The organism is Streptomyces sp. NPDC018964 (assembly GCF_044390325.1).
Classification (GTDB): domain Bacteria; phylum Actinomycetota; class Actinomycetes; order Streptomycetales; family Streptomycetaceae; genus Streptomyces.
Genome location: NZ_JBIRYZ010000004.1, coordinates 57,060 through 109,520, shown reverse-complemented (window position 1 = coordinate 109,520; position 52,461 = coordinate 57,060). Strand labels below are relative to the sequence as shown.

The following is a 52,461-nucleotide window of genomic DNA, read 5'->3' as shown; positions in this document are numbered from 1 at the left end:
ACGATGGCGCCGGTCTCCGAACGCACCTGTGTGTTGATCATCAGACGTCGCCGAGCGACTCGAATCGCCAGCGGTGCACCGGACGGGCGGTCAGGTCGCCGTCCGGCTCCGGGAGTTCGGGGAGGTCGGCGTCGTACGGGGCGTCCCACCAGGTGATGACCAGGACGCGGTCCTGCGGGGCGCGGAAGGTCTCGCGGCGCAGGGGGCGGCGGGCGAGCTCCCGCGCGTGTTCCTCGGCCCAGGCCACCAGGTCCGCGCCCCGGCCGGACACCGCCCGGGCCTCCCACATCAGCGCGACCGTCATGAGTACAGGTTGTCCTTGGCGGTCTCGTGCACGTGGTCGTGCGTGTGGGCGGCGCCCGGCACGTGCGGGTCCGTCACCGGCAGCGAGGAGTCGGCCGACAGGTCCCAGTCCGACGCCGGGCGGTTCCGGGCGACCATCTCCGCGCCCAGCGCGGCCACCATCGCGCCGTTGTCCGTGCACAGCTTGGGGCGCGGCACGCGCAGCCGGATGCCGGCCGCCTCGCAGCGCTCCTCGGCCAGGGCCCGCAGCCGGGAGTTGGCGGCCACGCCGCCGCCGATCATCAGGTGGTCGACGCCCTCGTCCTTGCAGGCCCGTACGGCCTTGCGGGTGAGCACGTCCACGACCGCCTCCTGGAAGGACGCCGACACGTCACGCACCGGCACCTCCTCCCCCGCCGCCCGCTTGGCCTCGATCCAGCGGGCCACCGCCGTCTTCAGCCCCGAGAAGGAGAAGTCGTACGCGGGGTCGCGCGGGCCGGTCAGGCCGCGCGGGAACGCGATCGCGTTCGGGTCGCCCTCGCGGGCGTAGCGGTCGATGACCGGGCCGCCGGGGAAGCCCAGGTTCAGTACGCGGGCGATCTTGTCGAAGGCCTCGCCGGCCGCGTCGTCGATGGTCGCGCCGAGCGGGCGGACGTCGGAGGTGATGTCCGCGGAGAGCAGGAGGGAGGAGTGCCCGCCGGAGACCAGCAGCGCCATCGTCGGCTCGGGCAGCGCGCCGTGCTCCAGCTGGTCGACGCAGATGTGCGAGGCGAGGTGGTTGACGCCGTAGAGGGGCTTGCCGAGGGCGTAGGCGTACGCCTTGGCCGCCGACACGCCGACCAGCAGCGCGCCGGCGAGGCCGGGACCGGCGGTGACGGCGATGCCGTCGAGGTCGCGGGCGCTGACGCCCGCCTCCTTCAGCGCGCGCTCGATGGTGGGGACCATCGCCTCCAGGTGGGCGCGGCTCGCCACCTCGGGGACGACGCCGCCGAAGCGGGCGTGCTCGTCGACGCTGGAGGCGACGGCGTCCGCCAGCAGGGTGGTCCCGCGCACGATGCCGACACCGGTCTCGTCGCAGGAGGTCTCGATCCCCAGGACCAGGGGTTCGTCAGCCATTGTCTTCGGTTCCTTGTACGCCGTTCCCGTCGACGGGACTCGCCGGGTTCACGGAGGTGGAGGGGTCGGTCAGTCGCATCACCAGGGCGTCCACGTTCCCCGGCTGGTAGTAGCCGCGCCTCACCCCGATGGTCTCGAAGCCGAAGCGCTCGTAGAGCTTCTGGGCGCGCACGTTGTCGACCCGGCACTCCAGCAGCACCTCGGCGCACTCGAAGGCGGTCGCCGCCCGCAGCAGCTCGGTCAGCAGCCGCGAGCCGAGGCCGGTGCCCCAGTGGTCCCGGGTGACGGCGATGGTCTGCACGTCGGCCGCCAGGACGCTGTCGCCGTCGCCGGCCTCGCCGCCGTCGGCCTCCGCACCGGAGGTGGTGAGGCCCGCGTAGCCGACGATCCGGCCGTCCTCCTCGGCGACGACGTAGCGCCGGGTCGCCCCGGGTCCGCGCGCGTGGGCCAGCTCGGACCAGAACATCCCGCGCGACCAGGCGTCCTCGGGGAACAGGTCCCGCTCCAGCTCCAGCACGGGATCGATGTCCCACCAGCGCATCTCGCGCAGCACGGCAGTCTCGGATCCGGTCACTTGGGGGTGACCACCTTGTAGTTCTTGGGGACCTGGGCATCGGGCCGGCGCAGGTACAGCGGCCGGGGCGCGGGCAGTTCCCCGCCCGCCGCCAGCCGCTCGGCGGCCAGCCGGGCCAGGGCGGCGGCGGACACGTGCTCGGGCTCGTGCGCCCTGGGGAAGGTGTCCGGGTACAGCAGCGCGCCGGCACCGACCGCGGGCAGGCCCTTCACCTGCTCGGCGATGTCGGCGGGCCGGTCCACGGCGGGCTCGGTGAGGCGGGTGCGGGAGTCCGCGTAGCGCGCCCAGTAGACCTCCTTGCGGCGGGCGTCGGTCGCCACGACGAAGGGGCCCTCCAGGTCGGCCGCGCAGGCCAGGCCGTCCAGCGTGCACACACCGTGCACGGGCACGCCGAGCGCGAGCCCGAAGGTGTCCGCGGTCATCAGGCCGACGCGCAGCCCGGTGTACGGGCCGGGGCCGGTGCCGACGACGATCCCGGTGACGGCGTCCAGCCGCAGACCTGCCTCGGCGAGCACCCGGTCGACCGCGGGGAGCAGCAGCTCGCCGTGGCGGCGGGCGTCCACCTGGCTCGACGAGGCGATGACGTCGTGGCCGTCGTGCAGCGCGACGGTGACGGCGGGGGTGGCGGTATCCAGAGCGAGCAAGAGCACGCAAACAGCCTACGGCTCCCGCGCCCCGGCCACGGCCGCACGGGCCGACCGGTCACGTACTGCTACGGTCGCGTCGACGTACGTACATAACAGGGCAGAGCGGGACAGGGGTGACGGCGGTGTCAGGCACCAGCTCGGCGGTCGTGGCGGGGCTGACCGCGGCGGCCCTCGCGACGATCGGCTACCTCGGCCACCGGGCGGCGGTGACCGCCCCGGACGGGCTGCGCCCTCCGGCGTCCGGCACCGCGGCGGCCGTCCACGAGTCCCTCCGGGACGGGAGTCACCCGTTCGCCGTGCCCGCGCGGTCGGGGACGGGCGAACGGGTCGTGTACTCGCTGGGCGGCGACCGGGTGTGGCTGGTCGGGAAGGACGGCGAGGTGCGGCGCACCTTCGGGGTCAGCCCCAGCACGGTGGACCCGGCACCGGGCACCTACCGGGTCACGTCCCGGTCCGGGGCGGTCACCGGATCGGACGGCGTCCCGGTCGAGCACGTGGTGCGGTTCGCCTCCGTGGACGGTACGGCGATCGGGTTCAGCGCGGCGGTCGACGGCTCGGCTCCGCGGCTCGACCCCGGGGAGCGGACGGGCGGCATCCGCGAGACCCGCGCGGACGGCGCGGCGATGTGGGGGTTCGCGACGATCGGGCGGAAGGTCGTCGTCGTGCGGTGAGTCCCGGTGTGTGCGTTCCGGCCGGATCCCGTGAACGGACGCCGTACGTTCCGACAAGACGTCGGCAAGATGTTGCGTTCGGTGTCCCGGGCGTGGTCACATGGTATCCAGCTCGTGGTTAGGTCTACCTAACCACGCCCGCCCCCGCCCTTCAGGAGGCGTCCATGCCGGCCCACCAGAACGCCCGCCGGACCACGGCGCAGCCGCGGCCCCAGCCGGTCTCCGGCCTCTCCGGTCCCTCCGGAGTCCCGATGCGCGACCTGCTGGCGGCCTGCGCCGCGGCCGCCGCGGTCTCCACCCCGCCCCGCACACCGGAACCCCGGCCCTGCGAACCGTCGAAGGACCACCGCGAGGCCGCGTAACCGTCTCCGTCCCGGGCCGACGACACGGGGCCGCGCCCCGCTCGGGCCAATGGCACGGGATCGTGCAACCGCCTCCGTCCCAGGCCGACGGCACGGGACCGTGCCCCGCTCAGGCCGACGGCACCGGACCGCGCGACCGCCTCCGTTCCCGGCCGACGGCACGAGGCCCCGCACCGCTCAGACCAATGGCACGAGGCCCCGCGACCGTCCCCGGCTCAGGCCGACAGTACGGTCAGGTCGGTCGCCGTCCAGCGGCCGCCCAGGCCGGTCACGGTCACCCGGCGCACCTCGTCGGTGGTGTCGCCGACCGCCCGGTGGATGACGACCTGGAGACGGTCCTCGGTCAGCTCCTCGACCTTGCCCTCGCCCCACTCCACGACGATCACCGACTCCGGCAGCGAGACGTCGAGATCGAGGTCCTCCATCTCGTCCAGACCGCCCGACAGCCGGTACGCGTCGACGTGGACCAGCGGCGGACCGTCCCCCAGCGACGGGTGCACCCGGGCGATCACGAACGTCGGCGAGGTGACCGCGCCCCGCACGCCGAGCCCCTCGCCGAGGCCCCGGGTCAGCGTCGTCTTGCCCGCGCCGAGCTCGCCCGAGAGCAGGACCAGGTCACCGGCGCGCAGCAGCTTGGCGAGCCTGCGGCCCAGTTCGCGCATCTGCTCGGGGGAGGTGACGGTCAGTCCGACGTCGACGGAGTTCGCGGTCGGCGTCGGCTCAGCCGGGTTGTGCGGTGCTGCTGCTTCCATAGCGACCAACGGTAGCCCCTGCGGGCACCGCGCCGGCGCGGACGAGCAGGTCGGCGAGGCGGTCGGTGACCACCTCCGGGTGCTCCAGCATCACCAGGTGCCCGGCGTCCGGGACCAGCACCAGTTCCGCTTCGGGCAGCAGACCGGCGATCGCCTCGCTGTGCTCGCTCGGCGTCACCAGGTCCCCCACCCCGGCCAGCACCAGCACCGGCAGACCGGCGAAGTGGGCGAGGGCCTCGGTCTTGTCGTGGTCGCTGAACGCCGGATAGTACTCGGCGACCACGTCGATCGGCGTGCCCTCGATCATCCGCTCGGCGAACCGGGCGACCGCCGGGTCCACGTCCCGCGACGCGAACGAGTACCGCTTGATCACCCCCGCGAACAGGTCCGCGGTGGCCCGGCGCCCCCGCTCCACCAGTTCGGCCCGCTGCCCCAGCGCCTTCAGCACCCCCGGCAGCACCCGCCGCACCGCGTTGACGCCGGCCACCGGAAGCCCGAAGTTGACCTCCCCGAGCCGCCCCGACGACGTACCGACCAGGGCGACGCCCACCACCCGCTCCCGGATCAGCTCCGGGTACTGGTCGGCGAGGGCCATCACCGTCATCCCGCCCATGGAGTGGCCGACCAGCACCAGCGGCCCCTCGGGCGCCGCCGCGTCGATGACGGCCTTCAGGTCCCGCCCCAGCTGCTCGATGGTGACCGGCTCGCCCCGCTCCACCTGCGCCGCGCCCCGCTCCGAGCGGCCGTGGCTGCGCTGGTCCCAGTGCACGGTCCGTACGACGCCCCGCAGCGCGGCCCGCTGGAAGTGCCAGGAGTCCTGGCTGAGGCAGTAGCCGTGGCTGAAGACCACGGTGACCGGGGCGGGCGCCCTGCGCCCGAACAGCCGGCGTCTCCGCTCGGGGGTCGGGGCGGGGTCGACGTCGTCGGCCTCGTAGTACAGCTCGGTGCCGTCATCGGCGTACGCCTTGCCGGGCGTGCCGCGCAGCGCGCCGTACGGTCCCGCGGAGTCGAGGGCGAGCCGGGCCTTCCTGCGCATGCCCCGGCCGACCGTCATCCGCTCTATCGCGACGCCCGCGGCGGCCCCGGTGGCGAGCACGCCTATCGCGACACCCGCGACACCGGTGGCCCGGCGCCAGCCCCCGCCGGCCGCGGAGGCCGCGGAAGCCGCGGCCTCGGCGATGCCCTCGCTCACGTACCGCTCCCCTCGTCCGCGTCGTTCCCCTCATGGACGTAGACGCGCGGGACGCGGGTCCCGATCCGGGTGACGATCTCGTACGCGATGGTCCCGGCGGCCTGCGCCCAGTCCTCGGCGGTGGGCTCGCCGTGGTCACCCGGCCCGAAGAGGACGGCCTCGGCGCCCGGCCCCGGCTCGTCCCCGCCCAGGTCGACGACGAACTGGTCCATCGCGACCCGCCCCGCGACCGTCCGCCACTTGCCCTCGACCAGCACCGGCCCGGTGGAGGAGGCGTGGCGCGGGACGCCGTCCGCGTAGCCGAGCGGGACGAGGCCGAGGGTGGTGGCGCCCGGGGTGACGTAGTGGTGGCCGTAGCTGACGCCGTGGCCGCCGGGGACGTGCTTCACCAGGGCCATCGAGGCGGACAGGGTCATCGCCGGACGCAGTCCCAGGTCGGCGGGGGTGCCGATCTCGGGGCTCGGCGAGACGCCGTACATCGCGATGCCGGGGCGCACGAGGTCGAAGTGGCTCTCGGGGAGGGTGAGGGTGGCGGGCGAGTTGGCGATGTGCCGCACCTCGGGGTCGACGCCCTGCCCCTCCGCGTACGCGACCATCTCCCGGAAGCGGGTGAGCTGGGCGGCGATGGAGGGGTGGCCCGGCTCGTCGGCGCAGGCGAAGTGCGACCACAGGCCGGTGACGCGGACCAGCCCCTCGGCCTCGGCGCGCAGCGCGGCGGCGACCAGTTCCGTCCAGTCGTCGCCGGGCTGGCAGCCGCCCCGCCCGAGCCCGGTGTCGGCCTTGAGCTGCACCCGCGCGGGCCGCCCGGCGAGACGGGCCGCCCCGGTGACCTCCTCCAGCGCCCACGTGCCGCTCAGGGACACGTCGAGGCCGGCCTCGACCGCCTCCCGCCAGGGCCCGCCGGGCGTCCACAGCCAGCACATGATCCGTACGCCGTCCGGCACCCCGGCGCCGGGCGCGCGCAGCGCGAGCGCCTCCTGCGGGGTGGCGGTGCCCAGCCAGGTCGCCCCGGCCTCGACGGCGGCCCGGGCGCAGGGGGCCGCGCCGTGCCCGTACCCGTCGGCCTTGACCACGGCCATGAAGGCGGCGCCGGGTGCCCGCTCGCGCAGGGCCCGCACATTGGCCCGCACGGCGGCGAGGTCGATCTCGGCACGGGCCCGCAGCTCCGCGCCCCCCGGGGCAACTGTCTCGTTCATCCCGCCCAGTCTCTCAGAGCCCTCCGCTCCGCAAGCCGCGGGCAATCGTGCCGCAGGGCGACGGGGGTACCTCCCATGCCTTTCGGGCAATGGGGGAGGGTGGGCGCGGCGGCACCCCGTAAGCGCCGGGCTGCGTACCCCACGCCCGCCCCACCCCTACGCCGAGCAGCCGCTCACCCCCGCACCACACTCCGCCAAGCCCCCGCGATCCCCTCCGCCACATCGTGCGCCCCCATCGGCGCCCCGTCCGCCGCGAACCGCCCCGCGAGCCCGTGCAGATACGCCCCCGCACTCGCCGCGTCCACCGCCGACAGCCCCGCCGCCAGCAACGACCCCGCCAGCCCCGACAGCACGTCCCCGCTGCCCGCCGTGGCCAGCCACGACGTCCCCGTCGGGTTCACCCGCACCACGCCCCCTCCCGAGGACGCGATCAGGGTCGTGGACCCCTTCAGCAGCACCGTCGCCCCGTACCGCCCCGCCAGCTCCCGCACCGCCGCCAGCCGCCCCGCCTCGACCTCCCCCCGCTCGACCCCGAGCAGCGCCGCGGCCTCCCCCGCGTGCGGGGTCATCAGCGTCGGCGCCCGCCGCCCCCGTACCGCCGACGCCTCCGCCAGCCGCAGCCCGTCCGCGTCGATCAGCACCGGCACGTCCGTCGCCAGCACCTCCGCGACCGTCGCCGCGTCGTCCCCGGCGCCCGGCCCGACCACCCACGCCTGCACCCGCCCCGCACGCCGCGGCCCGCCGTCCGACACCAGCGTCTCGGGGAAGCATGCGATCACGGCCTGCCCGGCGGGGCCGACGTACCGTACGGCCCCCGCACCGCCCCGCAGCGCCCCCGCCACCGCGAGCACCGCCGCCCCCGGATACCGGGAGGACCCGGCGGCGATCCCGACGACGCCCCGCCGGTACTTGTCGCTCTCGGCGGCCGGCACCGGCAGCAGCCGGGCCACGTCCGCGTGCTGCAACGCCTCCAGTTCCGGCTCCTCGGGGAGCGACAGCCCGATGTCGACCAGCCGCACCGACCCCGCGTACTCGCGCGCCGGATCGATCAGCAGCCCCGGTTTGTGCGTCCCGAAGGTGACCGTGAGGTCGGCCCGGACCGCCGCTCCCCGTACCTCCCCGGTGTCGGCGTCGACCCCGCTCGGCAGATCGACGGCGACCACGGCCGCCCGCGCCCGCGCGGCCGCCTCGGCGAGCGGCACCGCCTCCGGGCGCAGCCCGCCCTTCCCCCCGATCCCGACGATGCCGTCGACGACGAGATCGGCCCGCTCGATCAGCGCCTCGGCGCCGTCCGTGCCCGTGGTCCGCCCGCCCGCCCGGCGCAGCGCCGCGAGCCCCCCGCCGTGGGCGCGCTCCGGCGCGAGCAGCACCGCGCTCACGCCCGCGCCGCGCCGGGCGAGCCGGGCACCGGCGTACAGGGCGTCGCCGCCGTTGTCCCCACTGCCGACCAGCAGGACGACCCTGCTGCCGTACACCCGCCCCAGCACATCCGCGCAGGCGGCGGCGAGCCCGGCGGCGGCGCGCTGCATCAGCGCCCCCTCCGGCAGCCGTGCCATCAGTTCCCGCTCCGCCGTCCTGACCGTCTCCACGCTGTACGCAGTACGCATGCGTCCGAGTCTCCCGCAGACGGCCCGTCAACTCCCGTAACGGGGAGGCGGACCGCTTGACTCCTTGCCATGCTCTTGCCAAACTCTCGGCCCCCCCACCGGATGAATCGATTCAGTCGAATCGGTTCGACGAGAGAAGCAGAGGACCCATGGGACGCAGAGCCGCACTCCTCACCGCAGCCGGCGCCACCGCACTCCTCACCACGGCCGGCGTCATGACGGCCCCCGCCACGGCCGCCCCCACGACCACCACCGCAACCGTCGCGACCACCGCGACCCCGGCCCCCGCCCGCGCCGCGGCCTGCGGCGACGGCTCCTACCAGGCCGAGGCCGTACTCAACGGCAGCACCTGGACCGCCAGGCGCGGCGGCAGCACCGTCTACACCGGCGGCGACATGCGCGCGGCCGTACAGGCGGCGATCAACAGCCTGTCCTCCGGCCGCACCAGCAAGGAACGGGTCGTGGTCCGCGGCTCGGGCTCCGTCTCCGCCGGTTCCCGCATCTCCCTGCCGAGCTACACCACCCTGGACGTCTGCGGCACCATCGACGTCACCGGCAGCGGCTCCGGCGACCAGGCCCCGGTCTACTCCCGCGGCACCCGCGACATCGAGGTGCAGCACCTCGACGTCACCGGCGCCCCGCTGTACGGGATCTTCCTGCGCAACGTGCAGAACGTCGTCCTCGGCCAGATCGACATGCGCCTGACCCGCGGTCTCGGCGTCCGCATCGACAACCGCGGCGACACCAGCCAGTGGACGCGCAACGTGCGCATCGACAACGTGTACGTCTCCGGCGCGTCCAGTCACGCCGTGGAGACGTACGGTGTCGACGGCCTCACCGTCGGCACGGTGACCGCCCGCAACGTCGGCGAGTCGGGCCTGCTGCTGAACCAGACCATCAACGCCACCGTCTCCAAGGTGGACGCGGAGAACGCCGGCACCGGCACCGGGTACGCGGCCTTCCGCATGGCCAACCGCAACGGCCGGATCGGCAGCTCCTACTCCACCAACATCCGCGTAGGCGAGGTCGTCGCACGCGGCGGCGGACGGGGCGTGTTCTGCGTCTCGGAGAGCGGCGGCGCGACGATCGACAGGATCACGCTCTCGAACACGGGCAACAACGCGATCCTCATCGAGAACTGTTACAACGTGAACCTCGCCGCCCAGAGCGGCACGGTCACCGGCGGCGGCGAGATCCGCCTGGCGGCGCGCTCGGAGTTCGCGAACAACCGGGACATCACCGTCCAGAACCTCACGGTGACGAACTCGTCGATCCGCGAGAGCCCCTGCGGCGAGAACACCACGTTCCGCAACAACCGGCTGGTGAACAGCAGCCAGTCGATCTGCTGACGCCCTGCCGGCGTCTTGCTGACACAAGAGGACGGGGTGCGGCCTGGTGTGCCGCACCCCGTCCCCGTACACCCGCCCGGCCGCCCGGCCTCAGCTCGTGGTGAGCATGCCGGCCCGCAGCCGCTTCAGCGTCCGCGACAGCAGCCGCGAGACATGCATCTGGGAGCAGCCGAGCCGCTCGCCGATCTCCGCCTGCGTCAGCTCCTCCACGAACCGCCAGTGCACGATCTTGCGCTCGCGCTCGTCGAGCTCGGCGATCATCGGGGCCAGCGCGTGGAAGTCCTCGACCAGTTCCAGCGCGGCGTCCTCGGTGCCGATGAAGTCCGCGAGCACGCTCTCGCCGTCCGGCTCGCTGCCGATGGCGGCGTCCAGGGAGGCGGAGTTGTAGCCGTTGGAGGCGATCCGGGCCTCGTTGACCTCTTCCTCGGTCAGGCTCATCAGCTGCGCGAGTTCGGCGGTCGTGGGCGTACGGCCGAGCCGGCTGCGCAGTTCCTCGGTGGCGCGGGCGAGCTGCACCCGGGCCTCCTGGAGGCGGCGCGGTACGTGCACGGACCACGAGGTGTCACGGAAGAACCGCTTGATCTCGCCGACGATGTAGGGGATCGCGAAGGAGGTGAACTCCACCTCGCGGGAGAGCTCGAACCGGTCGATCGCCTTGATCAGCCCGATCATGCCGACCTGGACGATGTCCTCCATCTCCTCCGGGCCCCGGCTGCGGAACCGGCCGGCCGCGAAGCGGACGAGGGACATGTTCATCTCGATGAGGGTGTTGCGCGCGTACTGGTACTCGTGCGTGCCCTCCTCCAGCTCCGTCAGCCGGCGGAAGAACTGCTTGGACAGCTCCCGGGCGTCCTTCGGCGCGACCTGACCGGGATCGGCGACCTCCGGCAGTTCGGTCACTGTCTGAGCTCGGTCGGTCCGCGCCATCGTCGACGTCACTGTTCGCCCTCCCTGTTCGTTCGGCCCGGCTCCAGGCACCGGCTCTCCGCGTCTACCCCGGTTCATCCGAAGCACGCACCCGGGTCAACGACGAAAATTACGGAGCAGCCGTACGAGGGCGAAGACGACGGTGAGCACGGCGGCGACGACGAGGAACACCTCACCCCAGACCGGCAGGTCGACCCCGGCCCCGGGAAAGGCGAGGGGAAGGACGGGCACGGGCACCGCCCTCACCCCTCCGCGATCACGACCGCCGAGGCCACCCCGGCGTCATGGCTGAGCGACACGTGCCAGGACCGTACGCCCAGCTCGGCGGCGCGCGCCGCCACCGTCCCCGTCACCCGCAGCCGGGGCTGCCCACTGTCCTCGCACCACACCTCGGCGTCGGTCCAGTACAGCCCCGCGGGCGCGCCGAGCGCCTTGGCGAGCGCCTCCTTGGCGGCGAACCGCGCGGCGAGCGAGGCGACACCGCGCCGCTCCCCACTGGGCAGCAGCAACTCGCTCTCCAGGAAGAGCCGCTGGGCCAGCCCCGGCGTCCGCTCCAGCGACGCCGCGAACCGCTCGATCTCGGCCACGTCGATCCCGACTCCGATGATGCTCATGCGGGCACCTTACGAGGACGGGAGCGGGGGCGGAGGCGGGGGCATGCCGCGGTGAACGCCCACCGACAGGTGATCGTCGGGCCACTCGCGAGCCCCGTCAGGCCGCGCCCAGCTCGCACCAGACCAACTTCCCCCGGCTACCGTTCCGGGACAGCGGCTGCCACCCCCACAGCTCGGAACACGCCCGCACCAGTTCCAGCCCCCTCCCCTCCTCCCTCTCCCATTCCACGGCCTGGTCGAAGGAGACCGGCGGTTCGGGCGGCGCCGGGTCGCTGTCCCACGCCCCGATCCGCAGCACGCCGGCCGTCCAGCCCACCCGCAGGGCCGCAGGCCCCTTGGTGTGCCGTACGGCATTGGCGACCAGCTCCGCCGCGAGCAACTCGGCGACGTCGACCAGTCCGATCAGCCCGTGCATCGTGAGGATGAGACGAAGGGTGCGGCGGCTCACCGTGACCGCACGGGGGTCGTTGGGGATGGAGAGGGAGTACTCCCAGGACTCGTTTTCGGGCATGCGTGAACTCCGTTCGGCTGATGAGGGATTGCGACTCGCGGGCGGTGGCAGTGCCGCAGCCGTCATGGCAGGACGGAGCGGTGCGCTTCCGGCATCCCGGCAATTCGCAGCGTGTGCGTCGCGTCACCGAACGTAGGGCTAACCTGTCATCCCAAGCAAGCCGACCGCGTAATCTGAACCCGAACGAGCCGCATCACCGGTCGGGTTGAATCAAGGAGCAACAGTGGTCCTGAGGCGCGAGCCCACCGCACGTCAAATGCGCCTGGGAACCGAGTTGCGCAGACTTCGCGAAGCGGCGGGCCTTACGGCTCGCGAGGCAGCAGCCCTGCTCGGAGCAGGTCGCGTCCAGATGAGCCACATCGAATCCGGACTTACGGGCGTCAGCGAGCAGCGACTACGCCGCCTCGCCTCCCACTACGCCTGCATGGACCACGAGTTCATCGATGCTCTGGTCTCGATGGCCACCGACCGAACCCGCGGCTGGTGGGAGGAGTACCGAGGCCTCCTGCCCACGTCGTTCCTCGACTTGTCTGAACTGAACCACTACGCCTCGTTCCGGCGCGACGTCGCAATCCTCTATGTGCCAGGCCTGTTGCAGACGGAGGAGTACGCCCGCGCCGTCTTCTCCTCTCGAGTTCCTGAACTCACCGACGAAGAACTTGAGTTGCGCGTACGTCATCGCATGAAGGGCCAGGAGATCACTGTCCCGTACGAGTTGGTGATCCACGAGGCGGCCCTGCGTATCAGGGTCAGCAATCGCACTGCCTCGCGGGCTCAACTCGCCAAGCTCCTGAGCCTCTCCGAAATGGAGAACATCACCGTGCGTGTCATCCCCTTCGACCTGGATGACTTCGCCAGAGCCGCCAGCACGATGACGTATGTGGGCGGCTCCGTACCCAAGCTGGACACAGTGGTGCGCGACGTACCTCAAGGCTCCGCCTTCATCGATTCCGAAGCACAACTCAGCGCCTTCCGAACACGGTTCCGTAAAGTGGAAGAAGTGTCCCTCGATCGCGAGCGATCACGGGACTTCATTCACCGGCTGACGAAAGAGCTGTGAGGGAGACCATGGACAACTGGCGCAAGTCCTCCTACTCAGGCCCCGACGACGGCAACGAGTGCGTGGAGATCGCAGACACTCCCACCCGTGTGAGCATCCGTGATTCGAAAGCCCCCGCCAGGGCTACCCTCACTTTCCCCACGGAAGCCTTCACGACCTTCGTGGAAGCCCTGAAGACCCACTCCCCTGGAAGGCCGGCATGACCACGCCCGGCCACTGGCGCAAGTCGTCCTACTCGGGCCCTGACGACGGCAACAACTGCGTAGAGATCGCGAACACTCCCACCCACACAGCCGTCCGCGACTCCAAAGCCCCGGCCAGGGCAACCCTCACCTTCCCGGCCGGAGCCTTCGCCACCTTCCTCGCCGGCCTGAAGGGCTACTCCACCGTCACCGACTTCGCCAGGTTCCGCGGCTGATCCACCTCGTTGCCCCGCGCCGTCGCCAGTTCGCAGGCGAAGACCTGCAGCGGCACCGTCGTCACCAGGGGCTGGAGCAGCGTCGGGGTGGCCGGGACGCGGATCAGGTGGTCGGCGTACTCGGCGACCGCCTCGTCCCCCTCCTCCGCGATGACGATCGTCCGCGCACCCCGCGCCCGGATCTCCTGGATGTTGGAGACGATCTTGTCGTGGAGGACGGACCGGCCGCGCGGTGACGGGACGACCACGACCACCGGCAGGTCGTCCTCGACCAGCGCGATCGGCCCGTGCTTCAGCTCGCCCGCCGCGAAGCCCTCCGCGTGCATGTACGCGAGTTCCTTCAGCTTCAGCGCGCCCTCCAGGGCGACGGGGTAGCCCACGTGCCGGCCCAGGAACAGCACCGTGTCCTTCGCGGCCAGCGACCGCGCCAGCTCCCGTACCGGCTCCATCGTCTCCAGGACGCGCTCCACCGCGCCGGAGATCGACGACAGGTCCCGCACCACCGCGCGGATCTCGTCCGCCCACTTGGTGCCCCGCACCTGGCCCAGGTACAGCGCGACCAGGTAGCAGGCGACGAGCTGGGTCAGGAACGCCTTGGTCGAGGCGACCGCGACCTCCGGGCCGGCGTGCGTGTACAGCACGGCGTCCGACTCGCGCGGGATGGTCGAGCCGTTGGTGTTGCAGATCGCCAGCACGTGCGCGCCCTGCTCGCGGGCGTGGCGCAGGGCCATCAGGGTGTCCATGGTCTCGCCGGACTGGGAGATGGCGATGACGAGGGTCTGCTGGTCGAGGATCGGGTCGCGGTAGCGGAACTCGCTGGCCAGTTCCACCTCGCAGGGGAGCCGGGTCCAGTGCTCGATGGCGTACTTGGCGATCAGTCCGGCGTGGAAGGCCGTACCGCAGGCGACGATGACGACCTTGTCGGTCTCGCGCAGGACGTTGGCCGGGATGCGGACCTCGTCCAGGGTCAGCGAGCCCGCCCCGTCGATCCGCCCGAGCAGCGTGTCGGCGACCGCCTTCGGCTGCTCGGCGATCTCCTTGAGCATGAAGGAGGCGTAGCCGCCCTTCTCGGCGGCGGAGGCGTCCCAGTCGACGTGGTAGGCGCGGACGTCGGCGGGGGCGCCGTCGAAGTCGGTGACCGTCACCGTGTCGCGGCGCAGCTCGACCACCTGGTCCTGGCCCAGCTCGACGGCCTCGCGGGTGTGCGCGATGAACGCGGCCACGTCGGAGGCGAGGAAGGCCTCGCCCTCCCCCACGCCCACCACCAGCGGGGAGTTGCGGCGCGCGCCGACCACCACGTCCGGCTCGTCCGCGTGGACGGCGACCAGGGTGAACGCGCCCTCCAGGCGGCGGCAGACCAGCCGCATCGCCTCCGCGAGGTCGGCGCAGGCGGAGAACTCCTCGGCGAGGAGGTGGGCGACGACCTCGGTGTCCGTCTCGGAGGCGAGGTCGTGGCCGCGCTCGGTCAGCTCGGCGCGCAGGGCGGCGAAGTTCTCGATGATGCCGTTGTGGACGACGGCGACCCGGCCCGCGTTGTCGAGGTGCGGGTGCGCGTTGGCGTCCGTCGGGCCGCCGTGGGTGGCCCAGCGGGTGTGCCCGATGCCGGTGCTCCCGGTCGGCAGCGGCCGTTCGGCCAGTTCCTTCTCGAGGTTGACGAGTTTCCCGGCCCGCTTGGCGGTGGCCAGCCCGCCGTCCGCGAGCACGGCGACGCCCGCCGAGTCGTAGCCCCGGTACTCAAGCCGCTTCAGTCCGGCCGTCACGACGCTCAACGCCGACTGTGGCCCCACGTATCCCACGATTCCGCACATGACCGGCAGCCTACGGTCCGTCAGCCGCCGGAAAAGGCCTTTGCCTGCCCGAAATCGGAAATTCCCACCGGTGCAGGAAGCACCGGTGGGAACGGAACGCGGGGGTGTCAGCCGAGCTTGGCGAGCTGCGCCTGGACCACGTCGGTGGGGTAGGCGAAGTCCTTGCCCGAACTGATCGACGCCAGGTTGGCGGCGGGGAAGTAGGCGACCGTGGAACCCTTGCGGGCCACGACGGCCTTCATCGGGGCCTTCACGCCCTCGGCGTCGACGGTCAGCGTCAGGGCCAGCGCCTCGTCGGCGCCCTCGGGCGCCTCCGTCTCGGCCACCTTCACGGTCTGCACCTTCTCGCCCTGGACGGTGGAGACGAACCCGCCGGCGCAGCCGTCGGCGGCCTTGCCCAGCTCCTCCATCGCCTTCTCCGCGCCGCCGTCCGCGTAGGCGGCAAGAGTGGCACGCACCGTGGCCACGTCGAGTGCCGCGTTCATCACGTCCTCGGCGTCACCGCTCGCGGCCGCGCTCTTGTCCGGCTCACCGATCCACATCCACTGCACCGTGGCCGACGGCTTGCCGACCACCGTGCCGGACTGGACGTACGCCAGCGCCGCGCACGCCTCGTCGTCCACCTCGATCTCGTCCTGCTTGGCGAAGTCCTTGGGCGACACCTGGTCCGTGACCTCGCCGCTCTTGACGTCGCCGGACACCAGCGCCGCCTTCTTCAGCTCGGCGGCGGTGAGCGCCTCGGCCGCCGGCGCGGCGGAGGCGGAGGCGGCCGAGTCGCCCTTGCCCTTGCTGTCGTCGGCCTTGTCCTCGTCACCGGAGCCACCGCAGGCGGTGACGAGGAGGGCGAGCGCGGCGGCGGAGGCCGCGAGCGCGGTACGGCGGACGGCGGTGGTTCTCACGTGGGAACTCTTTCTCGAAGGCGCGGAGGACTCCGCAACGTATTGCGCGCAATTTAAACGGATCCTGAACACAGCTGCCGCACAGATGATCACCAGGAGATCACCCGGTATGCGACCGTGACAGCCGCGTGATCTCGGACGACCACGGGCGACGCCGTACGTGACACAGCCCACCCGCCACCTTGTTCAAACTCCGTTAACAATGGACTGTGATCTCTCCGGTCTCCTCGACACCCCAGAGCGCCCACCGGCAGCGGCCGGAGGCGACTCCCTACGTCGACCTCACCCGCGCCGAGTGGAGCGCGCTGCGCGACAAGACCCCGCTGCCCCTGTCGGCGGCGGAGGTCGAACGGCTGCGCGGCCTGGGTGACGTCATCGACCTCGACGAGGTGCGGGACATCTACCTCCCGCTGTCCCGGCTGCTCAACCTCTACGTCGGCGCCACCGACGGGCTGCGGGGCGCGCTGAACACGTTCCTCGGCGAACAGGGCTCCCAGTCGGGCACGCCCTTCGTCATAGGGGTCGCCGGTTCCGTGGCCGTCGGCAAGTCCACGGTGGCCCGGCTGCTCCAGGCGCTGCTGTCCCGCTGGCCCGAGCACCCGCGCGTGGAGCTGGTGACGACCGACGGGTTCCTGCTGCCGACGAAGGAGCTCCAGGAACGGGGCCTGATGTCGCGGAAAGGTTTCCCCGAGTCGTACGACCGCCGCGCGCTGACCCGTTTCGTCGCCGACGTCAAGGCGGGCAAGGAGGAGGTCTCCGCCCCCGTCTACTCCCACCTGATCTACGACATCGTCCCCGGCGAGAAGCTCACCGTGCGCCGCCCGGACATCCTGATCGTCGAGGGACTCAACGTCCTCCAGCCGGCCCTGCCCGGCCAGGACGGCCGCACACGCGTGGGCCTCGCCGACTACTTCGACTTCAGCGTGTACGTGGACGCCCGCACGGAGGACATCGAGCGCTGGTACCTCAACCGCTTCAAGCGGCTGCGCGAGACCGCGTTCCAGGACCCGTCGTCGTACTTCCGCAAGTACACCCAGGTCTCCGAGGAGGAGTCCCTCGACTACGCCCGCACGATGTGGCGCACCATCAACAGGCCCAACCTCGTGGAGAACATCGCCCCGACCCGGGGCCGGGCCACGCTGGTGCTGCGCAAGGGCCCGGACCACAAGGTCCAGCGCCTCAGCCTCCGCAAACTCTGACCACTACGCTGCCGCCATGCTGCACCTGCGCCTGATCACGCCGGCCGACAAGACCGACGACGCGGTCCGACTGATCGAGGGGACGGTCGGCACCACGCACCTGTGCGTGCTGACGGGCGCCGCCCGCGATCCCGCCGGGGACGTCGTGATGTGCGACGTGGCGCGGGAGGCGGGTGACGACCTGCTGAGCGAGCTCCAGCGGCTGGGGCTGGACGTCAGCGGTTCCATCGCCGTGGAGAACATCGACCTGTCGCTGTCGAAGCGGGCCGAGATGGCGGAGGAGGACGCGCCGGGCGAGGCCGCGGACGCGGTGCTGTGGGAGCACCTGACCGAGGCCACCCACGAGGAGTCGACCCTCTCGGTCACCTACCTCGCGTTCCTCACGCTGGCCACGATGATCGCGGCCTGCGGCGTGGTGCTGGACAACGCGATCCTGATCGTGGGCGCGATGGCGGTGGGCCCGGAGTTCGGGCCGCTGGCCGGCATCTGCACGGCGGCGGTGCAGCGCCGGCCGCGCCTCGCGCTGCGCTCGGTACTCGCCCTGCTGGTGGGCTTCGCGGTGGCGATGGCGGTGACGGTGGGGTTCAGCCTCTTCATGGACGCGGTGGGGCTGTTCACCGAGGAACAGTTGAAGGGCGAACGGCCGCAGACCGGCTTCGTGTACGCCCCCGACTGGTTCTCGTTCGTGGTGGCGGTCCTGGCGGGCGCGGCCGGCACGCTCTCGCTGACGTCCGCGAAGTCCGGCGCGCTGGTCGGCGTCGCCATCTCGGTGACGACGGTCCCGGCCGCCGCGAACGCCGCCGTGGCGCTGAGCTACGGCGACACGGTGCAGACCTGGGGCTCCACCGAGCAGCTCCTGCTCAACCTGGTCGGCATCGTCCTGGCGGGCACCGCCACCCTGCTGGCGCAGAAGTACTTCTGGGCCAGGCAGCACGAGCGGCTGCGCAGGCGCGCCGGGAACCGGCCGGCCGCCGGCTCGACGCCCTCCTGAGGACCGCCCTGCCCGAAGGCACGGGAGCCGGCACCGCAGGGGACCGGCGGATCCGGTCGCGGCCGGAACCGGCCCGGTGGAGCGGGGAGAGTACCCGCCCCGCTCCACCGGGCCGAGCCGGAACACCCTGGGCGGCTAGCCCAGCGCCGACTTCACCGCGTCCGCCAGGCGGCTCGCCACCGAGCGGGCCTGGTCGATGTCCGCGGCCTCGACCATGACGCGGACCAGGGGTTCCGTGCCGGAGGGGCGGAGGAGGACGCGGCCGGTCCCGCCCAGTTCGCGTTCGGCCTCGGTGACGGCCGCGGTGAGTTCCGCGGAGGTCCTCACGCGGGACTTGTCGACGTCCGGGACGTTGATGAGGACCTGCGGGAGGCGCTCCATCACCGAGGCCAGGTCCCGCAGGGTACGGCCGGTCTGGGCGACCCGTGCCGCGAGCAGCAGGCCGGTGAGCGTGCCGTCGCCGGTCGTCGCGTGGTCGAGGACGATGACGTGGCCGGACTGCTCGCCGCCGAGGGCGTAGCCCTTCTCCTTCATCTCCTCCAGCACGTAGCGGTCGCCGACCGCGGTCTGCACGAACCGGATGCCCTCGCGTTCCATGGCGAGCTTGAAGCCGAGGTTGGACATCACGGTCGCGACGACGGTGTCGGAGCGCAGTGCGGAACGTTCCCGCATCGCCAGCGCGAGCACGGCGAGGATCTGGTCGCCGTCGACCTCCTCGCCGGTGTGGTCCACGGCCAGGCACCGGTCGGCGTCGCCGTCGTGGGCGATGCCCAGCGCGGCCCCGTGCTCGACGACCGCGGCCTTCAGCAGATCGAGGTGGGTCGAGCCGCAGCCGTCGTTGATGTTGAGGCCGTCCGGGTCGGCGCCGATGGTGACGACCTCGGCCCCGGCCCGGGTGAACGCCTCCGGGGAGACCTTCGCGGCGGCGCCGTGCGCCTCGTCGAGGACGATCCTCAGACCGTCCAGCCGGTTCGGGAGGACGTCGACGAGGTGGGCGACGTAACGGTCGAGCCCCTCCTCGTAGTCCCGTACGCGGCCGACGCCGGCGCCGGTCGGACGGTCCCAGGGGGCGCCGGTGCGGTGCTCCTCGTACACGGACTCGATGCGGTCCTCCAGCTCGTCGGCGAGCTTGTGGCCGCCGCGGGCGAAGAACTTGATGCCGTTGTCCGGCATGGCGTTGTGGCTCGCGGAGAGCATGACGCCGAGGTCGGCGCCGAGCGCGCCGGTGAGGTGCGCCACGGCCGGTGTCGGCAGCACGCCGACCCGCAGGACGTCCACACCCGCGCTGGCGAGGCCCGCGACGACGGCGGCCTCCAGGAACTCTCCGGACGCGCGCGGATCACGTCCGACCACGGCGGTGGGCCGGTGTCCTTCGAACGTGCCCGCCTCGGCCAGTACGTGCGCGGCGGCGACGGACAGGCCCAGCGCCATCTCCGCCGTCAGGTCCGCGTTGGCGACACCGCGCACGCCGTCCGTGCCGAAGAGTCGTCCCACTTGTCCTCCTGAGGGTGCGTCAGTATCGAAAGCCGAGGCCGTGCCGGGGCGCCGGCCCCGTCCGCACGGCCCGCGGTCGTACCGCTGACGGTGCCGGTACCGGTGCGGTACCGGTGTCGGTGTCGATGTCGGTGCCGGTGGTGCGTCCGGCGGTCGCGATGCGAGTGCGGCTCCGCATCCGCGGCCACGCGCCGCAGCGGCCCTGTCCGGCCATCCGATCACATTAGCCTTTGAGCGCCTTGTGCCGTTATACGCCCACGGCAATGAATAAACGAACGCCCCGACAGCACTGTGGCGTGCCGCCGGGGCGTTCGGAGTACGCGCGAGCGCCTGCGATTAGCGCTTGCTGTACTGCGGGGCCTTGCGGGCCTTCTTCAGACCGGCCTTCTTGCGCTCGACCGCACGGTCGTCGCGCTTGAGGAAGCCGGCCTTCTTCAGCGGGCCGCGGTTGTTGTCGACGTCCGCCTCGTTCAGCGCACGGGCGACACCCAGACGGAGCGCACCGGCCTGACCGGAGACACCGCCACCCGCGATGCGGGCGATGACGTCGTAACGGCCCTCGAGCTCGAGCACCTTGAAGGGCTCGTTGACTTCCTGCTGGTGCACCTTGTTCGGGAAGTAGTCTTCGAGGGTGCGACCGTTGATCTTCCACTTGCCGGTGCCCGGGACGATCCGGACGCGGGCGATGGCGTTCTTGCGGCGGCCCAGGCCGGCGGCCGGCTGGGGCTCGCCGAAGCGGGAGGCCATGGACTCCGAGGTGTACTCGCCCTCGACGGGCACCTCGGACTCGGTGGTGTAGCTGTCGATGTCAAGCTCTTCGAGCGGCTGCTCGGCAGTGGTCTCGGCCACGATTCTCCTCAGATTCTCTTCAGTCTTAGGGGGTGGCCGGACTTACTGCGCGACCTGGGTGATCTCGAACGGCACCGGCTGCTGGGCAGCGTGCGGGTGCTGGTCGCCCGAGTAGACCTTCAGCTTCGAGAGCATCTGACGGCCCAGGGTGTTCTTGGGGAGCATGCCCTTGACGGCCTTCTCGATGGCCTTCTCGGGGTTCTTCGCCAGCAGCTCGTCGTAGCGGACGGAGCGCAGACCACCCGGGTAGCCGGAGTGGCGGTACGCCATCTTCTGGGTCCGCTTGTTGCCGGACAGGTGCACCTTGTCGGCGTTGATGATGATGACGAAGTCACCGGTGTCGACGTGAGGGGCGTAGATCGGCTTGTGCTTGCCACGCAGGATGGAGGCCGCGGTGGAGGCCAGACGACCCAGGACGACGTCCTGAGCGTCGATGACGTGCCACTGGCGCGTCACATCGCCGGGCTTGGGGCTGTACGTACGCACGGTTCGTAGCCTTCGCTTCTTCAGTGAATGAGTCCTGACAAGGTCACCGAAGACGATCACGACAGCCCTGACCGCACAGCGGTGACGCAAACCGCGTGCCGGTCGCTGGTCATCGGCCCGGTGGACCGGTGTAAGGGCCCCTCACGTGAGAATGAGTAAGCCACTACACACAACGAAAATGCAGGATACCCATCGTCGGCCGGACGGGTCAAAACGAGCCCATCCGTGAGGGGCTACACCGATTCTACGGCCGTACGCCGCCCCTCCGCCGCCCCACCCGGGCGGTCCGCCTCCCTCGTCCCCCGTACGCGGTGACGGGCGACCGCCACCGCCAGCGCGCACAGCGTGAAGGAGTCCCGGAAGGCCCGGCGCCTCCCCGACTCCAGCCACGGCCAGGTCACCCCCGGCAGCTGCGGCACCAGGGCGAGCCAGAACCAGGGCCGCCGCGCCACCGCCCCGGCGTACGGCAGACCGGCGAGCAGCAGCGGCAGGACGACCAGGAGGTAGTGGCTGTAGGAGGGCCGCGAGACCAGGAACGCCGAGAGCATCAGGCCCGCGGACGTCTCCGCCAGCCGCAGCTCCACCGGACCCGGCCCGTGCCAGCGCCGGTACGCGCAGACCACGCCCGCGGCGGCCGCGAGCAGGCCGAGCAGCGCGGCCGGGACCCCGGGCACGCCGAGCCGGGGCAGCACCGCCGCCGGCGAGGCCTCGTAGGCCCGCACGAAGGCGTCGTCGCCGCTCAGCAGGAACGGCAGGGTGCGGGTGAGGAAGCCCGTGGGGTCGGGCAGGAACAGCGCCACCGAGACCGAGGTGGCCGCCGGGATCAGCGCCAGCGCCGCCAGCGCCCTCCAGCGGCGCGCGAAGAGGAACAGCAGCGCCATCGGCGCCAGCAGCGGCTTCAGCGCCACCGCCACCCCGACGACCGCGCCCGCCGCGGTCCACCGGCCCCGGCTCGCCAGCAGCAGGCACAGCGGCAGCGCCAGCACGGCCGTCACCGTCCAGTTGCCCAGCCGCACCAACTGCCCGAACGGCGCGAAGCCGGCCGCGAGGCCCAGCAGCCCGAGGACGGCGAGCCTGCTGCGCAGCGGCACCCGGTGCAGCCGCAGGGCACAGGCCCAGCCGAGCGCGAGGGCCAGGACCACCGCCACCGGCACGGCCGCGCCGAGCACGGACCGCGGCAGCAGCGCCTGCGGGGCGGCGGCCACGACCGCGCTCGGAAAATAGAGGAAGTGCCGGTCGCCGTACGGCGCGCCACCGTCCAGCCAGGTCCGCGCGGCGTCCACGACGATCGCGTTGTCCATCCCTCCGTCCGAGGTCACCAGCACCGTACGCACCGTCAGCGCCCCCAGCACCGCCGCGAGTCCGGCCCACAGGGACCCTCCCGCGGGGTGCACCAACCACCCGGAGATGTCGCTTTTGCCCGTCGCCATGGCGGCAACGCTAGGGCCTGTGGGCCTCGTTGAGGCGGACCAGCACGCCCCGTGCCCCGTCTAAGATGCGCCCCATGAGTCTTGGGCAGGGGGGACCCCAGCAGCAGTGGGATCCCTGGAAACCGAATTCCCAGCAGCCCTGGAACGGGGGCGGCTCCGGCCAGTCACCCGACTGGGCCGCGCTCGCCGACGCCTCCGAGGCCCGCGCCAAGCGGCGCCGGCTGCTGTTCATAGGCGGCGGGGCGCTCGCGACCGTCGCGATAGGCACGGCCGTGGCGGTCGCCGTCGTCTCGGCGAACGGAAGCGGCGACGAGGCCTCCCCCAGCGCCTCCTCCCAGGTCCCCGGGGGCTCCGACATCGACATACCGAGCCCCACGGGCACGGTCCCGTCGTTCGCCCCGACGAGCGCCCCGCCGCCGCTGGACCCGAAGGACTTCATCGCCAGCGCGAAGAAGGACAAGGCCCCGCTGAGCCCCGACATCCTCTTCCCCGGCACCCAGCTGACCATGGGTGAGACGGTGTACAAGAAGGGCCCGACGGCGGACACCGAGAACTGCGCCTCGGCCGCGAAGTCCACGCTCCCGAAGGTCCTGAACGACAACGACTGCACCCGCCTGATCCGGGTCACCTACACCAAGGACGGCGTGGCGGTGACGGTCGGCGTGGCCGTCTTCGACACCGAGGCCCAGGCGACCGGGGCCAAGCGACAGGCCGACACCAAGAGCATCGTCAAGTCGCTCTCGGGCGGCGGTGTCGAGGACTTCTGCTCCGGCGCGATCTGCCGCACCACCACCAACGCCTACGGCCGCTACGCCTACTTCACCATCGCCGGCTTCACGTCCGGCAAGGACGTGACGACGAAGGACAAGGCCGTCTTCTCCGCCGGCGACGACCTCCAGACCTTCACGGTCCGCCAGATCCACCGCAGGGGCCAGGCCCAGGCGTCGGCGGCGGCGAACGAGTAGCGCCGCCGCCAAGGCGTCACAGCCGCTTGGCGCTGCGCAGCGTCTTGGCGTAGTAGCCGTTGCCGTCCAGGCGGGAGACGCCGCCGATGTCACCGATGGTCGGGCCGTTGACCTCCTCCCGGCTGGAGACGAAGATCAGGTGGCCCTCGGTGTCGTAGCCGAGCACCATGCCCACGTGGTCCAGCCGGTCCTTGGTACGCGTGTCGAGCTTGAAGAAGACGAGGTCGCCGGGCTGGAGCTGGTCGATGTTGGACGGCCGGTCGTCCGGCCCCACGCCGGCCAGCGGGAGCACGTCGACGCCCTCCTCGGAGCGGGCCATGCCGTTGGCGGTGCGCGGGAGGCCGTCGCCGGAGCCGGTGTCCGAGGACATCAGCGGGTAGCGGGCGCGGTAGCCGAGGACCATGCGGACGAAGCCCGAGCAGTCCAGGGACTTGGCGCGCATGGCCTCCGGCGCTCCGATCGTGCCGTCCCGGAACGGGTACTGGACGCCGAGGTAGTCGTAGAAGTCGGACTGCTCCAGGCGCAGGTCGCCGCCCTCGGCACCGGTGGTGTTCAGCGGTCCGAAGTTCGCGTCACCGGCGTAGACGATGCCCTGCTCGTCCTTCTTCTGCTTGGCTCCCGCCACGTACTGGAAGGCGAAGGCGAACAGGTCGTCCTCCTTGCTGTCCGCGTACTCGGCGTACCACTCCTCGAACCACTTCTCCTTCTCGGCGCCCTTCTTCCACGCCTCGGGCATGAGCCGGACCCAGTCCGTGGTGGAGACCTTGGAGGAGGTCGAGGTCGGCTCCTCGAAGGTGCGCGCCGGTCCGGTCAGCGTGGCGGTGCGCGCCCCGTCGGTGAAGACGGCCCGGATCTGGCCGTCGGCGCCGCGCAGGACCGAGCGCGCGGGGTTCTCCAGCCGGGACCACTTCACCTCGCCCTCGTCCTTCGAGGTGCCGCCGCCGGAGCCGCGGCCGCCGTCCAGGACCCCGATGTTCCTGACCTCCGTGACCCCCGGTTCCTCCTGCTTGCGCAGTTCCAGGGTGAGGTAGCCGGAAGTCGCGACGAGCACCAGTACCACGAGGCCCGAGACGACCGGACGCGACTTCTTCTTCGCTTTCCCTGCCACCGTTCACTCCTCCGTTGTCATCAGTCAGTGGTTCTCAGACGGTGGGCATGACGCCGAGCAACAGGCCGGCGGCGACGACGATGTAGGCCATGAGGGAGACCGTGCCCGTGGCCAGCAGGGTGGCGCCCTTGGGCTGGCGCACCATCTGGTAGGCGACCAGGCCGGGCACGATGAACCCGAGGGTCTGGTTGCCGTACAGGAGCGGGAACTCGATCGAGAGCACGATCATCACGGTGGCCTGGAGCAGCACGCCCAGCAGCACCACCGCGGCGAACAGCCGCTTGCCGTAGAGGATCACCAGCCGCTGCATGATCTTGGTGCCCGCGTAGGTCAGCGCGGTGACGCCCACCATCATGGCCGCGCGCTGGAGGTCCTCGATGAGGGTCAGCGCGATCCAGCCCGGCGTGATCATGCCGCCGGGGGACAGATTGGTGGTGAGGTAGCACAGCAGCGAGAAGAACAGACCTATGGCGATGCCCAGGGCGGCCATCTCGGGGGTCAGTGCGGCGGTGGTCAACGGGGTCTCCGGGCGGGTGAACGGGGTGGGCGAGGCGGGCGGCCCGCGGGTGGTCAGTGGCGCGGGGGCGGTCCGCCGCCCTCGGCGGTCGGATACCGGGTTCCGTCGTGGGGCTCGTCCGGGTCGGCGAAGAACGGGTCGTCGTAGTACGGGTAGGGCTCCGGGACGGGGTCGTACTGCTGCCCCGGGCCGCGCTGTCCGTGCTGTGTGGGCTGTTCGTACTGCGCGGGCTGTCCGTACTGCGTGGGCTGTCCCTGCTGCGGCGCGTACGGCCCGGCCTGCTGGGCCGGGATCCGGAGCACCGGGATCTCCTGGGTCTGCGAGGCCTGGTAGCGCTCCTCGTACGCCGTCGGGTAGGACGCGTACGGGTCCAGGCGCGGCGCCTGGGCCGGAGCCGCGGCGGCGGCCGGGCTCGGCGCCGAGTCACCGGTGTCGCTGTCGTCCGCCGGGAGCTCGGCCAGGTACTCCAGGAGCTCCTCGCCCTGGCCGTGGATGTTGCCGATGGCGACCAGGGAGGAGCCGTCGGACATGCGGCCGAGCAGGGCCGGCATGAACTCGTCGGCGGCACGCCGCTCGCCGCCCAGGTCGACCGCCCGGTCCCGCCACTGGGCGGGGATGGCGTCGATGGCGCTCTTGGACGGGTGCCCGATGACGAAGACGTTGTCGGGCTCCAGGTCGGGGATGATCTCGCCCATCTGCCCGTTGCGCTCCACGCGGTCCGGACGGCAGTTGATCACGACGTTGAGCGGGCGGCGGATCGCGCCGAGGTCGAGCAGCTGGTTGATGTTCATCAGCGTCGACTCGGGGTCGTTGGCCGCGAAGACGTTGGCGAAGGCGAGCCGCTTGCCGTCGGGGGCCACGTAGCGCTCCACGGAGAGCACGCCCGGGTCCGGCGGGGCGTCGTACATGCCCTGGAGGGCGACCTTGCGCTCCACTCCGAGCAGTTCGGCGACGACCAGGGCGATCGCCACGTTCTCCTTGAAGGTGAACCAGCTGAAGCCGCGCAGCTCCTCGTCGGTCACCATCTCGGGGTCGGCGTAGATCAGCTTGCAGTTACGGGCGTCCGCCTCCTCCTGGAGGATGTGGAAGCGGTCCTTCTCCGCGGTGACGCAGATGCCGTCCTCGGGCATCGACCGGCACAGCGAGCGGGCCACGTCGTCCAGGGTGGGGCCCATCTCGGCGAGGTGGTCCTCGCGGACGTTGCACAGCACGCCGATCGTGGAGCGGATCAGCTTGCTCTGGTTGACCTCCTGGAGCGCCGGCATGACCGCCATGCACTCGATGACGAGGGCGTCGGGCCGGTAGGTGGCGGCCCGGCGGACGATGCCGATCTGCTCGACGACGTTGGCGATGCCGAACTTGCGGTAGACCGGCTCCTCGGTGGCGTCGGGGTGGATGAAGCGCGCCGCCGTGCCGGTCGTCTTGGCCACGGTGACCAGGTCGCCGCCGCGCAGCGCGCCCGCGCACAGCCGGGTGATGGAGGACTTGCCCCGGATGCCGTTGACGAGCACGCGGGACGGGATGGAGTGCAGGGCGGCGTAGTGCCGGCGCTGCTCCACGATGCCCGCGACGAGCAGGAACAGGCTGCCGACCAGCAGAACGAAGTACAGGTAGAGCACGAGTCACCTTCCTCCGGCGCCGAGCCGGGGCTCGGCGGACCGGCGTGCCTGGTTCTGACGGCGGGCCTGCAGCTGCTGGCGGAGCAGTTCGAGGCTGCGTACGACGGCCCCGACCTCGTCCTGGTAGCGGGGGTAGTGCACGGTCTTGAGGTCTCCGTCGGCGAGCTTCTCGGCGCTGGTGGCCAGCGCCCGCAGCGGCCGGGCGACGACCAGGTACACCCAGCCCAGGCAGACCACGATCGCGGCGAGGCCGAGCAGACCGGCGAGCACGCTGCGGTCCTCGCGCTCGAAGGCGGCGATCTGGAAGTGCTTGGCGTTCTGCCAGCTGACGACGGTCCAGCCGAGGTCGGAGGCGACACCACCGCCGGAGAAGGCGGCCGCGGCGGCGACGGTGACGCCGCCGCCCTCACGGATGAGCAGGCCGTTCTCGACGGGCCCGGCGCCGACCGGCACGTTGCCCGCCCGCACCAGGTCGGGCAGGGTGTCGTTCGGCAGGTCCTCGAAGGCGAGGAAGCCGTCGCTGGCGGCGAGGGTGTCGGCGTCGGCGTTCACGACCCGGACCTCACCGAGGCCGGGCCGCTTCAGCAGCGAGTTCAGGAACTCCACGCGCACCTCGCCGACGAGCGTGGTCCCCTCGTGCCCGGGCACCGGCGCGCCGGCCTGGATCACGGGCTTCTTGTCGCCCTTGCCGGAGACGCGGACCAGGGGGAGGTCCTTGTCGTCGCTCCAGTCGTGCGGGTCGCCGCCGGCCCGGGCGACGGTCTCGCCCGCCTCGTCCACGACGTACAGCGCCTGGTAGCGGGTGTGCTCGCGCAGGGCGTCGGCCAGCAGGTCGCCGGTGGCGTCGGGGTCGTCGGCGTCGATCAGCCGGGAGGTGGAGACCAGGTCGGCCTGGGCCTCGTTCAGCGCCCGGCGGACCCGGTCGGCGACCAGGTCGGTGCGGTCGCGCTGGTCGTTGACCATGGTGGCGGGCACGCTGACCGAGTCGTCGGTGCGGTTCAGCAGCAGGCCGACGGGCACGCACCACAGCAGCAGCAGTACGGCGGTCACCGCGAGCGGCACGCGTACGCCGAGGCGGGCCTTGCCGCGCCCGGTGCCGGGTCCCTCGGCGTCGCCGGAACCGTCGAGCTGGGTCCGCAGGTGTTCCAGGGCTGCGCCGATCCGGGCGGCCTCGCCCCAGCGGGGCACCGAGACGGGCCGGGTCAGGTCGCCCCGGGCGAGCCGGCGGGACTCCAGGAACAGCCGCAGCAGCGGCCGCTGCACGGCCGCCCACAGCACGGCCGCGGCCAGCAGGCCGAGCACGACCAGGGCGCCGGCCGTGATCAGTCCGTACAGTTCCCGGCCGGTGTCGGTGGCGCCCTGCTGCTGGACCACGGGGAGCATGGCCACCACGGTGAGGCCGAGGCCGGCGGCGACGCTGTCCTTCTCCTCCGGGTCGGAGGAGGCGAGCGAGGCGTATCCGGCGGTGGTGATCCGGCCGTTGTAGTCGTCGCCCAGCAGGGTGCCGCTGACGCCGGGGTAGCCGCGGGAGCCGGGCTCCTTGGCGCTGACGGGGTGCTCCTCGGTGCGGGCGGCGGCCTGGTCGGAGAGGCGGGACATCTGCTTCTGGAGGAACTCGAGCTCGTCGCGCTGCTTGTCCGAGTTGAGCGCCTCGGACTCCTCGAACCCAGCCGTGGCGAGGACCTCACCGTCCCGCGCCACGACGGACATCGTCCGGAACGGACCCATGGTGACGTTGGGCACCGCCAGACTGTTGGAGGCGACCAGCAGGTACTGCGGCCCCTCCTTCCAGTCGAGGACCGCCATCGTCATCAAGCGGACGTCCCCGGTCTCCAGCCGCACCATGCGCGGGGTGAGGGCGTGCTCGCCGGTGAGGACGTCCTTGTCGAGCCAGGCGAGAGGAATCCTTTCGCCGCGCGCGGCGAGCACATCCCCGCTCCCGAGGTCCACCACCGTGGTGCCGGTCCACTTCTGATAGGTCTTGCCGAGGTCGGACAGAACGTCCTCCGGCTCGACCCGCTCTCCCTTGTTCAGCGCTTCGGCGGTGCGCTGCAGGTCCGTGACCCGCTCGTCGATCGAGGCGCGGAGCGCGATGGCGCCGTCCTCCGCGAAGTGCTGCTGCGAGGTCAGGACCGCCTCGGGCACCACGGCGTCACCGCCGGGCCCGAGCACCTTCGCCGTCAGGCCGGCCAGGGCGACGATGAGCAGACACAGCACTGCGATCGGGGGGCGGATACCGCCCAGGAGCGGCATGTCCGCACGTCTGCGGCTGCGTCGCCGCCCCGTCTTCCGGGAGTTCGCGGCACGACTCGATGTCACCGATCTTCTTCCTTGGTCGCTGCGGGGTATCCAGCGCTCGCTGGACGCACCGCTCGCGCGGCCGTGCGACGCCGTCACTCAAAAGACTGATAAACAATGAAAAGGTTGTGCTCTGAGCGCGAGGAGGTGCTTATGGTGCTCGTCACTCCTCCAGTGGCAACGCCTTCAGGCCGTCGCCTCCCGGAGCACCGCGGTTGTAGAGGAACCCGCTGGTGCGTTCCTCCGCGAGCCGGAAACGGGCGAGCCGTTCCTCGGAGAGGTCGCCGGGCTCGTCCAGCACGCTCCGCACGTCGCGCACCCGGTGGTCCACGACCGCCCCGTCCGGCAGCTTCTCCCCGGGCTGGACCTCAGGCGGAACTTCCACCAGCGTGGTGCGGTAGCGGGCGCTGACGTCCCAGCCGTCCGCGGTCTCCTTGAACTCGAACCAGCCGATGGCCCCCTCCTCGGTGATCCCGCTGGGGGAGGAATGCCGGGCGACCTGGTTGCCGAGGCTGTACGCGACCCATGTCCCGTTGACCTTCTGGATCGGCTGCACGACATGGGAGTGGTGACCGATCACGAGGTCGATGCCCGTCTCCTCGCTGATCCACTGCGCCAGCTCCAACTGCGAGGTACTGGGCTCGTTGTAGTACTCGGCTCCCCAGTGGACGGACAGGATGACGACCTCGGCGCCCTTCTCCCGGGCGCGGGTCTCGGCGTTCCGGATCTCGGACGAGCCGGTCCGGTTGAGCACCCAGCGCTTGCCCTCGGGCGTCGGATGGACGAAGGACTCCCAGGAGTACGACAGGTGCGCGACCTTGACGCCGTTGACGTCACGGATGTTGATCTTCTCGGCTTCCTTGGCCGTCCGAGCCGAGCCGGTGTGCCCGAGGCCCACCTCGTCCATGGCGTCCAGGGTGTTCCGCACACCCGTCATGCCGTGGTCGTAGGTGTGATTGGAGGCGGTGGAGCAGGTGTCGTACCCCACATCCTTGATCGCTGTCAGGATCTGCGGGGGCACCAGGAATTCCGGGTACCCCTCGAAGGGGCCCTCGGGCTTGCCGACGGGCGTCTCCATGTGACAGATCGCCAGGTCGGCCTCGCTGATGACCGGCTTCACCCCGGCCAGCAGCGGACCGAAGTCCAGCCCCGCCTCGCCCTCTCCGGTCTCCTCGGCGTCCTTGGCCGCCTGCTCGACCAGCTCGGGGTGGATGAGGATGTCACCCGCAGCGGCCACGGTGAACGAGCGCCCACCCGGCTTCGCCTGCGGCTCCGCGGTCCCGGAGCCGCACGCGGCGGTGAGGGACACGGCGGCCACCAGGATCGTCACGGCGCGACCCATACGGAGAGACTTACTAAATGTCACCGAAACATGTTCACATGCCTCACACAGGCAGCTCTGGCTTTACTGTCACAAGACAGCCACATTTTCTGCGCGTTCTTGGTCTGATCGGTTTGTTTCTGGCGCTGACCGGTTGTCAGACGTCCCCCGACTCCTCCACCGAGGACTCCGCACCCACCTCCCGGGAACTGGTCGACCTGCGCGACCGCGTCCTGTCGTACACGGAGGGACTGAGCCCCGACGACTCCTACGCACCGCCCGACGAGGAGCAGCGCGCACGACTGGCCGAGGGGGTCGGGCGCCTGCTGGAGGGGAACGCACGCGACGCCGAGCGGCTGCTCGCCCCGATCGGACTCGGTGTCACCCGGCTCACCGACACCGAGTCCGGCCGCCGCTACGACGAGGTGGCGGCCACCGGACCGGGCGAGAGCGCACGATGGGGCCGGCTGTACGTGACCGCGGATTCCCGCCTCGGCTGGAACGCGCAGGTGCCGCACCCCGTGTCCGACCGGGACACCGAGGCCCTCGGCGTACGGCTGCTGGAGGACACCCCCGGCGGGGCGCTGGTCCTGGCCGGCGCCCACCGCCGGGCCGGGCGGGGGGACGCCGCCGACGTCGCCCACCGCGAGGACAGCGCCTTCCACACCATCGTCGTGGAGCTGCAGAAGCGCGACGTGCCCGGCGTCCAGCTGCACGGATTCGCCGAGTCCACCACGGACCGCTACGACGCCGTCCTGTCCACCGGTGCCGCTCAGAGCGCGCCCGAGGAGGTCTCCGCCCTGGCCGACCGCATGGAGTCGGACGGACTGCGGGTCTGCCGGGGCTGGTCGGCGCGCTGCCCCCTGGAGGGCACGACGAACGTCCAGGGCCGGGCGGCCCAGCGGCAGCACACGACCTTCGTCCACCTGGAACTCGCCCCCGGTGCCCGGGGGGACGGCCGCGACGCCGACGAGGCGGCCGACGCCGTGGCCGGCCTGCTCACCGCCTGGGCGGAGGACTGAGCGGCCCGCCCCGGCGGGATCAGCAGCAGCCGGCCGTCGGCAGGGTCCGCTTGTTGCGGGCCTCCCTGCTGCGGGCCGCGAGGAGTTCGTCGGCCGGGTAGCCGACCTCCTCCAGGGTCAGGCCGTGCGGGCGTACGACGTGGACGGCCGAGTCCCGTACGCCCGCCGCCAGTACCTTGCCCGGCCAGTCCGGCGGGCGGTGGCCGTCGCCGACGAACAGCAGCGCGCCGATCAGCGAGCGGACCATGTTGTGGCAGAAGGCGTCGGCCCGGACGGTCGCCGTGACGATCCCGTCCTCGCCGCGCACCAGGCTCAGCTCCTGGAGGGTCCGGATGGTCGTGGCCCCCTCCCGCTTCTTGCAGTACGCGGCGAAGTCGTGCTCCCCCAGCAGAGCGCGGGCCGCCTCGTTCATGGCGTCGACGTCGAGCGGCCAGTCGTGCCACAGCACGTGCCCGCGCAACAGCGGGTCCACCCCGCCCGGGTTGTCGGTGACGCGGTAGGCGTAGCGCCGCCAGATCGCGGAGAACCGGGCGTCGAAGCCGGCGGGCGCCTCCCTGAGCGCCCACACCCGTACGTCCCTGGGCAGCCGCCCGGCGAGCCGCTTGAGCAGCTTCGCGTGGTGCTCGGCCCACACCTCCCGCGGCAGGTCGACGTGGGCGACCTGACCCCGGGCGTGCACACCGGCGTCGGTACGGCCGGCCACGGTCAGCTCGTACGTCGTCCCCCCGGACCGCGTCACGGTCCGCAGCGCGTCCTCGATCTCCCCCTGCACGGTCCGCCGCCCCCCGGCCTGCTTGGCCCACCCGGAGAACTCGGTCCCGTCGTAGGACAGGTCGAGGCGGACCCGCACGAACCCTGGCTGCACTTCGTCACTCACACCAAAGATCCTCTCACCCACGCGAAAGCGGGCCCGCTCCTGAAAAGGAACGGACCCGCAACGCGCCCCAAAGGGGCGCGGGGCTGTGCTCGACATGCGGCTCCGCCGCGTGGGCGCGATCAGCCACAACGGCGCCGCAGCCGCAAACGCACAGCCCCCCGCCAGAACGCTTACGCGTCCTTCGACTCCTCGGCCGGAGCCTCAGCAGCCTCGTCCTTGGTCGTGTCGACCTTGGTCTCGGCGGCCTCCGCGTCCTTGGCGGCACGCTTGGTGGCGGCCTCGGCCTCGCCGGTCGCCTCCTGCGCCACGGTCAGCGCCTCGACCAGCTCGATGACGGCCATGGGCGCGTTGTCGCCACGGCGGTTACCGATCTTGGTGATGCGGGTGTAGCCACCGGGACGGTTCTCGTACCGCGGGCCGATCTCGGTGAAGAGCGTGTGGACGATGCTCTTGTCCGTGATCACCTGGAGCACCTGACGGCGGTTGTGAAGGTCGCCCTTCTTCGCCTTGGTGACCAGACGCTCGGCGTACGGACGCAGCTTGCGCGCCTTCGCCTCGGTGGTGGTGATGCGGCCGTGCTCGAACAGCGCCTTCGCGAGGTTCGCGAGGAGGAGCTTCTCGTGCGCGGCGCTGCCGCCCATACGGGCGCCCTTGGTGGGCCTCGGCATGGTGTTTCTCCTAGGTGTCTGCCCCGGCCGTATCAGGTACCGGGGTCAGTATCCGAGCAGGCGGTCGCCCGTCGGAGATCCGAGCACAGGTCCCGAAGGGACCGTGCTCGGAAGGGGCGCGGGCGGTATCGACATGCGACTCCGTCGCGTGGGCGCGACAAGCCACAGCGCACCCGCACCCGAGTACGGGCCGGAAGGCCCGAGCTCTCAGTACTGCTCGGTTTCCACGAAACCGGCATCCGCGTCGTCGTCCGCACCAAAGGCGTCCGCGGCCGCGGTCGGGTCGAACCCGGGAGGCGAGTCCTTGAGCGCGAGGCCCATGCCGGCGAGCTTGGCCTTGACCTCGTCGATGGACTTCGCACCGAAGTTGCGGATGTCGAGCAGGTCCGCCTCGGAGCGGGCGACGAGCTCACCCACGGAGTGGATGCCCTCACGCTTGAGGCAGTTGTACGACCGAACGGTGAGCTCCAGCTCCTCGATCGGCAGCGCCAGGTCGGCGGCGAGGGCGGCGTCCGTGGGGGACGGGCCCATGTCGATGCCCTCGGCGTCGATGTTCAGCTCGCGGGCGAGACCGAACAGCTCGACCAGGGTCTTGCCGGCGGAGGCCATGGCGTCACGCGGACGCATCGCCTGCTTGGTCTCGACGTCGACGATCAGCTTGTCGAAGTCGGTGCGCTGCTCGACACGGGTCGCCTCGACCTTGTAGGTGACCTTGAGAACCGGCGAGTAGATCGAGTCGACCGGGATGCGCCCGATCTCCTGGCCCACCTGCTTGTTCTGCACGGCGGAGACGTAGCCGCGACCGCGCTCGACGGTCAGCTCCATCTCCAGCTTGCCCTTGCCGTTGAGCGTGGCGAGGACGAGGTCGGGGTTGTGCACCTCGACACCGGCCGGGGGCGCGATGTCAGCGGCGGTGACCAGACCCGGGCCCTGCTTGCGCAGGTACATCACGACCGGCTCGTCGTGCTCCGAGGAGACGACCAGCTGCTTGATGTTGAGGATCAGGTCGGTGACGTCCTCCTTGACGCCCGGCACGGTGGTGAACTCGTGCAGGACGCCGTCGATGCGGATGCTGGTGACGGCGGCACCGGGGATCGACGACAGGAGGGTACGGCGGAGCGAGTTGCCGAGGGTGTAGCCGAAGCCCGGCTCCAGCGGCTCGATCACGAACCGGGAGCGGAATTCGTCGACGACCTCTTCGGTCAACGAGGGACGCTGAGCGATCAGCATGTGGTGATCAGATCCTTCTTTCGTGGACGCCCGCTATTTGACGCCCGACGGAAACCGCACCCGGTGAAAAGTGCGGGTACTGCAAGGGTACGGGCGGCACGGCCCTTACGAGCCGTACCGCCCGGAACCACAGGAAGCCGGTGCCTCAGACGCGGCGGCGCTTCGGCGGGCGGCAGCCGTACTGCGACACTGCGGGGGACGACCCCCGCACCCCCAGCAGGGGGCCGACCGGAACCGGCCGGTGCCTCAGACGCGGCGGCGCTTCGGCGGGCGGCAGCCGTTGTGCGGGGTCGGGGTGACGTCCTGGATGGAGCCGACCTCGAGGCCCGTGGCCTGCAGGGAGCGGATCGCGGTCTCACGACCGGAGCCCGGGCCCTTGACGAACACGTCGACCTTGCGCATGCCGTGCTCCTGGGCGCGGCGGGCGGCCGACTCGGCGGCCATCTGCGCGGCGAACGGCGTGGACTTCCGGGAGCCCTTGAAGCCGACGTGGCCGGCGGAGGCCCAGGAGATCACGTTGCCGGACGGGTCCGTGATCGAGACGATCGTGTTGTTGAACGTGCTCTTGATGTGCGCGTGGCCGTGAGCGACGTTCTTCTTTTCCTTGCGGCGCACCTTCTTGGCAGCGCCCTGACGACCCTTGGGGGGCATGTCGTTCTCCTACGGGAGGTGGTCGGTCCTACAGCGAAGACCGTGGACAGAGGTCCGCTGCGGACTACTTCTTGCCCGGCTTCTTCTTGCCGGCGATGGCGCGACGCGGGCCCTTGCGGGTACGCGCGTTGGTGCTGGTGCGCTGACCGCGGACGGGCAGGCCGCGACGGTGACGCAGACCCTGGTAGGTGCCGATCTCGACCTTGCGGCGGATGTCGGCCTGGATCTCGCGACGGAGGTCACCCTCGGTCTTGATGTTGTTGTCGACGTACTCGCGGATCGCGACGAGCTGCTCCTCGGAGAGGTCGCGGACGCGGGTGTTCGGGTCGACGCCGGTGGCGGCCAGCGTCTGCTGCGAAAGGGTCCGGCCGATGCCGAACACGTAGGTGAGGGCGATCTCCACGCGCTTTTCGCGCGGGATGTCAACACCGGAAACGCGTGCCATTCAATGGCTCCAGTTGATTGTCGGAGGTCTTCCACAGGACCGGATCCCAGCCCGCCGTACCAGGTACGGACCGGGTCCCCGGCCTCCGAGCCGGGGGTGTCGAGCCGTGCGGCTCGGGACCTGCGTATGAACATGTATTGCTCGCGTCGCGCGAATTTCTGCGGAAGTCGCAGAGGGTCGATCGTGCTGCGGTCAGCCCTGGCGCTGCTTGTGGCGCGGGTTCTCGCAGATGACCATGACCCGGCCGTGACGGCGGATCACCCTGCACTTGTCGCAGATCTTCTTGACGCTCGGCTTGACCTTCATTGAGTGAAGTTCTCCGGGCTCAGTGCCCCTGCGCCATACGGAGCCGGGGCAAGGGAAAGATCTACTTGTACCGTTGGAGTTCTCTTCCCGACGAGGCGGGAAGACTCTCCCCTGGATCGCTCCGGGGAGTTTGACAGGCCGAGCCTGTCCCACGACGACCCTCCCGGCCGCCGGGGCGGGTACGGGACCCGCCCGAGCTCACTTGTACCGGTAGACGATCCGGCCACGCGTCAGGTCGTACGGAGACAGCTCCACCACGACCCGGTCGTCAGGGAGGATGCGGATGTAGTGCATGCGCATCTTGCCGCTGATGTGTGCCAGGACCTGGTGGCCGTTCTGGAGCTCGACCTTGAACATGGCGTTCGGAAGAGACTCGACGACAGTGCCCTCGATCTCGATGGCACCTTGCTTCTTGGCCACGCTTCGCCCTTCGAATCGACTACCTTGATCGACTCTGGCGTGCACCGCGTGTCTTACACGCGGACATGCGGGTACACAAGAGCCGACGAGTCAGTCTACGTCAGCGCACCCGGAAACACGAATCGGGAATCCTGCCCCGTCCCGGAGATCCTTAACCGGGCGGGGCCCGCCCTCGACGCCGCCCTCCGGCCGGCGGGTCCGCCCGGGGGCCCGTCGTCAGCCGAGCGGGTCCGGAGCCGCCGTGACGCCCATCTCCGCGAGCTTGGCCTTACCCCCGTCGGGGGCCGTCAGGACCAGCGGTCCCTGCTCGGTGAGGGCGACCGAGTGCTCCCAGTGGGAGGACCAGGTGCCGTCGGTGGTGATGACCGTCCAGTCGTCGGAGAGGACCTTCGTCCTCGGGGTGCCCAGGGAGACCATCGGCTCGATGGCGAGGCAGAAGCCCGGGACCAGCTTGGGGCCCTTGCCCCGCTTGCGGTCGACGTAGTTCAGCAGGTGGGGGTCCATGTGCATCTCGGTGCCGATGCCGTGGCCGCCGTAGTCCTCGATGATCCCGTACTTGCCGCCGCCCGGCCGGGGCTGGCGGCGGATGTACGTCTCGACGGCGCGGGAGATGTCGACGAGCCGGTTGCCCTGCTTCATGGCCGCGATGCCGGCCCACATCGACTCCTCGGTCACCCGGGAGAGCTCCACCAGCGCCGGGGAGTGGCCGGACCCGACGAACGCGGTGTAGGCGGCGTCGCCGTGCCAGCCGTCGACGATCGCGCCGCAGTCGATGGAGATGATGTCGCCGTCCTTGAGGACGACCTCGTCGGAGGGGATGCCGTGGACGACGACCTCGTTCACCGAGGTGCAGATCGTCGCGGGGAAGCCGCCGTAGCCGAGGAAGTTCGGCTTGGCGCCGTGCTCCGCGAGCACCTTGCGGGCGACCTGGTCCAGATCCTTGGTCGTGGCCCCGGGCACGGCGGCCTCACGGGTGGCCGCGTGGATGGCGGCGACGACCAGCCCCGCCTCACGCATCTTGGCGATCTGCTCAGGGCTCTTGATCTGCACCATGGGGACGACGGCCTTTCTGAACCAGCAGGGAAGCACGAACGCCTCCAACGATACGGGGCCCCGGCCCCACCACCACGAGCAGCCGCACGCCACCACCGCGGGCGGTCGTGGCCCCTGGTGCCTCAAAGGGCCCGGGAGGCGCCTCCCCGGGGCGGCACGGGTGGGCGAAGCACCCCCTCTGGGGGAGGCGTCCCGCAACCGCCGGGCCGCGCGACCCACCCCCGGTCAAGCCGCAGCCGCGGCCCCCGTGCGAAGGAACCGCGGCTGCAACCGACGTACGGCCTACTTACCGCTCTTCAGCGCCTCCAGCGCGCGCTCCGTGACCTCGTCGACGGGCCCCATCGCCGAGATGGTGACGACCAGCCCCTGCGCCCGGTAGTAGCCGATGATCGGCTCGGTCTGCGTGTGGTAGACCTCCAGCCGGGTCCGCACGGTCTCCTCGGAGTCGTCGTCCCGCTGGTACAGCTCACCACCACAGACGTCGCACACGCCCTCCTGCTTCGGCGGGCTGTACGTCACGTGGAACACGTGCGCGGACTCCTTGCGGCAGACCCGCCGCCCGGCGATCCGCTTGACGACCTCGTCCTCGGGGGCCTCCAGGTCGAGGACCGCGTCCAGCTTGATGCCCTCGGTCTGCAGCAGCTCGTCCAGCGCCTCGGCCTGCGACACGTTGCGCGGGAAACCGTCCAGCAGGAAACCGCCCTCGGCGTCGGGCTGCTCCATGCGGTCCTTGGCCATGGCGATGGTGACCTCGTCGGGAACGAGGTTCCCCGCGTCCATGTAGGACTTGGCGAGCTTCCCGAGCTCGGTCTGCCGGCTGATGTTGGCGCGGAACAGGTCGCCCGTGGAGATGTGCGGGATGCGCAGCTTCTCGGCAAGGCGGGTGGCCTGCGTACCCTTACCGGCACCCGGCGGCCCGACGAGGACGATTCGCATCAGCGGAGGAACCCTTCGTAATTGCGCTGCTGGAGCTGGCTCTCGATCTGCTTCACCGTCTCGAGACCCACACCCACGATGATCAGGATGCTGGTCCCGCCGAACGGGAAGTTCTGGTTCGCCCCGAAACCAACCAACGCCATCGTCGGTACGAGAGCGATCAGACCCAAGTACAGCGAACCCGGCCAGGTGATCCGGTTGAGTACGTAGCTCAGGTACTCAGCGGTCGGTCGGCCAGCCCGGATGCCCGGGATGAAGCCACCATACTTCTTCATGTTGTCCGCGACTTCCTCGGGGTTGAAGGAGATCGCCACGTAGAAGAACGCGAAGAAAACGATGAGCAAGAAGTACAGGGTCACGTAGATCGGGTGGTCACCGCGGACCAGGGTCGACTCGATCCAGGTCTTCCACCCGGAGGTGCCGCTGGAGAACTGCGCGACCAGGGCCGGGATGTACAGCAGCGACGAGGCGAAGATGACCGGGATCACGCCCGCCTGGTTCACCTTCAGCGGGATGTAGGTCGACGTGCCGCCGTAGGAGCGGCGGCCGATCATGCGCTTCGCGTACTGGACGGGGATCCGGCGCTGGGCCTGCTCGACGAAGACGACCAGACCGACCATGACGAAGCCGACGAGCATGACGGTGCCGAACTCGATCCAGCCGTCCGCCAGGCTGCCCTGCTCCTTGATGGCCCACAGGGCGGAGGGGAAGGTCGCGGCGATCGAGATGAACATCAGGATCGACATGCCGTTGCCGACGCCGCGGTCGGTGATGAGCTCACCGAGCCACATGACGACGGCCGTACCGGCGGTCATGGTGATGACCATGGTGATGGTCACGAAGATCGACTGGTCCGGGACGATCTCGCTCGCGACCGGGCAGCCCTGGAAGAGCGCGCCGCTGCGGGCGGTGGCCACCAGGCCGGTGCCCTGCAGGATGGCCAGCGCGACCGTCAGGTAACGGGTGTACTGCGTGATCTTCGCCGTACCGGCCTGGCCCTCCTTCTTGAGGGCTTCCAGACGCGGGATCACCACGGTCAGCAGCTGCAGGATGATGCTCGCCGTGATGTACGGCATGATGCCCAGCGCGAAGACCGTGATCTGGAGCAGCGCGCCGCCGCTGAACATGTTCACCAGACCGAACAGGCCCTGGTTCGCCTCGGCGGCGTCGATACAGGTCTGGACGTTCTTGTAGTCGACGCCCGGAATGGGGATGTGCGTACCGACGCGGTACACCACGATGATGCCGAGCGTGAAGAGCAGCTTCTTGCGCAGGTCGGGCGTCTTGAACGCCCGGGCGAACGCGGTGAGCACGGTGCCTCCTGCGACCCCCCGCGCATCTGCGTCAAGGGTGACGGTCTTGAGATTCCGACTAAGGACGAATACGTAACGGTCAACTGCCGCCCTGAGTGCCCCGTGGGGGCGCCCGAGGTCAGTGGGCAGCGCAGGCCACCTTACCGGCGACCATGCCGCCCTAGGAACGACCAACCGGGGATACCCCAAATGTGGGGTATCCCCGGTCGGGATCGCTCTATGTCATCGAGACACCTGAACGGGTCAGACGAGCTCGGTGACGGTACCGCCGGCGGCGGTGATCTTCTCCTTGGCGGAACCGGAGACGGCGTCGACCGTCACCTGCAGCGCCACGGAGACCTCGCCCTGGCCCAGGACCTTGACGAGGCTGTTCTTGCGCACGGCACCCTTGGCCACGAGGCCCTCGACGGTGACCTCGCCACCCTCGGGGTAGAGCGCGGCCAGCTTGTCGAGGTTCACGACCTGGTACTCGGTCTTGAACGGGTTCTTGAAGCCCTTCAGCTTCGGGAGGCGCATGTGGAGCGGCATCTGGCCACCCTCGAAGCGCTCCGGAACCTGGTAACGGGCCTTGGTGCCCTTCGTACCACGACCGGCCGTCTTACCCTTCGACGCCTCACCACGACCGACACGGGTCTTGGCGGTCTTGGCGCCGGGGGCGGGACGGAGGTTGTGGATCTTGAGCGGGTTGTTCTCCGCCATGATCAGTCGACCTCCTCGACCGTCACGAGGTGGCGGACGGTGTGCACCATGCCGCGGAACTCGGGGCGGTCCTCCTTGACGACCACGTCGTTGACCTTCTTCAGGCCGAGCGAACGCAGGGTGTCACGGTGGTTCTGCTTGCTGCCGATGTAGGACTTGACCTGCGTGATCTTGAGCTGCGCCATGATCACACACCCGCCCCGGCACGCGCACGGAGCAGAGCCGCGGGGGCGACGTCCTCGAGGGGCAGACCACGGCGGGCCGCGATCTCCTCGGGACGCTGCAGGCCCTTGAGGGCCGCCACGGTCGCGTGCACGATGTTGATCGCGTTGTCGGAGCCGAGCGACTTCGACAGCACGTCGTGGATACCGGCGCACTCGAGCACGGCGCGCACCGGACCACCGGCGATCACACCGGTACCGGGCGACGCGGGCTTGAGCAGCACGACGCCGGCAGCCTTCTCACCCTGGATGGGGTGCGGGATGGTGCCCTGGATGCGGGGGACCTTGAAGAAGTGCTTCTTGGCCTCCTCAACGCCCTTGGCGATGGCGGCCGGCACCTCCTTGGCCTTGCCGTATCCGACACCCACGGTGCCGTCACCGTCGCCCACCACGACCAGCGCGGTGAAGCTGAAGCGACGACCACCCTTCACAACCTTGGCGACGCGGTTGATCGCGACGACGCGCTCAACGTACGCGGTCTTCTCGGCGGCAGCTGCGCCGCCGTCACGGCCCTTCCGGTCCCGCCGCTCGCCGCCACCGGCACCGCCACCGCGGCGCTGGGGTCCAGCCATTGGAATTACCTCTCTCTGTTTCCGCTAGCTACGGAACCGGCTCAGAACTTCAGTCCGGCTTCGCGGGCGGCGTCCGCCAGGGCGGCGATGCGCCCGGCGTACTGGTTGCCACCACGGTCGAACACGACGGCCTCGACACCGGCGGCCTTGGCGCGCTCGGCGACCAGGGCGCCGACCTGCTTGGCCTGCGCGGACTTGTCGCCCTCGCCACCGCGGACCGACGCGTCCAGGGTGGACGCCGACGCCAGGGTGTGGCCCTTCAGGTCGTCGATCACCTGCGCCACGATGTGGCGGTTGGAGCGGGTCACGACCAGGCGAGGACGCTCGGCGGTACCGGCGACCTTCTTGCGGATCCGGATGTGACGACGCTTGATAGCAGCACGCTTGTAGGCGTCGCCCTTGAGGATCTTCTGCCCGTATGCCATGGCTTACTTACCCGCCTTTCCGACCTTGCGGCGGATGACTTCGCCCTCGTACTTGACGCCCTTGGCCTTGTACGGGTCGGGCTTGCGCAGCTTGCGGATGTTGGCCGCAACCTCGCCGACCTTCTGCTTGTCGATGCCCTCGACCGAGAAACGGGTCGGGGCCTCGACCTTGAAGGTGATGCCCTCGGGCGCCTCGACCGTGATCGGGTGGCTGTAGCCGAGGGAGAACTCCAGGTTCGAACCCTTGGCGACAACGCGGTAACCGACACCGCTGATCTCGAGCTTCTTCACGTAACCCTGGGTCACGCCGGTGATCATGTTCGCCACCAGCGTGCGGGACAGGCCGTGCAGGGCCTTGTTCTGACGCTCGTCGTTGGGGCGGGTGACGTTCAGGACGCCGTCCTCACCCTTGGCGATCTCGATCGGCGCCACGACGGTGTGGGTCAGCGTGCCCTTGGGGCCCTTGACCGAGACCGTACGGCCGTCGATGGTGACGTCCACGCCGGCGGGAACCGCGATGGGGAGCTTGCCGATGCGCGACATAGCTGTTTCCTCCGTTCCCTTCCGCTACCAGACGTAGGCGAGGACTTCCCCACCCACGCCCTTCTTGCCGGCCTGCTTGTCGGTGAGGAGCCCGTGCGACGTGGAGATGATCGCCACGCCGAGGCCGCCGAGCACCTTCGGCAGGTTGGTGGACTTCGCGTACACCCGGAGACCGGGCTTGGAGATCCGCTTGATGCCCGCGATGGAGCGCTCACGGTTCGGGCCGAACTTCAGCTCGAGGACGAGGTTCTTGCCGACCTCGGCGTCCTCGGTCTTCCAGCCCGTGATGAAGCCCTCCTGCTGGAGGATCTCCGCGATGTGCGACTTGATCTTCGAGTGCGGCATCGCCACGGAGTCGTGGTACGCCGAGTTCGCGTTCCGCAGACGCGTGAGCATGTCTGCGATCGGATCAGTCATGGTCATGAATTGGCCTTCGGCCTCTCTCGCCGGGGTTTCCTGGTGCGCCATCCCTCTCCCCGATCCGAGACGGGACGGGTGCGGCGCGGTGGACCTACGGCGTAGTAAGTCGTACGGGCACGGCAGGTGCCCAACCCCGCAAGCCTAAGCCATACGGAGCGGGCCTCCCGCCGTCCCCAGTGCTTACCGAGAGCCCTGGGAGTCCGGAATTACCCGGATTACCAGGAGCTCTTGGTCACGCCCGGCAGCTCGCCACGGTGAGCCATCTCACGAAGGCACACGCGGCACAGGCCGAACTTGCGGTACACGGAGTGCGGACGACCGCAGCGCTGGCAGCGGGTGTAACCGCGCACTCCGAACTTGGGCTTGCGAGCAGCCTTCGCGATGAGAGCCTTCTTCGCCATCTCGCTCACGCCTCCTTGAACGGGAAGCCGAGGTGACGGAGAAGGGCGCGGCCCTCTTCGTCGTTGGTCGCCGTGGTGACCACGGTGATGTCCATACCCCGGACACGGTCGATCTTGTCCTGGTCGATCTCGTGGAACATGACCTGCTCCGTGAGACCGAAGGTGTAGTTGCCACGGCCGTCGAACTGCTTGGGGGACAGGCCGCGGAAGTCGCGGATGCGCGGCAGCGCGAGCGACAGGGTGCGGTCCAGGAACTCCCACATGCGGTCGCCACGGAGCGTGACGTGGGCACCGATCGGCTGGCCCTCACGCAGCTTGAACTGCGCGATGGACTTGCGGGCCTTGGTGACGGCCGGCTTCTGACCGGTGATCGTGGTGAGGTCGCGGATGGCGCCCTCGATCAGCTTGGAGTCGCGGGCGGCGTCGCCCACACCCATGTTGACCACGATCTTGACGAGGCCGGGAACCTGCATGACGTTCTCGTAGGAGAACTGCTCGCGCAGCTTGCCCGCGATCTCCTCGCGGTACTTCGTCTTCAGACGCGGAGTGGTGGTGGTCGTCATCAGATGTCCTCACCCGTCCGCTTGGCAACGCGGATCTTGTTGCCTTCGTCGTCGAAGCGGTAACCGACGCGCGTGACGACCTTCTTGCCGTCCTTCTCCACGACCAGCTGGACGTTGGAGACGTGGACCGGGGCCTCGGTGGTCACGATGCCGCCGGCCTGCGAGCCGCCGGCGGTCGGGCCGGCCTTGGTGTGCTTCTTGACCCGGTTGACACCCTCGACCAGGACGCGGTCCTCGCGGGGGAAGGCCGCGATGACCTTGCCCTGCTTGCCCTTGTCCTTACCGGTGATGACCTGGACCAGGTCGCCCTTCTTGATCTTCATGCTCACAGCACCTCCGGCGCGAGGGAGATGATCTTCATGAACTTCTTCTCGCGCAGCTCACGGCCGACGGGGCCGAAGATACGGGTGCCGCGAGGGTCGCCGTCGTTCTTCAGAATGACGGCGGCGTTCTCGTCGAAGCGGATGTACGAGCCGTCCGGACGGCGGCGCTCCTTGACGGTGCGAACGATGACCGCCTTGACGACGTCACCCTTCTTCACGTTGCCACCGGGGATCGCGTCCTTGACGGTGGCGACGATGACGTCACCGATGCCCGCGTAGCGGCGACCGGAGCCACCGAGCACACGGATGCAGAGGACTTCCTTCGCACCCGTGTTGTCGGCGACACGCAGTCGCGACTCCTGCTGGATCACGTCTATCTCCTGTTTGTCTGCCGGTTCCCCGGGGGCCGTTCATCCACGTGGGAGAACGGCCCCCGGAGCCTGGCGGAACTGTCCTGCGAGGGATGCCCCGCAGGAACGTACTCGTTGGAATTCCCTTGCGGGAATTGCCTACTTGGCCTTCTCGAGGATCTCGACGATGCGCCAGTGCTTCGTCGCGGACAGCGGCCGGGTCTCCATCAGGAGGACGCGGTCGCCGACGCCGGCGGCGTTCTGCTCGTCGTGGGCCTTGAGCTTGCTCGTGCTGCGGATGACCTTGCCGTACAGCGCGTGCTTCTTGCGGTCCTCGACGGCGACGACGACGGTCTTGTCCATCTTGTCGCTGACGACGATGCCCTCGCGGGTCTTGCGGAAGCCCCGAGCCTCGGTGTTCGTCTCAGTCACGTTGTTCTCGCTCATGCGTTCTCCACCGTTTCGATGCCCAGCTCGCGCTCGCGCATCAGGGTGTAGATCCGCGCGATGTCCTTACGGACGGCCTTCAGCCGACCGTGGTTCTCGAGCTGACCGGTCGCCGCCTGGAAGCGGAGGTTGAACAGCTCTTCCTTGGCCTCGCGGAGCTTCGCGAGAAGCTCCTCGTTGCCCAGCTCGCGCAGCTCGGACGCCTTGGTACCGGCCGACATCACGCTTCACCTGCCTCGCGCTTGACGATCCGGCACTTCATCGGCAGCTTGTGGGCCGCACGCGTCAGCGCCTCACGGGCGATCTTCTCGTTGGGGTAGGACAGCTCGAACATGACCCGGCCCGGGTGCACGTTCGCGATCCACCACTCCGGCGAACCCTTACCGGAACCCATGCGGGTCTCGGCCGGCTTCTTCGTGAGCGGGCGGTCCGGGTAGATGTTGATCCAGACCTTGCCACCACGCTTGATGTGGCGGGTCATCGCGATACGGGCCGCCTCGATCTGGCGGTTGGTCACGTACGCCGGCGTGAGGGCCTGAATGCCGTACTCGCCGAACGCGACCGTCGTACCGCCCTTGGCCATGCCACGGCGCTTCGGGTGGTGCTGCTTGCGGTGCTTGACCCTACGGGGGATCAGCATGTCGGTCAGGCCTCCGTTCCGGTGCTCTCAGCCGGAGCGGCAGCCGGAGCGTCGGCCTTGGGGGCCTCGGCAGCGGGAGCCTGCTGCGGCTTGCGGCCGCGACCGCCGCGCTCGCCACCGCGGCCACCACGGGCCGGGCGGTCGGCGCCGCCGCGGGCCGGGCGGTTACCCGCGCGGGCAGCGGCGTTCTCGGCGCGGACCTCGGCGATGTTCTTGACGTCGCCCTTGTAGATCCAGACCTTCACGCCGATGCGGCCGAAGGTCGTCTTGGCCTCGAAGAAGCCGTAGTCCACGTTCGCGCGGAGCGTGTGCAGGGGCACGCGGCCCTCGCGGTAGAACTCCGAGCGGGACATCTCGGCGCCACCGAGGCGGCCACCGCACTGGATCTTGATGCCCTTGGCGCCCGCCTTCATCGCCGACTGCATGCTCTTGCGCATGGCGCGGCGGAAGGAGACGCGGGAGGAGAGCTGCTCGGCGACGGCCTGGGCCACGAGCTGAGCGTCCGTCTCGGGGTTCTTGACCTCGAGGATGTTCAGCTGGACCTGCTTGCCGGTGAGCTTCTCGAGGTCGCCGCGGATGCGGTCGGCCTCGGCGCCGCGGCGGCCGATGACGATGCCCGGACGAGCGGTGTGGATGTCCACCCGCACGCGGTCACGGGTGCGCTCGATCTCGACCTTGGAGATGCCGGCGCGCTCCATGCCGGACGTCATCATCCGACGGATGGCGACGTCTTCCTTGACGTAGTCCTTGTACAGCTTGTCGGCGTACCAACGCGACTTGAAGTCGGTCGTGACACCGAGCCGGAACCCGTGCGGGTTTACCTTCTGGCCCATTACCGGGTTCCTTCCTTGCTGCTGACGACCACGGTGATGTGGCTGGTCCGCTTGCGGATCCGGTAGGCACGGCCCTGGGCGCGCGGACGGAACCGCTTCAGGGTCGGGCCCTCGTCGACGTAGGCCTCGGAGACGAAGAGGCTGTCGACATCGGTGTGGTCGTAGTTGTGCGCGGCGTTGGCGATGGCGCTGTCCAGCACCTTGCCGACCGGCACGCTCGCGGCCTGCGGGGCGAAACGCAGGACCGCCTGAGCCTCCGTGGCGTCCATGCCACGGATGAGGTCCACCACGCGGCGGGCCTTCATGGGCGTGACGCGGATGTACCGCGCCTGGGCCCTGGCTTCCATGGTTGTCCCTTCAGTGTTTGTCATGGTCAATCCACCCCGCTGACTAGCGGCGCTTCGACTTCCGGTCGTCCTTGACGTGACCCCGGAAGGTGCGCGTCGGCGAGAACTCGCCGAGCTTGTGGCCGACCATCGACTCGGTGACAAACACCGGGATGTGGGTCTTGCCGTTGTGCACCGCGATCGTGTGGCCCAGCATCGCCGGGACGATCATCGAGCGACGGGACCAGGTCTTGATGACGTTCTTGGTACCGGCTTCGTTCTGCGCGTCCACCTTCTTGATCAGGTGGTCGTCGACGAAGGGTCCCTTCTTCAAGCTACGAGGCATCTCAACCCGTCCTTAGCGCTTCTTGTTCGTCTTGCGGCGGCGGACGATGTACTTGTTCGACGCCTTCTTGGGCGAACGAGTACGGCCTTCCTTCTTGCCCCACGGGGACACGGGGTGGCGGCCACCGGAGGTACGGCCCTCACCACCACCGTGCGGGTGGTCGACCGGGTTCATGACGACACCACGGACGGTCGGGCGGACGCCCAGCCACCGCTTGCGGCCGGCCTTGCCCCAGTTGATGTTCGACTGCTCGGCGTTGCCGACCTCGCCGACCGTGGCGCGGCAGCGCTGGTCGACCAGGCGGATCTCTCCGGACGGCATGCGCAGGTGGGCCATCGAGCCCTCCTTCGCGAGCAGCTGCACGGAGGCACCGGCGGAGCGGGCGAACTTGGCGCCGCCACCGGGACGGAGCTCGATCGCGTGGATCGTGGTACCGACCGGGATGTTGCGGAGGGCCAGGTTGTTGCCCGGCTTGATGTCGGCCCCGGGACCGTTCTCGACGCGGTCGCCCTGCTGCAGGTTGCGCGGGGCGAGGATGTAGCGCTTCTCGCCGTCGGCGTAGTGCAGCAGCGCGATGCGCGCGGTGCGGTTGGGGTCGTACTCGATGTGCGCGACCTTCGCCGGCACGCCGTCCTTGTCGTGACGACGGAAGTCGATCACGCGGTAGGCGCGCTTGTGGCCACCACCCTGGTGGCGGACGGTCACACGACCGGAATTGTTACGGCCGCCCTTGCTGTGCAGGGGACGGACCAGCGACTTCTCCGGCGTGGACCGCGTGACCTCGACGAAGTCGGCGACGCTGGAGCCACGACGGCCCGGAGTCGTCGGCTTGTACTTGCGGATACCCATTTCTCAGTCCTCGTCCGATATCGAACGATCCTGACCGCTTACGCGGTCGGACCGCCGAAGATGTCGATACGGTCGCCCTCAGCGAGGGTCACGATCGCGCGCTTGGTCGCCGCGCGCTGGCCGAAGCCGGTGCGGGTGCGCTTGCGCTTGCCGACGCGGTTGATCGTGTTGACCCCGGTGACCTTGACCTCGAAGACCGCCTGGACGGCCTCCTTGATCTGGGTCTTGTTGGAGCCCGGCGCGACGATGAACGTGTACTTGTTCTCGTCGATGAGCGCGTAGCTCTTCTCGGACACGACCGGCTTCAGCAGGATGTCACGGGGGTCCGTGAACGCCTTGCTCGCCGGGGTGACGACGGTGTTCTTGCCTTCGGCCTCGTGGCGGCGCGCCTTGGCGACGCGAGCGGCCTTGGCCGCCTTGGCGGCCTTCGAGGCGATCGAGGGGTGACGGGCAGCCATCAGACCTCGCTCCCTTCGTTGTCGTTGGCCTTGTTCGGGCCGGCGACGAAGGACTCGAAAGCGGCCTTGGTGAAGACCACGTCGTCCGAGACGAGAACGTCGTACGTGTTCAGCTGGCCCGGCTCCAGGATGTGGACCTGGGGCAGGTTGCGGGCGGACAGCCACGCGGCCTCGTCGGCGCGGTCGACGACCAGGAGCAGGTTCTTGCGCTCCGAGATCTTGCCGAACAGCGTCTTGGCGGCCTTCGTGGAGGGGGTCTCGCCCTCGATCACGCCGGAGACGACGTGAATGCGGTTGTGGCGCGCCCGGTCGGTGAGGGCGTGACGCAGGGCGGCAGCCTTCATCTTCTTGGGGGTGCGCTGGGAGTAGTCGCGCGGCACGGGACCGTGCACGACGCCACCACCGGCGAACTGCGGCGCGCGGGTCGAGCCCTGACGGGCGCGGCCGGTGCCCTTCTGGCGGTAGGGCTTCTTGCCACCGCCACGGACTTCGCCGCGGGTCTTGGTCTTGTGGGTGCCCTGGCGGGCGGCGGCCAGCTGCGCGACGACGACCTGGTGGATCAGCGGGACGCTGACCTTCTCAACGCCGAAGATCTCCGCGGGGAGCTCGACGGTACCGGCCTTGTCGCCCGCGGGCGAAAGGATGTCAACAGTGCTCATCGGTTACCTCAGGCCCCCTTGGCCGCGGTGCGGACCAGGACGAGGCCGCCGTTCGGACCGGGAACCGCGCCCTTGATGAGCAGCAGACCCTTCTCCGCGTCAACGGCGTGGACGGTCAGGTTCTGGGTGGTGACCCGCTCGTTGCCCATGCGACCCGCCATGCGCAGGCCTTTGAACACGCGACCCGGGGTGGCGCAGCCGCCGATGGAACCGGGCGAGCGGTGCTTGCGCTGGGTGCCGTGTCCGGCGCCGAGGCCCTTGAAGTTGTGACGCTTCATGACACCGGCGAAGCCCTTGCCCTTGCTCTTGCCGGTCACGTCGACCTTCACGCCGGCCTCGAACACCTCGGCGGTGACTTCCTGGCCCAGCGTGTACTCGGAGGCGTCCGCGGTGCGGATCTCGACGAGGTGGCGACGGGGGGTGACGTCGGCCTTGGCGAAGTGGCCCTTGAGGGGCTTGTTCACCTTGCGCGGGTCGATCTCGCCGAAGGCGATCTGGACCGACTCGTAGCCGTCGACGTCGTTCGTGCGGACCTGGGTGACGACGTTGGGGCCGGCCTTGACGACGGTGACCGGAACAACACGGTTGTTCTCGTCCCACACCTGCGTCATGCCGAGCTTCTCGCCCAGGATGCCCTTGATCTGCTTAGCCATTCTCAGATCACCGGCCTTCAGAGCTTGATCTCGATGTCGACACCGGCCGGGAGGTCGAGTCGCATCAGAGAGTCAACGGTCTTGGGGGTCGGGTCGAGGATGTCGATCAGGCGCTTGTGCGTGCGCATCTCGAAGTGCTCGCGCGAGTCCTTGTACTTGTGCGGCGACTTGATGACGCAGTACACGTTCTTCTCAGTGGGCAGCGGCACCGGGCCCGCGACCGACGCACCAGTGCGGGTCACCGTCTCGACGATCTTCTTCGCCGAGGAGTCGATGACCTCGTGGTCGTAGGCCTTGAGCCGGATGCGGATCTTCTGTCCCGCCATGGCTACTTCGTAGTCCTGTCTCTCTTTACGCTCCGGAACCCGGTGCTCCAGGTCTCGTCCTCCGACCCACGCGGTCGGGCGTGTCGCACTCCCGCTGACATGAATGTCCCTTGTTCGAACATCCCTGCGGGATTGACACGGCCCTACCAGAACCGCGGACCGGGGGCGAAAGGCCCACCGGGCGCCTGGCCGGCACCGCGCTCCGCTTCCCGGAAGATTCCCGTACGTCCGTCCCTGATCAGGGACGACGAGTACTGTGGGACTCGCTTCCGGTCCTCCCGGCGGGAGGCGCGCAGCATCAACACTCGACCGAGCAACTCCGACAGTTTGCCACACGGGGACCGGGGCTGGCCAATCGAGCGGAAAAGATTACCCTGGAGACGGCGGGGATCAAACGCCGGAGCGCCGGAATCACGGTTCGCCGCTCCGGGACGCGTCGCCGGACGACGCCAGGGGACACGCGGATCCTTCAGGGGCTGCCCGTGGAGCGGGCAAGGAGACCGCGCCGTCGCGATCGGCGGCCCGCGTGGGGCGCGCCCTCCACCGCCGTCAGCTCCTCACGGAGGGTGCGTGCCTCGGGGGAGACCGCGATCACCGCGTCCGGATCGAGGACCGCCTCGCCGGACCGCACCGGTTCGCCCGGGGCCGGCCGGGACAACGCCATCAGCCCGTCGAGCGCGCTGGGCTTCCCGCTGCCGTTCCGCCCGATCAACACGGTGAGGTCCTGCAAGGGCAGGCGCACCTCCTCAAGACGGGGAGTGTCCACCGGGCCCCTCTTTCGCTCAGCCAAGCAGCAGCCCACACGGCACGCCCAACGACGACCGGCCGCCTCAGCGGCAGTTCAGCGTCTTCACGGTGGCGGGGAAGTAGGCGCGCATGAACTTCTCCACTTTCGCGCGGTTGGCTTCGTCCAGGATGCTCGCCTGCGGCAAGTGCAACTTGAGCGTGAAATATCGTCCACGATCAGTGATGCACGAGGCGCTCACGATGGCGCCATTTCTGCCGATGACCGCTTCTTCGCCGATGTTCGCTTTGCGCCCCTGGGAGACATCCTTGAGCACCGGATCGAATTCCGACCGTTGAGCCAACCCCGGCGCGTCCGAGGTCCAGTAGAAGTTGAACTCCATCTCTCGGTCATCACCGGAGAAAAGCGTACACGGCGCGGAGATCGCTTCCGAACGGTCCACCCGGCTGTATTCATGGAGATCTTCCGCGGACTCAACAAGCGGTTCGGCGAGTTCCCAATCGACCGAGGTACCACAGATCTTCTCAGGATGCTGGGGCTTGTCACCTCGCCCACAGGACACTACGAGGCAGGTGAGGATCAGGGCAAGGGTCGCGGTCCGCCCAGTCGGGCTGCTCACTCTCACTTCGGCTCCACCCCGGACACATCTCTACCCTTTACCTCACCCCGGCCAGCTGCCATGTCGATGGTGTTCTGCGCATCGTAGTTTTCGTCGAATTCACCTTCCCGTGCGGCCGTCCATTCGTCCACAAGCGCCATGAGCTGTCTGTTTCTCGATTCGGCAATATCAATATTGCTCTTGACCCTCTGCTCATCGAGCCTCTTCTGCTCGTCCTCCAGCCACATGTTCGTGACGTAATCGACCCCTTGCTGGACCTTGTCACTGGCCACAGGGATATAACTGATCGCCTCGTCGATGAGCGGCTTGGCCGCGAATTCCGCGACCTCAGGATCTCCTTGTGCCTGAGTACGTGCCTCCTCCAGAAAACCCACTGTCCGCCCGGCACGCACGAGGGACTCCGTCGCGTCGGGCCGGGTGTCGGCGTGGAAGCCCGTGACCATCGCCTGGTTCAGTCCGCCGTTCAGCCTGCCGTAGGCGTCCTGGTCCTTGGAGATCTGCTTGGTGACCTCGAAGAGGTCGGTCTGGTCCAGGGGGGACTTCGCGACGGCGACCTCGCTCATCGCCGTGTGCACGGTGTCCCCGTGGTTGACGAGAATGTTGGCCATGGGCTCCCGCAGGAGCGGCGGGAAGTCGTCGCCCTGGTCGGCCAGAGTCGTCAGGGCCGCCCTGAAGACCGTCTTGTTCTGCTCGGTGTGTTCGACGTAGCGGGCGTTCTCGTCCGACGGGTCGATGCCGGTCGCCGCGGCCTGCAGGGCGGCGCCGAAGCCCGCGCGGCTGTCACCGTCCACACCGAGTGTGTACGTGCTCGCCTTGGCCCCCTCCCGTTCGTGCAGGGTGACCTCCCAGTCCCGCTCCTCCATGAGGTACTTCATGTGTGCGTCGGAGCTGAGGTAGTCCGCCGCGGCGGCGGGGTTCCGGCTCATGACGCCGAGCATGCCGTCCACCGGGTCGTTGGCGAACCAGCCGTCCCGTTCCCCGCTGTACTCGTGCTTCAGGTGCCAGATGTCCGGGTTCTTCTTCTCGGCCGCGATCATGTCGTCGGTCAGGTCCGCGAGCATGTCCGGCGCGTACCCGTCGCCCTTCTGCATGAGGGTGACCAGCGACTGGTAGCCGACCGCCTTGTCGAGGCGGGCGCCCTGGGCGTCGGTGCCGTGTCGCGCCACGCCGGCCTCCCGCATGTCCTCGCGCCAGCCCTCGTACCACGACGACCTGGTGTCCCGCGTCGCCGAGGCGAGGGCGTGGGCCAGGCCGGTCTCGATCTTCGCGTAGTGGTCCGTACGGTCGCCGCCCCGCGCGTGGATGAGGTCGTTCAGCTCGTTCGTCAGCCTGATGGTGCCCCCGGCGCCCAGCCCGTCCAGGAGCGTGCGGGAGAACGCGGGGTCGTCGCCGTTGTCGCGGAACGTCCGCTCGAGCTCGGCGAGTTCCTCGTCGGACAGGCGCTCGCCCTTGCGGAGCCGCTCCAGTGCCTCCTCGGCCGCCTCGCCCTCGTACTTCTCGATGTCGCCCTTCGCCTCACCGTTGAAGCCCTTGCCGCCGGCGGTGACACCGGTGTCGGTCACGACGGCCAGCAGGGCGATCCGGACGCCCGTGTCCGCGTCCGTGACGTCCCGCACCGCCTTGTCGATGCGGTCCTGCCACGACTGGACGGCCTCCAGGTATCCCGGGTCCTGGTGCACCGCCCTGCGTGACGCCTCCGGCAGCCGCTCGACGTCGAAGCTCACGCGTCCGCTCTCGGAGACCTTCATGCCCGCGTCGACGGCATCCTGCCGGGCCGACTTCAGCCGGCCGCGCAGTTCGACGAACTGCGTGTGCGCGTCACGCAGCAGTGCGGCCACCGCCTTGGCCTCCGTCTGCGCG

Annotated in this window: 69 protein-coding genes (2 of these 69 running past the window's edge); 11 read left to right on the top strand and 58 right to left on the bottom strand. The window is 70.1% G+C overall.

Annotation, left to right across the window (positions count from 1 at the left end):
* The 5 genes in view from ACH5AO_RS08260 to tsaB are tightly spaced (each overlapping or abutting the next) and all read right to left on the bottom strand, a layout consistent with a single transcriptional unit that may run on beyond the window.
* Positions 1 to 41 carry the start of a hypothetical protein gene (locus tag ACH5AO_RS08260; RefSeq protein WP_398923054.1) on the bottom strand. It extends 256 nt beyond the left edge of the window, so only the first 41 of its 297 coding nucleotides appear in the window; its start codon is at positions 39 to 41; the stop codon falls past the left edge of the window.
* Positions 41 to 304, bottom strand: coding sequence for a hypothetical protein (locus tag ACH5AO_RS08255; protein WP_398923052.1), 264 nt, complete (start codon positions 302 to 304; stop codon positions 41 to 43). Before ACH5AO_RS08255 ends, ACH5AO_RS08260 begins: the two co-directional genes overlap by 1 nt.
* Positions 301 to 1,398, bottom strand: a complete 1,098-nt coding sequence (tsaD, locus tag ACH5AO_RS08250; RefSeq protein ID WP_398923050.1) for a tRNA (adenosine(37)-N6)-threonylcarbamoyltransferase complex transferase subunit TsaD — start codon at positions 1,396 to 1,398, stop codon at positions 301 to 303. The genes ACH5AO_RS08255 and tsaD overlap by 4 nt, the downstream gene beginning before the upstream one ends.
* Positions 1,391 to 1,972 (bottom strand): ribosomal protein S18-alanine N-acetyltransferase, encoded by a 582-nt coding sequence (gene rimI / locus ACH5AO_RS08245; RefSeq protein WP_398923048.1) that lies wholly within the window; start codon positions 1,970 to 1,972, stop codon positions 1,391 to 1,393. Before rimI ends, tsaD begins: the two co-directional genes overlap by 8 nt.
* Entirely contained in the window at positions 1,969 to 2,622 is a 654-nt protein-coding gene (gene tsaB, locus ACH5AO_RS08240) for a tRNA (adenosine(37)-N6)-threonylcarbamoyltransferase complex dimerization subunit type 1 TsaB (protein WP_398923046.1), read from the bottom strand. Before tsaB ends, rimI begins: the two co-directional genes overlap by 4 nt.
* Before the next feature lie 119 nt (positions 2,623 to 2,741).
* Here tsaB and ACH5AO_RS08235 point away from each other — a divergent pair, with 119 nt between their 5' ends.
* Positions 2,742 to 3,290, top strand: a complete 549-nt coding sequence (locus tag ACH5AO_RS08235; protein ID WP_398923044.1) for a hypothetical protein — start codon at positions 2,742 to 2,744, stop codon at positions 3,288 to 3,290.
* Positions 3,291 to 3,454: 164 nt separating this feature from the next.
* Entirely contained in the window at positions 3,455 to 3,652 is a 198-nt protein-coding gene (locus ACH5AO_RS08230) for a hypothetical protein (RefSeq protein ID WP_398923042.1), read from the top strand.
* Between the two features lie 215 nt (positions 3,653 to 3,867).
* On the opposite strand, the gene tsaE is transcribed toward ACH5AO_RS08230, so the two are convergent.
* The 4 genes from tsaE to ACH5AO_RS08210 form a co-directional block, all read right to left on the bottom strand.
* A complete protein-coding gene (gene tsaE / locus ACH5AO_RS08225) occupies positions 3,868 to 4,404 on the bottom strand; it encodes a tRNA (adenosine(37)-N6)-threonylcarbamoyltransferase complex ATPase subunit type 1 TsaE (protein ID WP_398923040.1) in 537 nt (178 codons plus the stop codon).
* On the bottom strand, positions 4,373 to 5,596 hold the full coding sequence (locus tag ACH5AO_RS08220; protein WP_398923038.1) for an alpha/beta fold hydrolase: 1,224 nt from the start codon (positions 5,594 to 5,596) through the stop codon (positions 4,373 to 4,375). Before ACH5AO_RS08220 ends, tsaE begins: the two co-directional genes overlap by 32 nt.
* On the bottom strand, positions 5,593 to 6,792 hold the full coding sequence (gene alr, locus ACH5AO_RS08215; protein ID WP_398923036.1) for an alanine racemase: 1,200 nt from the start codon (positions 6,790 to 6,792) through the stop codon (positions 5,593 to 5,595). The genes ACH5AO_RS08220 and alr overlap by 4 nt, the downstream gene beginning before the upstream one ends.
* A 173-nt stretch (positions 6,793 to 6,965) precedes the next feature.
* Complete coding sequence (locus ACH5AO_RS08210; protein WP_398923034.1) at positions 6,966 to 8,399, bottom strand: NAD(P)H-hydrate dehydratase; 1,434 nt, start codon at positions 8,397 to 8,399, stop codon at positions 6,966 to 6,968.
* A gap of 149 nt (positions 8,400 to 8,548) precedes the next feature.
* On the opposite strand from ACH5AO_RS08210, the gene ACH5AO_RS08205 reads away from it, so the two are divergent.
* Positions 8,549 to 9,748, top strand: a complete 1,200-nt coding sequence (locus tag ACH5AO_RS08205; protein ID WP_398923032.1) for a hypothetical protein — start codon at positions 8,549 to 8,551, stop codon at positions 9,746 to 9,748.
* A 90-nt stretch (positions 9,749 to 9,838) separates the two neighbouring features.
* On the opposite strand, the gene ACH5AO_RS08200 is transcribed toward ACH5AO_RS08205, so the two are convergent.
* The 4 genes from ACH5AO_RS08200 to ACH5AO_RS08185 form a co-directional block, all read right to left on the bottom strand.
* Entirely contained in the window at positions 9,839 to 10,675 is an 837-nt protein-coding gene (locus ACH5AO_RS08200; protein WP_030861040.1) for an RNA polymerase sigma factor SigF, read from the bottom strand.
* A gap of 96 nt (positions 10,676 to 10,771) precedes the next feature.
* The gene (locus ACH5AO_RS08195; protein ID WP_398923030.1) at positions 10,772 to 10,906 is read right to left on the bottom strand and encodes a hypothetical protein; all 135 of its coding nucleotides are present in this window, start codon (positions 10,904 to 10,906) and stop codon (positions 10,772 to 10,774) included.
* 11 nt (positions 10,907 to 10,917) lie between these two features.
* Positions 10,918 to 11,289: a holo-ACP synthase gene (locus ACH5AO_RS08190; RefSeq protein WP_030861039.1), complete on the bottom strand. Its 372-nt coding sequence runs from the start codon at positions 11,287 to 11,289 to the stop codon at positions 10,918 to 10,920.
* 97 nt (positions 11,290 to 11,386) lie between these two features.
* On the bottom strand, positions 11,387 to 11,800 hold the full coding sequence (locus ACH5AO_RS08185; protein WP_398923028.1) for an ATP-binding protein: 414 nt from the start codon (positions 11,798 to 11,800) through the stop codon (positions 11,387 to 11,389).
* Positions 11,801 to 12,023: 223 nt separating this feature from the next.
* Here ACH5AO_RS08185 and ACH5AO_RS08180 point away from each other — a divergent pair, with 223 nt between their 5' ends.
* The 3 genes from ACH5AO_RS08180 to ACH5AO_RS08170 are packed head-to-tail and all read left to right on the top strand — an operon-like array spanning position 12,024 to position 13,278.
* Entirely contained in the window at positions 12,024 to 12,860 is an 837-nt protein-coding gene (locus ACH5AO_RS08180) for a helix-turn-helix domain-containing protein (RefSeq protein ID WP_398923026.1), read from the top strand.
* 8 nt (positions 12,861 to 12,868) lie between these two features.
* Entirely contained in the window at positions 12,869 to 13,063 is a 195-nt protein-coding gene (locus ACH5AO_RS08175; RefSeq protein WP_398923024.1) for a DUF397 domain-containing protein, read from the top strand.
* Positions 13,060 to 13,278: a DUF397 domain-containing protein gene (locus ACH5AO_RS08170; RefSeq protein ID WP_398923022.1), complete on the top strand. Its 219-nt coding sequence runs from the start codon at positions 13,060 to 13,062 to the stop codon at positions 13,276 to 13,278. The genes ACH5AO_RS08175 and ACH5AO_RS08170 overlap by 4 nt, the downstream gene beginning before the upstream one ends.
* Here the strand turns inward: ACH5AO_RS08170 and glmS are convergent.
* The gene (glmS, locus tag ACH5AO_RS08165; RefSeq protein ID WP_398923021.1) at positions 13,239 to 15,086 is read right to left on the bottom strand and encodes a glutamine--fructose-6-phosphate transaminase (isomerizing); all 1,848 of its coding nucleotides are present in this window, start codon (positions 15,084 to 15,086) and stop codon (positions 13,239 to 13,241) included. The two genes, ACH5AO_RS08170 and glmS, sit on opposite strands and share 40 nt — an antisense overlap.
* Positions 15,087 to 15,193: 107 nt before the next feature.
* The gene (locus tag ACH5AO_RS08160) at positions 15,194 to 15,985 is read right to left on the bottom strand and encodes a hypothetical protein (RefSeq protein WP_398923019.1); all 792 of its coding nucleotides are present in this window, start codon (positions 15,983 to 15,985) and stop codon (positions 15,194 to 15,196) included.
* A gap of 209 nt (positions 15,986 to 16,194) precedes the next feature.
* Between ACH5AO_RS08160 and coaA the strand changes: the two genes are divergently transcribed.
* Together coaA and ACH5AO_RS08150 are read left to right on the top strand one after the other, a co-directional pair.
* A complete protein-coding gene (coaA, locus tag ACH5AO_RS08155) occupies positions 16,195 to 17,184 on the top strand; it encodes a type I pantothenate kinase (protein ID WP_398923017.1) in 990 nt (329 codons plus the stop codon).
* A gap of 16 nt (positions 17,185 to 17,200) precedes the next feature.
* Positions 17,201 to 18,175: a DUF389 domain-containing protein gene (locus ACH5AO_RS08150; RefSeq protein ID WP_398923015.1), complete on the top strand. Its 975-nt coding sequence runs from the start codon at positions 17,201 to 17,203 to the stop codon at positions 18,173 to 18,175.
* Positions 18,176 to 18,310: 135 nt separating this feature from the next.
* Here ACH5AO_RS08150 and glmM read toward each other — a convergent pair whose 3' ends face one another.
* From glmM to ACH5AO_RS08130, 4 genes are all read right to left on the bottom strand, one after another.
* The gene (glmM, locus tag ACH5AO_RS08145; RefSeq protein WP_398923013.1) at positions 18,311 to 19,669 is read right to left on the bottom strand and encodes a phosphoglucosamine mutase; all 1,359 of its coding nucleotides are present in this window, start codon (positions 19,667 to 19,669) and stop codon (positions 18,311 to 18,313) included.
* A gap of 336 nt (positions 19,670 to 20,005) precedes the next feature.
* Positions 20,006 to 20,518, bottom strand: a complete 513-nt coding sequence (gene rpsI / locus ACH5AO_RS08140; protein ID WP_004927169.1) for a 30S ribosomal protein S9 — start codon at positions 20,516 to 20,518, stop codon at positions 20,006 to 20,008.
* A gap of 42 nt (positions 20,519 to 20,560) precedes the next feature.
* Positions 20,561 to 21,004, bottom strand: coding sequence for a 50S ribosomal protein L13 (gene rplM / locus ACH5AO_RS08135; RefSeq protein ID WP_019526965.1), 444 nt, complete (start codon positions 21,002 to 21,004; stop codon positions 20,561 to 20,563).
* Positions 21,005 to 21,237: 233 nt separating this feature from the next.
* The gene (locus ACH5AO_RS08130; RefSeq protein WP_398923011.1) at positions 21,238 to 22,434 is read right to left on the bottom strand and encodes a glycosyltransferase 87 family protein; all 1,197 of its coding nucleotides are present in this window, start codon (positions 22,432 to 22,434) and stop codon (positions 21,238 to 21,240) included.
* 74 nt (positions 22,435 to 22,508) lie between these two features.
* Here ACH5AO_RS08130 and ACH5AO_RS08125 point away from each other — a divergent pair, with 74 nt between their 5' ends.
* Entirely contained in the window at positions 22,509 to 23,399 is an 891-nt protein-coding gene (locus ACH5AO_RS08125) for a hypothetical protein (protein ID WP_398923009.1), read from the top strand.
* Between the two features lie 16 nt (positions 23,400 to 23,415).
* Here the strand turns inward: ACH5AO_RS08125 and ACH5AO_RS08120 are convergent, their stop codons facing one another.
* From ACH5AO_RS08120 to ACH5AO_RS08105, 4 genes are read right to left on the bottom strand one after another with little or no spacing between them, the layout of a single operon-like run.
* Entirely contained in the window at positions 23,416 to 24,507 is a 1,092-nt protein-coding gene (locus ACH5AO_RS08120) for a C40 family peptidase (RefSeq protein ID WP_398923007.1), read from the bottom strand.
* A 34-nt stretch (positions 24,508 to 24,541) separates the two neighbouring features.
* Entirely contained in the window at positions 24,542 to 25,024 is a 483-nt protein-coding gene (locus ACH5AO_RS08115) for a poly-gamma-glutamate biosynthesis protein PgsC/CapC (RefSeq protein WP_184761006.1), read from the bottom strand.
* A gap of 53 nt (positions 25,025 to 25,077) precedes the next feature.
* On the bottom strand, positions 25,078 to 26,643 hold the full coding sequence (pgsB, locus tag ACH5AO_RS08110; RefSeq protein ID WP_398923005.1) for a poly-gamma-glutamate synthase PgsB: 1,566 nt from the start codon (positions 26,641 to 26,643) through the stop codon (positions 25,078 to 25,080).
* A 3-nt stretch (positions 26,644 to 26,646) separates the two neighbouring features.
* Entirely contained in the window at positions 26,647 to 28,896 is a 2,250-nt protein-coding gene (locus tag ACH5AO_RS08105) for a HAMP domain-containing protein (protein WP_398923003.1), read from the bottom strand.
* Here ACH5AO_RS08105 and ACH5AO_RS08100 point away from each other — a divergent pair.
* Entirely contained in the window at positions 28,895 to 29,062 is a 168-nt protein-coding gene (locus ACH5AO_RS08100; protein ID WP_398923000.1) for a hypothetical protein, read from the top strand. The genes ACH5AO_RS08105 and ACH5AO_RS08100 overlap by 2 nt on opposite strands.
* A 42-nt stretch (positions 29,063 to 29,104) precedes the next feature.
* On the opposite strand, the gene ACH5AO_RS08095 is transcribed toward ACH5AO_RS08100, so the two are convergent.
* On the bottom strand, positions 29,105 to 30,283 hold the full coding sequence (locus ACH5AO_RS08095; RefSeq protein WP_398922997.1) for a CapA family protein: 1,179 nt from the start codon (positions 30,281 to 30,283) through the stop codon (positions 29,105 to 29,107).
* A gap of 113 nt (positions 30,284 to 30,396) precedes the next feature.
* On the opposite strand from ACH5AO_RS08095, the gene ACH5AO_RS08090 reads away from it, so the two are divergent.
* Positions 30,397 to 31,284, top strand: a complete 888-nt coding sequence (locus ACH5AO_RS08090; RefSeq protein WP_398922995.1) for a hypothetical protein — start codon at positions 30,397 to 30,399, stop codon at positions 31,282 to 31,284.
* Between the two features lie 19 nt (positions 31,285 to 31,303).
* Here ACH5AO_RS08090 and truA read toward each other — a convergent pair whose 3' ends face one another.
* From truA to ACH5AO_RS07920, 34 genes are all read right to left on the bottom strand, one after another.
* Positions 31,304 to 32,161, bottom strand: coding sequence for a tRNA pseudouridine(38-40) synthase TruA (gene truA / locus ACH5AO_RS08085; protein ID WP_398922993.1), 858 nt, complete (start codon positions 32,159 to 32,161; stop codon positions 31,304 to 31,306).
* Positions 32,162 to 32,331: 170 nt separating this feature from the next.
* Positions 32,332 to 32,829 (bottom strand): 50S ribosomal protein L17, encoded by a 498-nt coding sequence (rplQ, locus tag ACH5AO_RS08080; protein ID WP_398922991.1) that lies wholly within the window; start codon positions 32,827 to 32,829, stop codon positions 32,332 to 32,334.
* Positions 32,830 to 33,036: 207 nt separating this feature from the next.
* Complete coding sequence (locus ACH5AO_RS08075) at positions 33,037 to 34,059, bottom strand: DNA-directed RNA polymerase subunit alpha (RefSeq protein ID WP_003966937.1); 1,023 nt, start codon at positions 34,057 to 34,059, stop codon at positions 33,037 to 33,039.
* 246 nt (positions 34,060 to 34,305) lie between these two features.
* Positions 34,306 to 34,710 carry a 30S ribosomal protein S11 gene (gene rpsK, locus ACH5AO_RS08070; protein WP_003956432.1) on the bottom strand — a complete coding sequence of 135 codons (405 nt, stop codon included), beginning with the start codon at positions 34,708 to 34,710 and terminating at the stop codon, positions 34,306 to 34,308.
* A 64-nt stretch (positions 34,711 to 34,774) separates the two neighbouring features.
* Positions 34,775 to 35,155 carry a 30S ribosomal protein S13 gene (gene rpsM, locus ACH5AO_RS08065; RefSeq protein ID WP_004984507.1) on the bottom strand — a complete coding sequence of 127 codons (381 nt, stop codon included), beginning with the start codon at positions 35,153 to 35,155 and terminating at the stop codon, positions 34,775 to 34,777.
* 192 nt (positions 35,156 to 35,347) lie between these two features.
* Complete coding sequence (gene rpmJ / locus ACH5AO_RS08060) at positions 35,348 to 35,461, bottom strand: 50S ribosomal protein L36 (protein ID WP_003998809.1); 114 nt, start codon at positions 35,459 to 35,461, stop codon at positions 35,348 to 35,350.
* Positions 35,462 to 35,659: 198 nt separating this feature from the next.
* Positions 35,660 to 35,881, bottom strand: coding sequence for a translation initiation factor IF-1 (infA, locus tag ACH5AO_RS08055; protein WP_003948620.1), 222 nt, complete (start codon positions 35,879 to 35,881; stop codon positions 35,660 to 35,662).
* 216 nt (positions 35,882 to 36,097) lie between these two features.
* Positions 36,098 to 36,934: a type I methionyl aminopeptidase gene (map, locus tag ACH5AO_RS08050; RefSeq protein WP_398922989.1), complete on the bottom strand. Its 837-nt coding sequence runs from the start codon at positions 36,932 to 36,934 to the stop codon at positions 36,098 to 36,100.
* Positions 36,935 to 37,216: 282 nt separating this feature from the next.
* On the bottom strand, positions 37,217 to 37,870 hold the full coding sequence (locus ACH5AO_RS08045; protein WP_398922987.1) for an adenylate kinase: 654 nt from the start codon (positions 37,868 to 37,870) through the stop codon (positions 37,217 to 37,219).
* Positions 37,870 to 39,183 (bottom strand): preprotein translocase subunit SecY, encoded by a 1,314-nt coding sequence (gene secY, locus ACH5AO_RS08040; RefSeq protein ID WP_398922984.1) that lies wholly within the window; start codon positions 39,181 to 39,183, stop codon positions 37,870 to 37,872. Before secY ends, ACH5AO_RS08045 begins: the two co-directional genes overlap by 1 nt.
* Before the next feature lie 243 nt (positions 39,184 to 39,426).
* Positions 39,427 to 39,882, bottom strand: a complete 456-nt coding sequence (gene rplO / locus ACH5AO_RS08035) for a 50S ribosomal protein L15 (RefSeq protein ID WP_006140897.1) — start codon at positions 39,880 to 39,882, stop codon at positions 39,427 to 39,429.
* A 2-nt stretch (positions 39,883 to 39,884) separates the two neighbouring features.
* Positions 39,885 to 40,067: a 50S ribosomal protein L30 gene (gene rpmD, locus ACH5AO_RS08030; RefSeq protein WP_004984515.1), complete on the bottom strand. Its 183-nt coding sequence runs from the start codon at positions 40,065 to 40,067 to the stop codon at positions 39,885 to 39,887.
* 2 nt (positions 40,068 to 40,069) lie between these two features.
* On the bottom strand, positions 40,070 to 40,675 hold the full coding sequence (gene rpsE / locus ACH5AO_RS08025; RefSeq protein WP_030860989.1) for a 30S ribosomal protein S5: 606 nt from the start codon (positions 40,673 to 40,675) through the stop codon (positions 40,070 to 40,072).
* Between the two features lie 41 nt (positions 40,676 to 40,716).
* Positions 40,717 to 41,100, bottom strand: a complete 384-nt coding sequence (gene rplR / locus ACH5AO_RS08020) for a 50S ribosomal protein L18 (RefSeq protein WP_004927235.1) — start codon at positions 41,098 to 41,100, stop codon at positions 40,717 to 40,719.
* 3 nt (positions 41,101 to 41,103) lie between these two features.
* On the bottom strand, positions 41,104 to 41,643 hold the full coding sequence (rplF, locus tag ACH5AO_RS08015) for a 50S ribosomal protein L6 (protein WP_033272455.1): 540 nt from the start codon (positions 41,641 to 41,643) through the stop codon (positions 41,104 to 41,106).
* A gap of 24 nt (positions 41,644 to 41,667) precedes the next feature.
* Entirely contained in the window at positions 41,668 to 42,066 is a 399-nt protein-coding gene (rpsH, locus tag ACH5AO_RS08010) for a 30S ribosomal protein S8 (protein ID WP_030831671.1), read from the bottom strand.
* A gap of 212 nt (positions 42,067 to 42,278) precedes the next feature.
* Positions 42,279 to 42,464, bottom strand: coding sequence for a type Z 30S ribosomal protein S14 (locus ACH5AO_RS08005; protein WP_003948630.1), 186 nt, complete (start codon positions 42,462 to 42,464; stop codon positions 42,279 to 42,281).
* Between the two features lie 5 nt (positions 42,465 to 42,469).
* Positions 42,470 to 43,027: a 50S ribosomal protein L5 gene (gene rplE / locus ACH5AO_RS08000; protein ID WP_006130773.1), complete on the bottom strand. Its 558-nt coding sequence runs from the start codon at positions 43,025 to 43,027 to the stop codon at positions 42,470 to 42,472.
* Complete coding sequence (gene rplX, locus ACH5AO_RS07995; protein ID WP_217128186.1) at positions 43,027 to 43,350, bottom strand: 50S ribosomal protein L24; 324 nt, start codon at positions 43,348 to 43,350, stop codon at positions 43,027 to 43,029. The genes rplE and rplX overlap by 1 nt, the downstream gene beginning before the upstream one ends.
* 2 nt (positions 43,351 to 43,352) lie before the next feature.
* Positions 43,353 to 43,721: a 50S ribosomal protein L14 gene (rplN, locus tag ACH5AO_RS07990; RefSeq protein ID WP_030831680.1), complete on the bottom strand. Its 369-nt coding sequence runs from the start codon at positions 43,719 to 43,721 to the stop codon at positions 43,353 to 43,355.
* Positions 43,722 to 43,859: 138 nt separating this feature from the next.
* On the bottom strand, positions 43,860 to 44,147 hold the full coding sequence (gene rpsQ / locus ACH5AO_RS07985) for a 30S ribosomal protein S17 (RefSeq protein ID WP_023587024.1): 288 nt from the start codon (positions 44,145 to 44,147) through the stop codon (positions 43,860 to 43,862).
* Positions 44,144 to 44,368 carry a 50S ribosomal protein L29 gene (rpmC, locus tag ACH5AO_RS07980; protein ID WP_007494763.1) on the bottom strand — a complete coding sequence of 75 codons (225 nt, stop codon included), beginning with the start codon at positions 44,366 to 44,368 and terminating at the stop codon, positions 44,144 to 44,146. Before rpmC ends, rpsQ begins: the two co-directional genes overlap by 4 nt.
* Complete coding sequence (gene rplP, locus ACH5AO_RS07975; protein WP_007443989.1) at positions 44,368 to 44,787, bottom strand: 50S ribosomal protein L16; 420 nt, start codon at positions 44,785 to 44,787, stop codon at positions 44,368 to 44,370. The genes rpmC and rplP overlap by 1 nt, the downstream gene beginning before the upstream one ends.
* A 5-nt stretch (positions 44,788 to 44,792) precedes the next feature.
* On the bottom strand, positions 44,793 to 45,620 hold the full coding sequence (rpsC, locus tag ACH5AO_RS07970) for a 30S ribosomal protein S3 (RefSeq protein WP_055570325.1): 828 nt from the start codon (positions 45,618 to 45,620) through the stop codon (positions 44,793 to 44,795).
* Complete coding sequence (gene rplV / locus ACH5AO_RS07965) at positions 45,620 to 45,967, bottom strand: 50S ribosomal protein L22 (protein WP_030778516.1); 348 nt, start codon at positions 45,965 to 45,967, stop codon at positions 45,620 to 45,622. Before rplV ends, rpsC begins: the two co-directional genes overlap by 1 nt.
* A 43-nt stretch (positions 45,968 to 46,010) precedes the next feature.
* Complete coding sequence (gene rpsS, locus ACH5AO_RS07960; protein ID WP_010036728.1) at positions 46,011 to 46,292, bottom strand: 30S ribosomal protein S19; 282 nt, start codon at positions 46,290 to 46,292, stop codon at positions 46,011 to 46,013.
* 12 nt (positions 46,293 to 46,304) lie between these two features.
* The gene (gene rplB / locus ACH5AO_RS07955) at positions 46,305 to 47,141 is read right to left on the bottom strand and encodes a 50S ribosomal protein L2 (RefSeq protein ID WP_004927281.1); all 837 of its coding nucleotides are present in this window, start codon (positions 47,139 to 47,141) and stop codon (positions 46,305 to 46,307) included.
* Positions 47,142 to 47,179: 38 nt separating this feature from the next.
* Positions 47,180 to 47,599 (bottom strand): 50S ribosomal protein L23, encoded by a 420-nt coding sequence (gene rplW / locus ACH5AO_RS07950; RefSeq protein WP_398922980.1) that lies wholly within the window; start codon positions 47,597 to 47,599, stop codon positions 47,180 to 47,182.
* Positions 47,599 to 48,258, bottom strand: coding sequence for a 50S ribosomal protein L4 (gene rplD, locus ACH5AO_RS07945; protein WP_398922978.1), 660 nt, complete (start codon positions 48,256 to 48,258; stop codon positions 47,599 to 47,601). The genes rplW and rplD overlap by 1 nt, the downstream gene beginning before the upstream one ends.
* 8 nt (positions 48,259 to 48,266) lie before the next feature.
* Positions 48,267 to 48,911, bottom strand: coding sequence for a 50S ribosomal protein L3 (gene rplC / locus ACH5AO_RS07940; RefSeq protein WP_062706771.1), 645 nt, complete (start codon positions 48,909 to 48,911; stop codon positions 48,267 to 48,269).
* Positions 48,912 to 48,928: 17 nt separating this feature from the next.
* On the bottom strand, positions 48,929 to 49,237 hold the full coding sequence (gene rpsJ / locus ACH5AO_RS07935) for a 30S ribosomal protein S10 (RefSeq protein WP_003948644.1): 309 nt from the start codon (positions 49,235 to 49,237) through the stop codon (positions 48,929 to 48,931).
* Between the two features lie 469 nt (positions 49,238 to 49,706).
* Positions 49,707 to 50,003 carry a hypothetical protein gene (locus ACH5AO_RS07930; RefSeq protein ID WP_398922975.1) on the bottom strand — a complete coding sequence of 99 codons (297 nt, stop codon included), beginning with the start codon at positions 50,001 to 50,003 and terminating at the stop codon, positions 49,707 to 49,709.
* Positions 50,004 to 50,067: 64 nt separating this feature from the next.
* Positions 50,068 to 50,601: a hypothetical protein gene (locus ACH5AO_RS07925; RefSeq protein ID WP_398922973.1), complete on the bottom strand. Its 534-nt coding sequence runs from the start codon at positions 50,599 to 50,601 to the stop codon at positions 50,068 to 50,070.
* 2 nt (positions 50,602 to 50,603) lie between these two features.
* A protein-coding gene (locus ACH5AO_RS07920; RefSeq protein ID WP_398922971.1) for a hypothetical protein crosses the window boundary here: on the bottom strand, positions 50,604 to 52,461 show its 3' portion. 209 nt of this gene lie beyond the right edge of the window; only the last 1,858 of its 2,067 coding nucleotides appear in the window; its start codon lies beyond the right edge, outside the window; its stop codon occupies positions 50,604 to 50,606.

What these genes read in the sequence shown, in the direction of transcription:
- ACH5AO_RS08255 (WP_398923052.1), bottom strand. Translation starts at nt 304, where the DNA reads ATGACGGTCGCGCTGATGTGGGAGGCCCGGGCGGTGTCCGGCCGGGGC.
- tsaD (WP_398923050.1), bottom strand. Translation starts at nt 1,398, where the DNA reads ATGGCTGACGAACCCCTGGTCCTGGGGATCGAGACCTCCTGCGACGAG.
- ACH5AO_RS08230 (WP_398923042.1), top strand. Translation starts at nt 3,455, where the DNA reads ATGCCGGCCCACCAGAACGCCCGCCGGACCACGGCGCAGCCGCGGCCC.
- tsaE (WP_398923040.1), bottom strand. Translation starts at nt 4,404, where the DNA reads ATGGAAGCAGCAGCACCGCACAACCCGGCTGAGCCGACGCCGACCGCG.
- alr (WP_398923036.1), bottom strand. Translation starts at nt 6,792, where the DNA reads ATGAACGAGACAGTTGCCCCGGGGGGCGCGGAGCTGCGGGCCCGTGCC.
- ACH5AO_RS08210 (WP_398923034.1), bottom strand. Translation starts at nt 8,399, where the DNA reads ATGCGTACTGCGTACAGCGTGGAGACGGTCAGGACGGCGGAGCGGGAA.
- ACH5AO_RS08205 (WP_398923032.1), top strand. Translation starts at nt 8,549, where the DNA reads ATGGGACGCAGAGCCGCACTCCTCACCGCAGCCGGCGCCACCGCACTC.
- ACH5AO_RS08200 (WP_030861040.1), bottom strand. Translation starts at nt 10,675, where the DNA reads ATGGCGCGGACCGACCGAGCTCAGACAGTGACCGAACTGCCGGAGGTC.
- ACH5AO_RS08190 (WP_030861039.1), bottom strand. Translation starts at nt 11,289, where the DNA reads ATGAGCATCATCGGAGTCGGGATCGACGTGGCCGAGATCGAGCGGTTC.
- ACH5AO_RS08185 (WP_398923028.1), bottom strand. Translation starts at nt 11,800, where the DNA reads ATGCCCGAAAACGAGTCCTGGGAGTACTCCCTCTCCATCCCCAACGAC.
- ACH5AO_RS08175 (WP_398923024.1), top strand. Translation starts at nt 12,869, where the DNA reads ATGGACAACTGGCGCAAGTCCTCCTACTCAGGCCCCGACGACGGCAAC.
- ACH5AO_RS08170 (WP_398923022.1), top strand. Translation starts at nt 13,060, where the DNA reads ATGACCACGCCCGGCCACTGGCGCAAGTCGTCCTACTCGGGCCCTGAC.
- glmS (WP_398923021.1), bottom strand. Translation starts at nt 15,086, where the DNA reads ATGTGCGGAATCGTGGGATACGTGGGGCCACAGTCGGCGTTGAGCGTC.
- ACH5AO_RS08150 (WP_398923015.1), top strand. Translation starts at nt 17,201, where the DNA reads ATGCTGCACCTGCGCCTGATCACGCCGGCCGACAAGACCGACGACGCG.
- ACH5AO_RS08130 (WP_398923011.1), bottom strand. Translation starts at nt 22,434, where the DNA reads ATGGCGACGGGCAAAAGCGACATCTCCGGGTGGTTGGTGCACCCCGCG.
- ACH5AO_RS08125 (WP_398923009.1), top strand. Translation starts at nt 22,509, where the DNA reads ATGAGTCTTGGGCAGGGGGGACCCCAGCAGCAGTGGGATCCCTGGAAA.
- ACH5AO_RS08100 (WP_398923000.1), top strand. Translation starts at nt 28,895, where the DNA reads ATGTCCGCACGTCTGCGGCTGCGTCGCCGCCCCGTCTTCCGGGAGTTC.
- ACH5AO_RS08105 (WP_398923003.1), bottom strand. Translation starts at nt 28,896, where the DNA reads ATGCCGCTCCTGGGCGGTATCCGCCCCCCGATCGCAGTGCTGTGTCTG.
- ACH5AO_RS08095 (WP_398922997.1), bottom strand. Translation starts at nt 30,283, where the DNA reads ATGGGTCGCGCCGTGACGATCCTGGTGGCCGCCGTGTCCCTCACCGCC.
- rplQ (WP_398922991.1), bottom strand. Translation starts at nt 32,829, where the DNA reads ATGCCGAGGCCCACCAAGGGCGCCCGTATGGGCGGCAGCGCCGCGCAC.
- ACH5AO_RS08075 (WP_003966937.1), bottom strand. Translation starts at nt 34,059, where the DNA reads ATGCTGATCGCTCAGCGTCCCTCGTTGACCGAAGAGGTCGTCGACGAA.
- rpsK (WP_003956432.1), bottom strand. Translation starts at nt 34,710, where the DNA reads ATGCCCCCCAAGGGTCGTCAGGGCGCTGCCAAGAAGGTGCGCCGCAAG.
- rpsM (WP_004984507.1), bottom strand. Translation starts at nt 35,155, where the DNA reads ATGGCACGCGTTTCCGGTGTTGACATCCCGCGCGAAAAGCGCGTGGAG.
- rpmJ (WP_003998809.1), bottom strand. Translation starts at nt 35,461, where the DNA reads ATGAAGGTCAAGCCGAGCGTCAAGAAGATCTGCGACAAGTGCAGGGTG.
- map (WP_398922989.1), bottom strand. Translation starts at nt 36,934, where the DNA reads ATGGTGCAGATCAAGAGCCCTGAGCAGATCGCCAAGATGCGTGAGGCG.
- ACH5AO_RS08045 (WP_398922987.1), bottom strand. Translation starts at nt 37,870, where the DNA reads ATGCGAATCGTCCTCGTCGGGCCGCCGGGTGCCGGTAAGGGTACGCAG.
- rplO (WP_006140897.1), bottom strand. Translation starts at nt 39,882, where the DNA reads ATGGCGGAGAACAACCCGCTCAAGATCCACAACCTCCGTCCCGCCCCC.
- rpmD (WP_004984515.1), bottom strand. Translation starts at nt 40,067, where the DNA reads ATGGCGCAGCTCAAGATCACGCAGGTCAAGTCCTACATCGGCAGCAAG.
- rpsE (WP_030860989.1), bottom strand. Translation starts at nt 40,675, where the DNA reads ATGGCTGGACCCCAGCGCCGCGGTGGCGGTGCCGGTGGCGGCGAGCGG.
- rplR (WP_004927235.1), bottom strand. Translation starts at nt 41,100, where the DNA reads ATGGCATACGGGCAGAAGATCCTCAAGGGCGACGCCTACAAGCGTGCT.
- rplF (WP_033272455.1), bottom strand. Translation starts at nt 41,643, where the DNA reads ATGTCGCGCATCGGCAAGCTCCCCATCGCGGTTCCCGCCGGCGTGGAC.
- rpsH (WP_030831671.1), bottom strand. Translation starts at nt 42,066, where the DNA reads ATGACCATGACTGATCCGATCGCAGACATGCTCACGCGTCTGCGGAAC.
- ACH5AO_RS08005 (WP_003948630.1), bottom strand. Translation starts at nt 42,464, where the DNA reads ATGGCGAAGAAGGCTCTCATCGCGAAGGCTGCTCGCAAGCCCAAGTTC.
- rplE (WP_006130773.1), bottom strand. Translation starts at nt 43,027, where the DNA reads ATGACGACCACCACCACTCCGCGTCTGAAGACGAAGTACCGCGAGGAG.
- rplX (WP_217128186.1), bottom strand. Translation starts at nt 43,350, where the DNA reads ATGAAGATCAAGAAGGGCGACCTGGTCCAGGTCATCACCGGTAAGGAC.
- rpsQ (WP_023587024.1), bottom strand. Translation starts at nt 44,147, where the DNA reads ATGAGCGAGAACAACGTGACTGAGACGAACACCGAGGCTCGGGGCTTC.
- rpmC (WP_007494763.1), bottom strand. Translation starts at nt 44,368, where the DNA reads ATGTCGGCCGGTACCAAGGCGTCCGAGCTGCGCGAGCTGGGCAACGAG.
- rplP (WP_007443989.1), bottom strand. Translation starts at nt 44,787, where the DNA reads ATGCTGATCCCCCGTAGGGTCAAGCACCGCAAGCAGCACCACCCGAAG.
- rpsC (WP_055570325.1), bottom strand. Translation starts at nt 45,620, where the DNA reads ATGGGCCAGAAGGTAAACCCGCACGGGTTCCGGCTCGGTGTCACGACC.
- rplV (WP_030778516.1), bottom strand. Translation starts at nt 45,967, where the DNA reads ATGGAAGCCAGGGCCCAGGCGCGGTACATCCGCGTCACGCCCATGAAG.
- rpsS (WP_010036728.1), bottom strand. Translation starts at nt 46,292, where the DNA reads ATGCCTCGTAGCTTGAAGAAGGGACCCTTCGTCGACGACCACCTGATC.
- rplB (WP_004927281.1), bottom strand. Translation starts at nt 47,141, where the DNA reads ATGGGTATCCGCAAGTACAAGCCGACGACTCCGGGCCGTCGTGGCTCC.
- rplW (WP_398922980.1), bottom strand. Translation starts at nt 47,599, where the DNA reads ATGGCTGCCCGTCACCCCTCGATCGCCTCGAAGGCCGCCAAGGCGGCC.
- rplD (WP_398922978.1), bottom strand. Translation starts at nt 48,258, where the DNA reads ATGAGCACTGTTGACATCCTTTCGCCCGCGGGCGACAAGGCCGGTACC.
- rplC (WP_062706771.1), bottom strand. Translation starts at nt 48,911, where the DNA reads ATGGCTAAGCAGATCAAGGGCATCCTGGGCGAGAAGCTCGGCATGACG.
- rpsJ (WP_003948644.1), bottom strand. Translation starts at nt 49,237, where the DNA reads ATGGCGGGACAGAAGATCCGCATCCGGCTCAAGGCCTACGACCACGAG.